The sequence below is a fragment of the Achromobacter xylosoxidans genome, assembly GCF_002192695.1.
Lineage (GTDB): Bacteria > Pseudomonadota > Gammaproteobacteria > Burkholderiales > Burkholderiaceae_B > Achromobacter > Achromobacter xylosoxidans_C.
This window is the reverse complement of the sequence record NZ_MTLG01000001.1, coordinates 57,672-113,676: the sequence shown is the minus strand read 5'-3', so window position 1 is coordinate 113,676 and position 56,005 is coordinate 57,672. Positions and strand designations below refer to the sequence as shown.

General features: G+C 65.2%; 54 protein-coding genes and 1 tRNA gene (1 of these 55 running past the window's edge). 24 read left to right on the top strand and 31 right to left on the bottom strand.

What is annotated here, in order from left to right; translation table 11 throughout:
- Nucleotides 1–295: 295 nt before the first annotated feature.
- The 5 genes from BRO63_RS00520 to BRO63_RS00500 form a co-directional block, all read right to left on the bottom strand.
- Complete coding sequence (locus BRO63_RS00520) at nt 296–634, bottom strand: H-NS histone family protein (protein WP_088138033.1); 339 nt, start codon at nt 632–634, stop codon at nt 296–298.
- Between the two features lie 54 nt (nt 635–688).
- Complete coding sequence (locus tag BRO63_RS00515; protein ID WP_088138032.1) at nt 689–985, bottom strand: hypothetical protein; 297 nt, start codon at nt 983–985, stop codon at nt 689–691.
- A 98-nt stretch (nt 986–1,083) separates the two neighbouring features.
- Nucleotides 1,084–2,313 (bottom strand): DUF7673 family protein, encoded by a 1,230-nt coding sequence (locus BRO63_RS00510; RefSeq protein WP_088138031.1) that lies wholly within the window; start codon nt 2,311–2,313, stop codon nt 1,084–1,086.
- Nucleotides 2,310–3,059, bottom strand: a complete 750-nt coding sequence (locus BRO63_RS00505) for a ParA family protein (protein WP_088138030.1) — start codon at nt 3,057–3,059, stop codon at nt 2,310–2,312. The genes BRO63_RS00510 and BRO63_RS00505 overlap by 4 nt, the downstream gene beginning before the upstream one ends.
- A gap of 51 nt (nt 3,060–3,110) precedes the next feature.
- Entirely contained in the window at nt 3,111–3,404 is a 294-nt protein-coding gene (locus BRO63_RS00500; protein ID WP_088138029.1) for a hypothetical protein, read from the bottom strand.
- Between the two features lie 82 nt (nt 3,405–3,486).
- Here BRO63_RS00500 and BRO63_RS00495 point away from each other — a divergent pair, with 82 nt between their 5' ends.
- From BRO63_RS00495 to BRO63_RS00485, 4 genes are all read left to right on the top strand, one after another.
- On the top strand, nt 3,487–3,885 hold the full coding sequence (locus BRO63_RS00495) for a hypothetical protein (protein ID WP_088138028.1): 399 nt from the start codon (nt 3,487–3,489) through the stop codon (nt 3,883–3,885).
- 381 nt (nt 3,886–4,266) lie between these two features.
- Nucleotides 4,267–4,401, top strand: coding sequence for a hypothetical protein (locus BRO63_RS34380; RefSeq protein ID WP_256943213.1), 135 nt, complete (start codon nt 4,267–4,269; stop codon nt 4,399–4,401).
- 577 nt (nt 4,402–4,978) lie between these two features.
- The gene (locus BRO63_RS00490; RefSeq protein ID WP_088138027.1) at nt 4,979–6,241 is read left to right on the top strand and encodes a DUF1173 family protein; all 1,263 of its coding nucleotides are present in this window, start codon (nt 4,979–4,981) and stop codon (nt 6,239–6,241) included.
- A gap of 225 nt (nt 6,242–6,466) precedes the next feature.
- Nucleotides 6,467–7,636 carry a site-specific integrase gene (locus BRO63_RS00485; RefSeq protein ID WP_088138026.1) on the top strand — a complete coding sequence of 390 codons (1,170 nt, stop codon included), beginning with the start codon at nt 6,467–6,469 and terminating at the stop codon, nt 7,634–7,636.
- A gap of 80 nt (nt 7,637–7,716) precedes the next feature.
- On the opposite strand, the gene BRO63_RS00480 is transcribed toward BRO63_RS00485, so the two are convergent.
- Nucleotides 7,717–7,791, bottom strand: a tRNA-Arg gene (locus BRO63_RS00480).
- 232 nt (nt 7,792–8,023) lie between these two features.
- Here BRO63_RS00480 and BRO63_RS00475 point away from each other — a divergent pair.
- Nucleotides 8,024–8,929 carry a c-type cytochrome gene (locus BRO63_RS00475; protein WP_088138025.1) on the top strand — a complete coding sequence of 302 codons (906 nt, stop codon included), beginning with the start codon at nt 8,024–8,026 and terminating at the stop codon, nt 8,927–8,929.
- Between the two features lie 75 nt (nt 8,930–9,004).
- Here BRO63_RS00475 and BRO63_RS00470 read toward each other — a convergent pair whose 3' ends face one another.
- Genes BRO63_RS00470 through BRO63_RS00455 form a run of 4 tightly spaced genes read right to left on the bottom strand, consistent with a single transcriptional unit; the run spans nt 9,005 to nt 12,184 of the window.
- Entirely contained in the window at nt 9,005–9,970 is a 966-nt protein-coding gene (locus tag BRO63_RS00470; RefSeq protein ID WP_088138024.1) for a Bug family tripartite tricarboxylate transporter substrate binding protein, read from the bottom strand.
- A gap of 44 nt (nt 9,971–10,014) precedes the next feature.
- Complete coding sequence (locus BRO63_RS00465) at nt 10,015–10,527, bottom strand: carboxymuconolactone decarboxylase family protein (RefSeq protein ID WP_088138023.1); 513 nt, start codon at nt 10,525–10,527, stop codon at nt 10,015–10,017.
- 23 nt (nt 10,528–10,550) lie between these two features.
- On the bottom strand, nt 10,551–11,372 hold the full coding sequence (locus BRO63_RS00460) for an SDR family NAD(P)-dependent oxidoreductase (RefSeq protein WP_088138022.1): 822 nt from the start codon (nt 11,370–11,372) through the stop codon (nt 10,551–10,553).
- Nucleotides 11,373–11,389: 17 nt separating this feature from the next.
- On the bottom strand, nt 11,390–12,184 hold the full coding sequence (locus BRO63_RS00455) for an SDR family NAD(P)-dependent oxidoreductase (RefSeq protein ID WP_088138021.1): 795 nt from the start codon (nt 12,182–12,184) through the stop codon (nt 11,390–11,392).
- 92 nt (nt 12,185–12,276) lie between these two features.
- Here BRO63_RS00455 and BRO63_RS00450 point away from each other — a divergent pair, with 92 nt between their 5' ends.
- A complete protein-coding gene (locus tag BRO63_RS00450) occupies nt 12,277–13,182 on the top strand; it encodes a LysR family transcriptional regulator (RefSeq protein WP_088138020.1) in 906 nt (301 codons plus the stop codon).
- An 18-nt stretch (nt 13,183–13,200) separates the two neighbouring features.
- Here the strand turns inward: BRO63_RS00450 and BRO63_RS00445 are convergent, their stop codons facing one another.
- Nucleotides 13,201–13,974: an IclR family transcriptional regulator gene (locus BRO63_RS00445; RefSeq protein ID WP_088138019.1), complete on the bottom strand. Its 774-nt coding sequence runs from the start codon at nt 13,972–13,974 to the stop codon at nt 13,201–13,203.
- Between the two features lie 213 nt (nt 13,975–14,187).
- Here BRO63_RS00445 and BRO63_RS00440 point away from each other — a divergent pair, with 213 nt between their 5' ends.
- From BRO63_RS00440 to BRO63_RS00430, 3 genes are read left to right on the top strand one after another with little or no spacing between them, the layout of a single operon-like run.
- Nucleotides 14,188–15,246, top strand: a complete 1,059-nt coding sequence (locus BRO63_RS00440) for a CobW family GTP-binding protein (RefSeq protein WP_088138018.1) — start codon at nt 14,188–14,190, stop codon at nt 15,244–15,246.
- Nucleotides 15,227–16,660, top strand: a complete 1,434-nt coding sequence (locus BRO63_RS00435; protein WP_306425661.1) for a dihydroorotase — start codon at nt 15,227–15,229, stop codon at nt 16,658–16,660. The genes BRO63_RS00440 and BRO63_RS00435 overlap by 20 nt, the downstream gene beginning before the upstream one ends.
- A gap of 42 nt (nt 16,661–16,702) precedes the next feature.
- Nucleotides 16,703–17,668 carry a Bug family tripartite tricarboxylate transporter substrate binding protein gene (locus BRO63_RS00430; RefSeq protein ID WP_088138016.1) on the top strand — a complete coding sequence of 322 codons (966 nt, stop codon included), beginning with the start codon at nt 16,703–16,705 and terminating at the stop codon, nt 17,666–17,668.
- 96 nt (nt 17,669–17,764) lie between these two features.
- Here the strand turns inward: BRO63_RS00430 and BRO63_RS00425 are convergent, their stop codons facing one another.
- The 4 genes from BRO63_RS00425 to BRO63_RS00410 form a co-directional block, all read right to left on the bottom strand.
- Nucleotides 17,765–19,291 carry a 3-hydroxyacyl-CoA dehydrogenase gene (locus BRO63_RS00425; protein ID WP_088138015.1) on the bottom strand — a complete coding sequence of 509 codons (1,527 nt, stop codon included), beginning with the start codon at nt 19,289–19,291 and terminating at the stop codon, nt 17,765–17,767.
- A 34-nt stretch (nt 19,292–19,325) separates the two neighbouring features.
- Nucleotides 19,326–20,555, bottom strand: coding sequence for a CaiB/BaiF CoA transferase family protein (locus tag BRO63_RS00420; protein WP_088138014.1), 1,230 nt, complete (start codon nt 20,553–20,555; stop codon nt 19,326–19,328).
- 182 nt (nt 20,556–20,737) lie between these two features.
- Nucleotides 20,738–21,886 carry an acyl-CoA dehydrogenase family protein gene (locus BRO63_RS00415; protein ID WP_088138013.1) on the bottom strand — a complete coding sequence of 383 codons (1,149 nt, stop codon included), beginning with the start codon at nt 21,884–21,886 and terminating at the stop codon, nt 20,738–20,740.
- Between the two features lie 47 nt (nt 21,887–21,933).
- Nucleotides 21,934–22,557, bottom strand: coding sequence for a TetR/AcrR family transcriptional regulator (locus tag BRO63_RS00410; protein WP_088138012.1), 624 nt, complete (start codon nt 22,555–22,557; stop codon nt 21,934–21,936).
- A 180-nt stretch (nt 22,558–22,737) separates the two neighbouring features.
- On the opposite strand from BRO63_RS00410, the gene BRO63_RS00405 reads away from it, so the two are divergent.
- Nucleotides 22,738–23,709: an NAD(P)H-dependent flavin oxidoreductase gene (locus BRO63_RS00405; RefSeq protein WP_088138043.1), complete on the top strand. Its 972-nt coding sequence runs from the start codon at nt 22,738–22,740 to the stop codon at nt 23,707–23,709.
- Nucleotides 23,706–24,446, top strand: coding sequence for an enoyl-CoA hydratase-related protein (locus BRO63_RS00400; RefSeq protein ID WP_088138011.1), 741 nt, complete (start codon nt 23,706–23,708; stop codon nt 24,444–24,446). The genes BRO63_RS00405 and BRO63_RS00400 overlap by 4 nt, the downstream gene beginning before the upstream one ends.
- A 46-nt stretch (nt 24,447–24,492) precedes the next feature.
- Here the strand turns inward: BRO63_RS00400 and BRO63_RS00395 are convergent, their stop codons facing one another.
- Nucleotides 24,493–25,326 carry an enoyl-CoA hydratase/isomerase family protein gene (locus tag BRO63_RS00395; RefSeq protein ID WP_013391155.1) on the bottom strand — a complete coding sequence of 278 codons (834 nt, stop codon included), beginning with the start codon at nt 25,324–25,326 and terminating at the stop codon, nt 24,493–24,495.
- A 108-nt stretch (nt 25,327–25,434) separates the two neighbouring features.
- Here BRO63_RS00395 and BRO63_RS00390 point away from each other — a divergent pair, with 108 nt between their 5' ends.
- From BRO63_RS00390 to BRO63_RS00380, 3 genes are all read left to right on the top strand, one after another.
- Nucleotides 25,435–26,295 carry an NAD(P)H-hydrate dehydratase gene (locus BRO63_RS00390; protein WP_088138010.1) on the top strand — a complete coding sequence of 287 codons (861 nt, stop codon included), beginning with the start codon at nt 25,435–25,437 and terminating at the stop codon, nt 26,293–26,295.
- Nucleotides 26,296–26,415: 120 nt separating this feature from the next.
- Nucleotides 26,416–26,649 carry a hypothetical protein gene (locus BRO63_RS00385; protein ID WP_088138009.1) on the top strand — a complete coding sequence of 78 codons (234 nt, stop codon included), beginning with the start codon at nt 26,416–26,418 and terminating at the stop codon, nt 26,647–26,649.
- Between the two features lie 386 nt (nt 26,650–27,035).
- Nucleotides 27,036–28,649, top strand: a complete 1,614-nt coding sequence (locus BRO63_RS00380; protein WP_088138008.1) for an ABC transporter substrate-binding protein — start codon at nt 27,036–27,038, stop codon at nt 28,647–28,649.
- Nucleotides 28,650–28,758: 109 nt separating this feature from the next.
- Here the strand turns inward: BRO63_RS00380 and BRO63_RS00375 are convergent, their stop codons facing one another.
- Nucleotides 28,759–29,673, bottom strand: a complete 915-nt coding sequence (locus tag BRO63_RS00375; RefSeq protein WP_088138007.1) for a LysR family transcriptional regulator — start codon at nt 29,671–29,673, stop codon at nt 28,759–28,761.
- Between the two features lie 283 nt (nt 29,674–29,956).
- Here BRO63_RS00375 and BRO63_RS00370 point away from each other — a divergent pair, with 283 nt between their 5' ends.
- From BRO63_RS00370 to dapD, 10 genes are all read left to right on the top strand, one after another.
- A complete protein-coding gene (locus BRO63_RS00370) occupies nt 29,957–30,928 on the top strand; it encodes a succinylglutamate desuccinylase/aspartoacylase domain-containing protein (protein WP_088138006.1) in 972 nt (323 codons plus the stop codon).
- A 61-nt stretch (nt 30,929–30,989) separates the two neighbouring features.
- A complete protein-coding gene (locus BRO63_RS00365) occupies nt 30,990–32,621 on the top strand; it encodes an ABC transporter substrate-binding protein (RefSeq protein ID WP_088138005.1) in 1,632 nt (543 codons plus the stop codon).
- A gap of 48 nt (nt 32,622–32,669) precedes the next feature.
- Nucleotides 32,670–33,647: an ABC transporter permease gene (locus tag BRO63_RS00360; protein ID WP_088138004.1), complete on the top strand. Its 978-nt coding sequence runs from the start codon at nt 32,670–32,672 to the stop codon at nt 33,645–33,647.
- A gap of 6 nt (nt 33,648–33,653) precedes the next feature.
- Nucleotides 33,654–34,574, top strand: a complete 921-nt coding sequence (locus BRO63_RS00355) for an ABC transporter permease (protein ID WP_088138003.1) — start codon at nt 33,654–33,656, stop codon at nt 34,572–34,574.
- The gene (locus BRO63_RS00350) at nt 34,571–35,554 is read left to right on the top strand and encodes an ABC transporter ATP-binding protein (protein WP_088138002.1); all 984 of its coding nucleotides are present in this window, start codon (nt 34,571–34,573) and stop codon (nt 35,552–35,554) included. Before BRO63_RS00355 ends, BRO63_RS00350 begins: the two co-directional genes overlap by 4 nt.
- The gene (locus BRO63_RS00345) at nt 35,551–36,561 is read left to right on the top strand and encodes an ABC transporter ATP-binding protein (protein WP_088138001.1); all 1,011 of its coding nucleotides are present in this window, start codon (nt 35,551–35,553) and stop codon (nt 36,559–36,561) included. The genes BRO63_RS00350 and BRO63_RS00345 overlap by 4 nt, the downstream gene beginning before the upstream one ends.
- Nucleotides 36,561–37,466, top strand: a complete 906-nt coding sequence (locus BRO63_RS00340; RefSeq protein WP_088138000.1) for a prolyl oligopeptidase family serine peptidase — start codon at nt 36,561–36,563, stop codon at nt 37,464–37,466. Before BRO63_RS00345 ends, BRO63_RS00340 begins: the two co-directional genes overlap by 1 nt.
- A gap of 39 nt (nt 37,467–37,505) precedes the next feature.
- Nucleotides 37,506–38,636: a M20 family metallopeptidase gene (locus BRO63_RS00335; protein ID WP_088138042.1), complete on the top strand. Its 1,131-nt coding sequence runs from the start codon at nt 37,506–37,508 to the stop codon at nt 38,634–38,636.
- A 7-nt stretch (nt 38,637–38,643) separates the two neighbouring features.
- Nucleotides 38,644–39,642: an autotransporter outer membrane beta-barrel domain-containing protein gene (locus BRO63_RS00330; RefSeq protein WP_256943212.1), complete on the top strand. Its 999-nt coding sequence runs from the start codon at nt 38,644–38,646 to the stop codon at nt 39,640–39,642.
- Nucleotides 39,643–39,701: 59 nt separating this feature from the next.
- Nucleotides 39,702–40,685, top strand: coding sequence for a 2,3,4,5-tetrahydropyridine-2,6-dicarboxylate N-succinyltransferase (dapD, locus tag BRO63_RS00325; protein ID WP_088137999.1), 984 nt, complete (start codon nt 39,702–39,704; stop codon nt 40,683–40,685).
- 25 nt (nt 40,686–40,710) lie between these two features.
- Here dapD and BRO63_RS00320 read toward each other — a convergent pair whose 3' ends face one another.
- From BRO63_RS00320 to atpB, 14 genes are all read right to left on the bottom strand, one after another.
- Nucleotides 40,711–41,331, bottom strand: a complete 621-nt coding sequence (locus tag BRO63_RS00320; protein WP_088137998.1) for a hypothetical protein — start codon at nt 41,329–41,331, stop codon at nt 40,711–40,713.
- A 136-nt stretch (nt 41,332–41,467) separates the two neighbouring features.
- Nucleotides 41,468–42,322, bottom strand: coding sequence for a class II glutamine amidotransferase (locus BRO63_RS00315; RefSeq protein ID WP_088137997.1), 855 nt, complete (start codon nt 42,320–42,322; stop codon nt 41,468–41,470).
- 106 nt (nt 42,323–42,428) lie between these two features.
- The gene (locus BRO63_RS00310; RefSeq protein ID WP_088137996.1) at nt 42,429–44,492 is read right to left on the bottom strand and encodes a UvrD-helicase domain-containing protein; all 2,064 of its coding nucleotides are present in this window, start codon (nt 44,490–44,492) and stop codon (nt 42,429–42,431) included.
- A 208-nt stretch (nt 44,493–44,700) separates the two neighbouring features.
- Entirely contained in the window at nt 44,701–46,788 is a 2,088-nt protein-coding gene (locus BRO63_RS00305) for a primosomal protein N' (RefSeq protein ID WP_088137995.1), read from the bottom strand.
- Nucleotides 46,789–47,092: 304 nt separating this feature from the next.
- Nucleotides 47,093–48,166, bottom strand: a complete 1,074-nt coding sequence (hemE, locus tag BRO63_RS00300; RefSeq protein WP_054455182.1) for a uroporphyrinogen decarboxylase — start codon at nt 48,164–48,166, stop codon at nt 47,093–47,095.
- 177 nt (nt 48,167–48,343) lie between these two features.
- Nucleotides 48,344–49,207 carry a helix-turn-helix domain-containing protein gene (locus tag BRO63_RS00295; RefSeq protein ID WP_256943211.1) on the bottom strand — a complete coding sequence of 288 codons (864 nt, stop codon included), beginning with the start codon at nt 49,205–49,207 and terminating at the stop codon, nt 48,344–48,346.
- 203 nt (nt 49,208–49,410) lie between these two features.
- Nucleotides 49,411–49,836: a F0F1 ATP synthase subunit epsilon gene (locus BRO63_RS00290; protein WP_013391134.1), complete on the bottom strand. Its 426-nt coding sequence runs from the start codon at nt 49,834–49,836 to the stop codon at nt 49,411–49,413.
- 9 nt (nt 49,837–49,845) lie between these two features.
- The gene (gene atpD / locus BRO63_RS00285; RefSeq protein WP_088137993.1) at nt 49,846–51,246 is read right to left on the bottom strand and encodes a F0F1 ATP synthase subunit beta; all 1,401 of its coding nucleotides are present in this window, start codon (nt 51,244–51,246) and stop codon (nt 49,846–49,848) included.
- A gap of 43 nt (nt 51,247–51,289) precedes the next feature.
- A complete protein-coding gene (atpG, locus tag BRO63_RS00280; protein ID WP_088137992.1) occupies nt 51,290–52,195 on the bottom strand; it encodes a F0F1 ATP synthase subunit gamma in 906 nt (301 codons plus the stop codon).
- Between the two features lie 98 nt (nt 52,196–52,293).
- On the bottom strand, nt 52,294–53,835 hold the full coding sequence (gene atpA, locus BRO63_RS00275; RefSeq protein WP_054455187.1) for a F0F1 ATP synthase subunit alpha: 1,542 nt from the start codon (nt 53,833–53,835) through the stop codon (nt 52,294–52,296).
- 28 nt (nt 53,836–53,863) lie between these two features.
- The gene (locus BRO63_RS00270; RefSeq protein WP_088137991.1) at nt 53,864–54,403 is read right to left on the bottom strand and encodes a F0F1 ATP synthase subunit delta; all 540 of its coding nucleotides are present in this window, start codon (nt 54,401–54,403) and stop codon (nt 53,864–53,866) included.
- Nucleotides 54,404–54,415: 12 nt separating this feature from the next.
- Complete coding sequence (locus BRO63_RS00265; protein ID WP_013391129.1) at nt 54,416–54,886, bottom strand: F0F1 ATP synthase subunit B; 471 nt, start codon at nt 54,884–54,886, stop codon at nt 54,416–54,418.
- A gap of 144 nt (nt 54,887–55,030) precedes the next feature.
- Nucleotides 55,031–55,273, bottom strand: a complete 243-nt coding sequence (atpE, locus tag BRO63_RS00260) for a F0F1 ATP synthase subunit C (RefSeq protein WP_003815363.1) — start codon at nt 55,271–55,273, stop codon at nt 55,031–55,033.
- Nucleotides 55,274–55,391: 118 nt separating this feature from the next.
- Nucleotides 55,392–56,005: the 3' portion of a F0F1 ATP synthase subunit A gene (atpB, locus tag BRO63_RS00255; protein WP_013391128.1), read on the bottom strand. It continues 268 nt past the right edge of the window; only the last 614 of its 882 coding nucleotides appear in the window; the start codon falls outside the window, past its right edge; the stop codon is at nt 55,392–55,394.

The window sequence follows — 56,005 nt, the reverse complement described above, 5'->3', positions numbered from 1 at the left end:
CTTACGCCGCGCGCATTGCGCGAAATCAGGATACATCGCCATGAGCATGAATCGTCTATTACTCCCTACGGCGATTTGGGATCGTCGGATCCGAAATGGGCAGAGGGCTAGCCGGCGGTTTTGACGACTGCCGTCGGCCCAGTGCGGGAAATTCTGCTAATCATCCTGGACGATACTGATCAGCAGCATCCATGTAACGACCAAGACATTCAGCCCGTCAATCATGATGAAGCCAATAGGACGATGAGATTTAGGCATTTACGTCGCAGCTTCATTTCCTCCCTGTGAGCCCTTGTTAGATTCGGTATTCAGCGCGATCGGCGCCAGCACTTTCTGCGGCCACAAGCCAGCGCGGCGCCCTTCCCCGTCCGGTCCAAGTTTCTCCTGTTGTCGGGTGGCGATACTTGGGTTGGACCGGGCCGCGGGGTTTGCGTTGGGAGGGCTTTATGGGAGTCTTCTTCTTTCGCTGCTCGCCAGCGAATGCCGGCAGAATGTCCTGTGGAGACAGTCCGTAATCACGCATCGTCTGGACAATGTGCTTGATCTCGTCCGCGCGCATGCGCAGTGTCAGCTGGCGATGCTGCTCTTCCAGTTTCTTGATCTGTGCGTTGATTTTCGCGATCGCCTTGGTCATCAGTGCTTCCTTCGATGTTTTGTAGGGTGATTCTTGAAGTGTGCCGAACCAGGATCAGCATTCCCGCCGTAGTCCAACTCGCTGGGTCCACGCCGATTCGGCTCTCGGACCAATCGTGACGGAGATGCGGCTGTTGGCCTGCTTCATGAGCTCGTCTGCCTCCGCTTCCGTGCGGGCCGCGGCGACCTCGACTGTATCGGCCTCATTAATGATTCCTATGACGACGTCGAACTTCCGCCCTTGCCGTCGATAGAAGTCCATGACAAGGGCTTCTTGTGCCGTCAGCGTGGCGAAGATCCGTCCGTCCAAAGCTTGCAATTCGGACAACGTGGGGATTGATTGGTCCTGCATTTCGCAATCCTTAGTAGAGCGTTATTTATGCTGCTTCGCGGGCTAAAGGCGGCAATAGTGTTTAGCGGCTAAACAGTTGTCCAGATGCAGTTTCGTAATCAGTTGGCTATTAGTGCTGGGCGCCACAAGGTCACTAGCGCCTTGAATTGGTCGTGTACCTGGGTGCCGAAGGTGTCCGGATATGCTCGCGAGCGACGGATCAGTCCGATGACAGTGACCATATCGTCGGCGATCTCGGCGTCGACGCTCCAGAGGTCGCTTAAGTCAAAGCCTCCGCAACTGGTGGCATTCCACCAGGAGAGCAGGAAGTCAGCCACCCGCTTGCTCTGCTGTGTATCGCGGCGCGCGATTTCTATCAGGCGCTGGAGGGCTTGCATCCCCGACATCTTTAACGCAGGGTTTGAGCGATCACGAGTGTCTTGATCTCGTCGCGCCCGCATGCGGTCGAACTCCTCGTGCACATGGGCAGGCACCTCGTCCGCCGAGGGCGATCCGCCGGGGTTGTCGCCAGACGCGACCTGCGTTGAGCCTTCCGCGGAGATTGCGCCTTCCGCCGGCTGCTCATCCTCTTTAGCGTTGCGTGCTTTGGTTGGCGACCTCACCTTCTCCTTGCCCTCTGCGGTTTGCCGTAGTGCCTTTACGCTTGCGCGAGTGGGCTTCTGCACCGTCGAGCTGAGCAGCTCTTCTACTGCGCCTGGATTCTCACGGTGGGCAACTACCAGTTCTTTAGCCAACGTCACGTCTGTGACCTGTCCATTCGCCACCGCCTCGGCGACCGGCTCAGGCAAATCGAGCATTGCCACGTGCATGCTCACCCAGGCTTTGGATTTGCCCAGTTTGCGTGCGATATCGGCCTGCGTCATACCTTCAGCGAGTTTGCCTCCGATGAAGTCCGCTGCTTCGCGGCCACTGAGCCCTTCGCGCTGGAGGTTTTCGATCATTTGATCGAAGTCATCGAAATCGGGATCTTCAAATCCAGGGATCTGGCTAAGCCCCGCCTCTATCGATCCCAGGTAGCGGCGATGACCGTGATTGATCATGAAATCGCCAATGATGGAGGGGTGCGGGCGCAACGAGATGGGCAGCATCACCCCCCTTTTGCCCTGGCTTTGCCTGTCCCGAATGGTCGCGGCCATCTCCCCGATACTTTCCGCGCTGAGCCCATTGTTATAAGCACGACGACGATTGTCCGGGTCGGGATGAATCCGAGCGATGTCGTACATCTGGTAGCCGACGATCTGCTGCGGGCCGTCCAGCATCGACGCGAGGTCGCCCAATCCTGCCAGATCGAGACCGCCACCCAATTGCGTGTCGTTTGGCCCGTTCATTGCGCTACTCCCATGCGTTGCAGGACATGGTCGCCAAGAGCACGCATCTCGGCAGCAGCAGCCCGTGCCGTGGTCTTTTTGCTTTTCCACACAGGCTCGCCGGCGGCGAGAGCGTCTGCCACGCTGGTGCGCAGTCCCACGACCACTGGTGCCAAGAGCTTTCCGTGAGCTTCTTGTACTTCGGCCAGGTGCTTGACCTGGCGCGGATTCCGCCTGTCAACGCGATTGGGCACGATTCCCAAGAACTGCAGCTTGGGATTGTGTTGCTTGGCGCCGATGATCACACGCATCATGTCCTTGATGCCCTCGATGCTGTAGTCCTCCATCTCCACCGGACTGATCACCGCGTCCGCGCAACGCAGGGCCGCTATGGTCGCAATGCCAATGCTTGCGGGCGTGTCGACCACGCACAAGTCGAAGCCCTGCTTCTCGAACTCGGCAAGATTTACCCGGAAATTTGTGACCGCACGGTCAATAGACATGTAGATTACGTTGGCCAGCAGTCGATCCGCATGCAAGAGGGAGAGCGGCCCCCTGGCTTCCGGTATGACGGGAACGTCGTCTTGAAACAGGACACTCGCCGGCAATTCCAGCCTATGCCCGCGCATGGTTTTTGAGAGGTTGCCGGTGTCCAGGTCGGCAACCAAGGTTTTCAGGCCCTCTTCACCGGCATGGAATCCGATGTGTGCGGAGTCAGCTGTCTTGCCGACGCCGCCCTTGCCGTTGGCGATCACAATAGTCTGCATATGAGCTCTACCTCGTAAATGAGATATGACGTGCGTTTAGCGGCTAAACCACTAGATGTCGGCACAGTCGGAGTGGGGATTTGGCGAAAGCGGCTCGGGCTTGGGCAAATCGGGCCAGGCGAGCCAGTAATCCGAGGGGCGCAGCAATTGCCTAGAGATGCCGGTTATGCGCTCAATGGCCGCGCCCTTCCTTGGCCCGACGAGCTTGTATCCGTATGCGATCTGACGGAGGTATTCCCAGCTCGTTTGCTGTGCAGCACACTGGGCTCTGGCTTGATCCAGAGGCGTCTTCTTGAGCCATTTGATCAGTGGCTCGATGCGGGGGAATCGTTTGGCGGCGTTCATATGTACTAAATAGTACATTTATTTGGTACAGATGTCTTGTACTTTTTGGTAAAGCGGGTGTACCTAATGCAGAATCCGCGCCATGGACGCCGCTGCGCAGGAAATGCAGGTCCGCCGGGACCAGTTACGTGCGTGGATTTCCACGCACTACCCGAGCACGCGCGCGTTCTGCCTGGCCCATGGCCTTAATGAGAGTGAAATCTCCCAGTTGTTGCGCACGAAGAGCTTTGGCTCCCGACGTGCGCGCAATCTTGAAGAACAGACGGGAATGCCCTTGCGGTACTTGGAGGGCATCGTAGGCACCGCCGCCACAACGGAGGCCGGCCGCCCCGCTCCTTCAAAGGCAGCGACCACTCCTTGGCCGTTTCGCCACTCTTCCTACGACGAATTCATGCTGCTCAGCCCCGAAAAACGGGCCGAACTGGACATCCGCGTGTCTGAGTTCATCGCTGGTGCTATGCAGAAAAAAAGATCGGCATAGATCCCACGCACGAACTGCGAACTGCAGCGTCAAACTGGCGAGTTCAGCCACCACCCGCACCGCACTACGACTGGTCTGGTCCGCACCGGATCGCGGACGAGCCGACTGACGCCGGCTGAAAATCTATCGTCTATGTGACGCATTGTATCTTGTATTGCTATTTGTCTCTGGAGAAGTGCATTTTGAATTATGCACCAAAAGGTATTGACGAAATATGTACTAAATAGTACAGTCAAATCTACACGCTCTTTAACAATGCGCAACAGTAGTACCGTCCCGCGTTCGCTGTGAAGCGACGCCAAGGGGAGTTGGCCGCAAGGAATTAAAGGCCCCGGGGACAAAAACAAGCGGCAAGAATCTAGGAGGGTCGAGAAGAGGCCCGTGAAGTCCGACCAGGTGCACGACACCGGGTTGAAAAAATCTGTCCAGGCGCCGAGCCTGGAAGACCACCTAGATCTCGAACGAATCGAGGGTGAGGTTCGAAGAACCCCCTGCTTCATCTGGCGGATCCTGTGAGGGAGTCTCTTCTTCTGAGGCCGTCAGCGAGCGCCCCAGCGTTATCAGCATGCCTCCCGTGGCGAGTAACGGGCTAGGCGAAAACCAGGCAGGGTCTCAACTTGCTTGCGCCGTGCAAGTCGGCAGGAAGCCGCCAACGTCGTGGTATTTCGGCGGCGGCATCCGAATCGGCGTTCACGCCTATCAAGCGCGTGCGTGTTTAGCAGCTAAACGCTGATGCACGAGCGCTCCGATTCGGATGATCTCACCACGCTCAATGGCGTCCTGAACGCACAGGTTGAGCGCTTGCAGTACACACTGCCTCGGCATCAATCCAGGCGCCTATGTCGCCGCCGTCATAAGCGCAACAGGCCAAGGGCCTCTCCGGCAACCTCTTTTTGCCGTGCACAGCGCGGCTGCTCGCATTCAAAAGCAAAAGGAAACGCATGAATCCGCTTCTTATCATGTTGGCGTGTCTCGTGGCAGGAGCAGTCCTTGCCGCCATTGCGCTTGGGCTGGGGTTGGACGAGTGCCGCGCCAACCTGCCTTTCATCAGTTCAACGCTGTGCGACATCGCTTCGAAACGAGGCTGGCTCTGATGGACAAAATCCTCTATCCGGTCGAAATCATCCTGAGCGACAAGGCTCAGCTCTACTCCCCTGAATTTCAGACCAAGGAACAGTACTCCGATGCTTGGAAGCGCGTCCTGCTGCTTTCCCACGGAAAGGCTGATGTTCGCTGTTGCTGTCTCGGTCCGGGCCATAAGCGCCTGTCGATACACAGCCGCACGAACTCCGACCGCTTTCACCTGGCACGGTTTCCGGAGACAGGGCCGGATCATAGCGAGGACTGTACCTACTATGGCGTCGATCCGGGGATGTCAGGGCTTGGCGGATATCGACGCGGCGTGGTGCAAGAGCTGGATGATGGCAATACCAAGATCAAGCTCAAGGTTGGTCTTCAGCAACGCTCGACAGCCGCCCCTGAAGAGGAGAAGGCCGCTGCCGGTGCTGACAAGAAGGTGGCGACGGCTCGCGGCCGATCTGGCCAGGCCAGCATGACATTGCTCGGCCTGCTCCACTACCTGTGGACGGAGGCCGGCTTCAATGCCTGGGCGCCATCCATGAATGGCAAACGCAGCGTCGGCATCGTGCATTACCACCTATTGCGTGTTGCCTCGTCCACTTTTGCTGGTCGCGTTCGCTTGTCCAGCAATCTGGTGATTGCTGCGACGGCGGCTGATGGGCAGCAGGCCGGCCTGAACAAGGCGAAATCCACAGAAGCGATGAACCGCCGCCGCCGCCTGGTCGCCGTTGCGCCCTTGGCACAGTACCAGCCTGGCATGGAAGCGGCCGGACGTCTGCCGATCATGGGCTTTCATGGCATCCCACACCTCACGCTTTCGGCAGAGGACTGGGAGGTCTTGCAGCGCCGCTTCATGGCCGAAGTAAATGGATGGATGTCGGGTGACATGGTCATTGCCATCGCGCAGACAGACGTTCCCACCCCCGCCGCAGGTTCGATGAAGGCGCGGGTTGTAGATCTCGCCCTCATGACCGTGACCCCTCAATGGATCCCCGTCGATTCGGGCTATGAGGCCGCGGTGGTGGCAGCCCTGGTCGCCGCCGAGCGTCGCTTCGAAAAGCCGCTCCGATTCGATGCCGGGACCGAGCAAGTCTTTCCCGACTTCTGGTTGCGCGATCGCAGTGAGATCTTGCCAATGGAGGTTTGGGGCCTGACGGATCCAGACTATGCGGCACGCAAGGAGCAGAAGATCGCTCACTACGACGAAAAGTACGGTCCCGGCAAATGGTGGCAGTGGGACGCCGCCGCCGGAGCTCCAATTCCGCCTTTTCCCTGAACGGACTTCCAGCCAACGTCAGTCCACTCAACTCTATGAGGCAATACGAATGCCATTACGCTATCGACCCGTCGCGTGGGTCGTCGTGGAGAAGGCTTCCGAATGTACAGGTAGATCTGTCCATTCGTTCCGGCATCTGATCCGAGACGGCTACCTGATCGAGGGCAAACACTGGAAATGGTCCGACGACAACCGCCAACACATCAATCTTGAAGCGTACGACGAATGGGTATCAGAGAGCACCTCGAAGGGATCGAAGCGAGGACGACGTCGATCCGAATCGACTTCCGCTGGAACAATCAGCGCTACCGTGAACGTGTAAACCTGAGCCCTACCGCCGCCAACATGCGGGCGGCAGCGCGCATGAGAAACGAGATCCTACAAGCAATTGACCTGGGCGTGTTCACGTGGGACGACTTTGCGCGTCACTTCCCTGACTCCCCGAGCATCCCGGCCAAAGAAGTGTCCGCTCGAGGAGCCACCTTCAACGAGATGGCCGACATGTGGCTGAAGCTCAACAGTCACAAAGCTGCAACGACCCTGAGCGAGTACGAGAACCTGCTGAACTCCCGCTGGCGCCCGTTGTATGGGCATCGCCCGATTGCGGAGATCACCTTCGAAGAACTGGCCATGGATGTAGCCGCATTTCCACGCGTGGCGGCGAAGACGTTCAACAACATGATGACACCGGCTCGTCAAGTTTGGGCGTTGGCCCTCAAGATGCGGAAAGTGACGGAGAACATCACGCTGGAGATTGAAAGCCGCAAGGGCCAAGAACCTGAACCGGATCCTCTGCTCATGTCGGAAGTGCTTCAAGTCGTCCAGCACGTCGAAGAACACTTTGGTGCGGCCTGGCGGAATTACTTCGAAGTAGCGTTCTTCACCGGTGTCAGACCGTCAGAACTAATCGCCCTGCTATGGACGAGCGTAGATCTTTCAAGAGAACAAATCCGTATCGACCGTGCGCTCGTGCGGCGCCACCACAAGGCGACTAAGACATACAAGTCACGGGACGTGGATCTGCAGCAACCGGCGCTCGAAGCACTCAAACGCCAAAGGCAACTGACGTTTCGCCCCGGGGGGCATGTGTTCCTGAATCCTCAAACTGGGGAGCCATTCGTGGATACGGCAGATCCGGTTCGAAAGGTGTGGCGTCCGACCCTATCCGCCTTGGGCATCCGTGATCGGGATGCGCGCCAGACTCGGCATACATATGCCACGCTTGGTCTACACGCTGGAATGAACCCTGGCTATCTCTCACGCCAGATGGGTCATAAGAATGCGCAGATGTTCTTCCGCGTCTATTCCAAGTGGATTGATGGGGAATCCAACCAACGGGAAAAGGCGAAGATGGCGGCCCTATATGCCGAGCATTTGCCTGCCCGGGAGCCGTAATTGGAAGTCCAAAGAACTCGCGTTAATTCGCATGATTTGGCCCCAAAATGGACCCAAAAAAACGTAAGCCCTTGATTTGATGGCGCGCCCGACAGGAATCGAACCTGTATCAAGAGCTTCGGAAACTCTCATTCTATCCATTGAACTACGGGCGCAGCGCAAGGAGGCGGTATTGTACCCAGTTTTCGCGGAACTGCATGAACGGGATCAAATCTTCCGTCAAACTCAGCGAAAACCCCGTCGGTTGCATTGGACTCGTGTCTATGACACCGTTATATAATCCAGCGTTTGCTTGCAAGGCGGGCTCTTCATGCCGCCGACTTGTGCAGTACTGATTTTCTGTTGCCGCCGCCAGGCGCCCCCGGTACCCGTTAGCAGGATTTGGTCATGAGCAACGAGCAGGAACACATAGAAGAGCACTCCTCCCCCATCAAGACCCCGAAGCAACTGATCGTCACGATCGTCCTGTCTTTCGTGATCCCGATCGCCATCATCATCCTATTGGTGAACATGGTGGTCTCGGGCAACAAGACAGGAGCGGGTTCGGACACGCTGTCCCAAGAAGCCGTCGCCAAGCGCATTGCCCCGGTCGCGGGCTTCCAGCTGGTCGATGCGAATGCCCCCAAGGTCTTCAAGACCGGCGAACAGGTCTTCGCCGCCGTCTGTACGGCCTGTCATACCGCCGGCGTGGCTGGCGCACCCAAGGTGGGCGATAACGCCGCCTGGGCGCCCTTCATCACCGCGGGCTACGACGCCATGATGAACGTGGCCCTGCACGGCAAGGGCGGCATGCCCGCCAAGGGCGGCAACCCCACGCTGTCCGACTACGAAGTCGCGCGCGCCGTGGTGTACATGGCCAACAAGTCGGGCGCTTCCCTGCCCGAGCCCGCCGCTCCGGCCGCGGAAGGCGACAAGAAGGAAGCGGCTGCCGCGCCCGCCGCTGCTGCACCCGCCGCTGCTGCCCCGGTTGTTGCCGCTGCTCCAGCCGCCGCCGCACCGGCGCCTGCCCCGGCAGCGCCCGCCGCCGCGCCGCAAGCCGCGGCAGCGGTCAATCCGGCCGGCGAAAAGCTGTACAAGAGCGTCTGCTTTGCCTGCCATGCCACCGGCGTGGCCAACGCTCCCAAGTTCGGCGACAAGGCCGCCTGGGATCCTTTCATCAAGACCGGCATGGACGCCATGGTGAAGGTCGCCATGCAGGGCAAGCCGCCGATGCCGCCGAAGGGCGGCGCGGCCAACGCCTCGGAAGACGATATCCGCGCAGCGGTGCAGTACATGGTGGATGCGGCGAAGTAAGACTCGCCTCCCATGATGAAAAAAGCCCCTTGAGCAAATCAAGGGGCTTTTTCTTTGCGCGCGCTGGCGCGCCGATTATTCGCGGATCAGGCCGATCGCCTTGGAAAACAATGCTCGCTGCTCCTGCAGATAGGCGCCATACTCCTGCGGGCTCAGCACGCTGATTTCCGCGCCTATGCCGCCCAGGGTCTTGTTCACCTCATCACCCTGCTCCGCCACGACCTTGCGGGCGGCCTGGTACAAGGCGTCGACCACCTGGGGCGGCGTGCCCTTGGGCGCCATCAGCCCGTAGATGGTGGGGCTGCCGACGTCGTAGCCCAGTTCGCGCAGGGTCGGCACGTCCGGATAGGCCGCCAGCCGCTTGCTGCTGAAGACGGCCAGCGGCCGCAAGCCGCCGGACTGGATATGCGCCTGCGCCGGCCCCACCGCGGACACGGCGATATCCGTGTGGCCGCCCAGCAAGGCGGTGACCGCCGGCGTGCTGCCCTGGAAGGGAATATGGCGCAATTTGACCTTGGCCTCCGAGGCGAACGTTTCGCCCAGCAGATGGCTGATGCCCATGGCGCCCGAGGTGCCATAGGAGATGGCATCGGGACGCGCGTTGGCGTCGGCCACCACGTCGGCCAGGGTCTTGTACCTGGACTTCCCGGGCGCGACGATCATCATGCCGCCCAGGGATATCGCGGCAACCGGAGCAAAGGACTCCGTCGTGTACTTGATTTCCTTGTTGGCCAGCGGGACCACGACCAGCGCCCCCGGCGAACTGCCCACGATGGTGTAGCCGTCGGGCGCCGCCGAGGCCGTATATGCCGCGCCTATGCCTCCTCCCGCGCCGGGCTTGTAGTTCATCACGATGGGCTGGCCCAGGTATTGCCCCATCTTCTCGGTGATGGGCCGCAGCATCTGGTCGGTATCGCCGGGCGCGAACGGAATGATCAGTTGCACCGGTTTTGCCGGATAGCCGGCATGGGCCGGCGCGCTCAGGGCCAGGCCCAGCGCAAGGGATGCGAACGCGCCACCAAATCGTTTGAAGCTATGCATGCATGTCTCCTGTTTTTTTATTTACCGGCTGTGCAAGAAGCCGTTCATTCGTGGTCGATCTGTATCGCCTCCAGAAAGCGCGACACCATGTTGTACGCGGCCACCGTGGCCGTGATCTCGACGATCGCGCGGGCATCGAAAGCCTCGCGGACGGCTGCGAACGTGGCGTCCCGGACCCGGATGTCGCGCGTCATCTCATCGCAATACGCCATGGCCGCGCGTTCGCCCGAGTCCAGCGATGCGAAATTGCCGGTCTTCAAGCCCTGCACCTGGTCTTCGTTGCAGCCCGCCTTCAAGGCGATCGGCAGATGCTGCTCGAATTCGTAATCGGCCTGGTTCAGCACCGCGACGCGCAGGATGAGCATCTCCCGCAGTTTGGGTGCAAGCCCGCTGTGCTGGCGTATCGCCGTGAGATAGGCCAGCCAGCCTTGCGCCACCGGGGGGCTGTTGAGCAGCATCCGATAAAGATTCGGCAGGCTGGACCGCTCCCGTTCGATGCGTTCGACCAGCGGCCGGATCTCCGGCCTGGCGATATCCGCATATTCAATTCGCGCCATCGTGATTCTCCTCAGCTTGGTTTTCAGTCGCAGCGGGCGCTCATGCCCCCGTCCACGATCAGTTCGGTTCCGGTGATGAAACGCGCCTCGTCCGAGGCCAGAAAGAGCACGGCATTGGCCGTGTCCCGGCCATCGCCGGAAAGCGGCAACGGAATGCGGCGGCGCCGTCGCTCCAGCAGGGCGTCGATGTCGCCCGCGCTCTGCTGGCCGGCGAGGAAGGCATCGACCAGCGGCGTATGGAGCTGGCCCGGCAAGACCGTATTGATGCGCACCCCCTTGCTGGCGTATTCCACGGCGGCCACTCGGCCGAACTGCATCACGCCCGCCTTGGCTGCCGCATAGCCGACCTGCGGCGCGCCGGTCCAGCGTATGGCCGAGGTCGAGGACACGTTGACCACGGCGCCCGCGCCCTGCGCCTGCATGATGGGCAGGACATGTTGGCAGGTCGTGAACACCGAGGTCAGGTTCAGGTCGAGCTGCCTGCGCCAATCCGCTTGGGTAAGCGCCGCCGGACCGCCGGGGATGGGACCTCCCACGTTGTTGACCAGAATGTCGATCCGTCCGTGACGCCGCGCCACCGCTTGGACCAGCGCTGCGACCTGCGCCACGTCGCCCACGTCGCAGATCTGGGTTTCGATGCGGGACTGGTAGCGTCCCGCCAACTCCAGGGTCTCGGGCAGGGACTCCGGCCGTATGTCCACCGCGACCACCACGGCCCCCTCCTGGGCGAAGCGCACGGCGATCGCTCGTCCGTTGCCCCAGCCCGGTCCGACGCACCCAGCGCCGAAGATCAGGGCCACCTTGCCCGCCAGGCGCCCGGCGCCCGCTTGCTCATGCACGTTCATCGCGACTGTCCCCCGGCTCAACGCGTTGCCATGGTGATGCCGCCGTCCACCACGATCTGCTGCCCCGTGATGTAGCGGCTCTCATCGCTGGCCAGGAAAGCCACGGCATGGGCCACGTCCCAGGCGTCGCCCATGCGGCCCGCCGGCACTTGGGCATGGCGGTGCGCCACGAAACCCTCGTAATCGCCCTTGGCGTATTTCTGCGCCAGGCGCTCCACCAGGGGCGTGAACATCAGTCCCGGCACCACCGAATTCAGCCGCACGCCGTCTTGCGCATAGATGACCGCGGTGGTGGCCGTCATCTGCATCAGGGCGGCCTTGGCGGCGGCGTAGCCGACCTGGGGTTTGCCCGCATAACGCAGCCCGGCGATGGATGAAATGTTGATAATCGATCCTCCACCGGCGCTCTTCATGAGGGGGATGACGTGCTTGCAGCACAAGAAGGCGGAGGTCAGGTTCACCTGGATCTGATCGTGCCAAAGATCCTCCGGCATGGAGACCGGATCGCCCGGTTCCGAGCGGCCCACGTTGTTGACCAGCACGTCGATGCGGCCGTATGTATCCATGCAGGCCCGCACCAGCTCCGCCACTTGCTCGCCGTCCGTGACGTCGCACTGCCGGACCGTGATCCTGCCGCCCTCGGCGGCCACGGCCTGCGCGGACTGGCGCGCCGCGTCGATGTTCAGGTCGCACCCGAAAACCGCAGCGCCCTGCCTGGCAAGCACCGCCGCGGCGGCCTTGCCATTGCCCCACCCCTCGCCCAGCGTGCCGCAACCGGTCACCAGGGCTACCTTGCCATCAAGACGAAACATCCCAGCTCCAGAGAAAGATCGTGAAGCAAAGGCTAAGGCAGCCAGGCCCTCCAGTTAAGTTCCGATTTGAACGGCATTGATAGACAAAAAGAATGAATCTGACGACGAGACAACTGCGCATCTTCGTGCTGCTGGCCGAAACACTGAGTTTTCAGAAAACGGCCGAGATGCTGCACGTCACTCAGCCCACGCTGAGCAAACTGCTGAAGGAAACGGAAGAGACGCTGGGCGTCAAACTCTTCGAGCGCACCACCCGCATGGTGCGCCTGTCGCGCGAAGGCCAGGACATCCTGGAGATCGCGCGCAAGATCACTGCACTGCATGAGAAAGGCATGCTGGAACTGGACCAGCGGCTGCGCGACCGCAACAGCCGCGTCGCCGTCGCGGCCTTGCCCACGCTTGCAGCGTCGCTCATTCCGCTATTGATCCAGAGCCTCGCGCGCAAGCGCCCTCGGATCCGCGTGGAGGTCTACGATCCCATCGCCAACGAAGCCTTGCAATTGCTGCGCGAGCGGCGGGTGGACATCGCCGTGACCACGATGAACGAGGAAGGCGCTTCCGACCTGGTCTATCAGGAGTTGTTTACCGAACCCTTCGTGCTGTTCCACAGCGCCCAGATCAAACCGGACGTCACGCGTTGGATGCCCACGGAACTGGCCCGGCTGCCGTTGATCAGCATGCCTCCTGGCACCAGCGTGCGCGTGCTGACCGAACGCGCCTTCCAGGCCGCGTCCCAGCCCTTCAATCCGCTCTATTCCCTGCGGGACCTGAACACCATCGCGCGCTTCGTGCAGCACAACTGCGGTATTGCGCTGTTGCCGGAGTCGTCGCTGGACAACGCGACGCAGCGCGGCGTGCGCAAGACCCGCCTGCGGCAGGCGCTCTCGCGCTCGGTCGGCATGTATGTCCGGCGGGAGAGCGAGCCCTCGGAGTTGCTGCGCCACACGCTGGATGAATTGCGCCGCCTGGGCCGGGACCGCCAGTTGCGATCCGATTGAGCGGCCTGGGGCCTGTGTTCAGGCGCGCGCCACCCAGGCGCCTTCCACCTCGGCCAACTCGCTGCTGATCTGGCCGGCAGCCTCGATGACGGCCGCGCGGAAAGGCTCGAGACGGCAATGCTCGGTGCGCACGATCAGGCTCAATCCGGCCACCACGCGCTGCTCCAGGAAAATGGGCGCCGCGATGCCTATGGTCCCCGGCGTGATCTCGGAATCGCTGACGGCGACGCCCGCCTCGCGGATGGCATCGAGTTCCAGGCACAGGTCCTTCAGGCTCTTCCAGTGCGAAATGGCGCGCACTTCCTCTTCATGGGCCAGGTACATGCGTTCCAGGGCGCGGCGGCTCTGGTGCGCCAGGATGACTTTGGAGGTCGCGCCGCGAAACATCGGCATGGTGGCGCCGCGTTCATAGCGGCCGACGCGCGCGGCCGGATCACCGATTTCCTGGTGGATGCACATGACCTTGTCCTGGTAGCTGCGCGTGAGCACCGATGCCGACGAGGGCGTGGTCGCCTCCACCAGCCGCCGCATCAGCGGCTCCGCCACCTTGAGCAAGGGGTCGCCATGGCGCATCAGCAGGTCGAAATGGGCAAACGTGGGCCCCAGCACATAGCGCGCGCCCATGACCGGGGTCAGGAAATCGGCGCGCACCAGCTCCTGCACGTCGCGGTAGGCCGAGCTGACAGAGACATCCATTTCGACGGCGATCTCCTCGACCGACCATGCGGCGCTCCTGTCATAGAGCTGCAGGATGTGCAGTATCCGGTTGCGCGTCCTGATTTCACCCGCCACGTCGATCTCTCCCTGTCGCTACGCCCATGCGGCGCGTGATTTCGCATCCATTGCGAAATTTCATTGCTCCGCGATTCTAGCAGCGTCGCCCTACCCCGCTGGACCGAGGCGCGCCGCGCGAAACGAGGGGGGTCTTGCCAAAGCGCGAACTCGATGCAAAAATCCATTTAGTCGCAATGGTTGCGAATTTAATGTTTTTTGCAAAGGTGAATCATGGCAAACGGCGAAACTTCAGAAACGCGCATTCCGGTCACTTTGCTGACGGGCTTTCTGGGCAGCGGCAAGACCACTCTGTTGAATCACTGGCTGCGCGACCCGGCGCTGGCCGATGCGGCGGTCATCGTCAACGAGTTTGGGGAGATCGGCATCGATCACGCGCTGATCGCCAGCAGCAACGACAACACCATCGAACTGAGCACAGGATGCCTGTGCTGCACCGTGCAAGGCGATCTGGTCGAGACGCTGCGCGACCTGCGCGCCAAGCGCAGCGCCGGCCAGATCCCGGCCTTCGACCGCGTCCTGATCGAGACCACCGGCATGGCCGACGTGGTGCCGGTCATCCAGGCCTTGATGACGTTTCCGGTGGCGCGTTCGTTTCGCCTGAACCGCGTGCTGACCGTGGTGGACGCCGTCAACGGGCCGGCCACCCTGGCCGCGCACCCGGAGGCCGTCAAGCAAGTGGCTGTCGCCGATGCCTTGATCGTCACCAAGACCGACCTGCCCGGCGCGGACGTGGCGGCGCTGGTGGACACGCTGGCGCGCGCCAACCCCGGCGCCACGCGTGTGGTCTGCAACCCTGCGGCCCGGCCGGATGCCACCGTGCTGGAAGGGCCTGACGTCTATGACGTGGACGTGCGCCCGGAGCAAGCCCGGCTATGGCTCAACGCCGCGCCCTACGCGGACGGGCACGAGCATCACCATGCACACACGCATGCCCACGACCATGCGCGCATCGACAGCTTCTGCCTGGACTTCGCCGACCCCTTGCACTGGCCGCAGGTCAGCGCCTGGCTGGATGCGCTGGTCATGGCGCACCCGGACGAACTGCTGCGCGTGAAGGGCATCCTGCACATCGCCGGCCACGAACGCCCCATCGTGCTGCAAGCGGTGCAGCGCCTGTTCCATCCGCCAGCCGAGTTGCCGCACTGGCCCGACACGGACCGGCAATCCCGCATGGTTTTCATCACCAAGGGCCTGAGCAAGGACTACGTCATGCAGGTCTGGGACACCGTGCGCCAGCGCGCCCTCCCGCCTGCCGCCCGCGCGGCCTGATCGTTTTGCCATTCCCCAACACAAGGAAAACAGCATGGACACTTTGATCAAAAACGGCCTGGTGGTCACTCCCCAGGGACAGGTGCACGCCTCCATCGGCATCCGCGACGGCAAGATCGCCGGCTTGTACGAGGCCGGCAGCGAGCCCGACGCGCGCAACGTCATCGATGCCAGCGGCCTGGCAGTATTGCCAGGCGCCATCGACATGCACTCGCACCACCGCCAGGGCTCGCAGAAGGGATTCGAGTACAAGGACACCATCCTCACCGCCACGCAGCAATGCGCGGCCGGCGGCGTCACCACCAGCGTGGGCATGCCCAACGTCAATCCGCCGCCCAACTCGCTGGACCTGCTGGAGAAGCAGTTCGCCATCTACCGCAGCGATGCCGTGGTCGACTGGAACTTCAACCCGGCGCCGACGATAGAGTCGGAAATGGAAGCCATGACCGCCACGGGCATTGCGGCGTTCAAGATCTTCATGGTGGTGGACACGGGTCGAGACTACCCGCACATGCCTGGCATCGGCGTGCATGACCACGGCAAGCTGCTGCGCATCATGCAGCGCTGCGCCGAACTGGACGTGCCCTTGATGGTGCATCCCCACGACCAGGCCCTGATGGACGTGATCGAACAGACCTACTGGGACCGGGGCGAGCGCGACGCCCTCGCCTATGCACGCGCCTACGCCGCCCATGATGGCGTGATCTGGGAAACCGCCATCGCCACCCTGCTGCGGCTGCAGAAGGCGGCCGGCTGCCATCTGCACATCCTGCACACCCAGACCGCTGGCAGCGTGCAGCTCATCCGCGAGGCCAAGGCGGCGGGCCAGAAGGTCACCTGCGAGATCAATCCCTGGGCCCTGTTCCTGGGTTGCGAATGGTCGGCCATCCAGCGCCTGGGCTCGTATGCGCTGTCGTACTGGGTGCCCGAGAAGAACGTGCCCGGCTTGTGGGAAGGCCTCAACGACGGAACGATCGACATCATCGCCACCGACCATGCGCCGCACACGCGTGAAGAAAAGGAAGTGGGCTGGACCGATGGCTGGAAGGCCCATACCGGCACACCGTCGACGCAGTTCTACCTGAGCATGTTCCTGACGGCGGCCCAGGAAGGCAAGATCAGCCTGGAGCGCGTGGCCGAGGCATGTTCCGCCAAGCCCGCCGAGTTGTTCCGGCTGCGCGACAAGGGCGAAATCCGCGCGGGCCTGGACGCCGACCTGGTGCTGGTCGATCTGGAGACCGAATACGAAGTGCGCGACGAGGACGTGCTCAGCCTGGTGGGCTGGAGTCCCTACGCCGGCCGCCGCCTCAAGGGCAAGCCGGTGCACACGCTGGTCCGCGGCGCCACGGTGTATGCGGACGGTAAAGTGGTCGGCGCCAAGGGCGGCGGCCGGATGGCGGCCGCGGTCCGCTGAAGCCCGCGCCGCGCACCAACTACGACACAAGGGGAAAACATCATGAATCGTCGTCAGTTCTCGCGGCTGCTGGCCTCTGCGCCATTGCTGCTGCCCGCGTTGGTCCGCGCCCAGGAAGGGGCCGCCATCACGTTGATCGTGCCTTACCCGCCCGGCGGCAACACCGACTATGTGGCGCGCATTACCTCCGATTCGTTGCGCCGCACCTTGGGCTCGTCGGTCGTCGTGAAGAACCAAGCCGGTGCTGGCGGCACCATCGCCACCGATGCGTTGATACGCTCGCGCAACGACGGCAACACGCTGATGGTGGGTTCGATCGGCCAGGTTTCGCTGGTGCGGTTCCTGTTCAATGTGCGTTACGACCCGTTGAACGATCTGGTGCCGGTCGCCAACATCGCCAGCAATCCGCTGGTGCTCACGGTGCCGTCCAGTTCGCGTTTCCAGAGTCTGGCGCAGCTGATCGAGTATGGCCGAGCCAAACCGGGCGCGCTGACCGTCGCGCACGGCGGCGAGGGGTCGATGTCGCATATGTCGGTGCTGGTGTTTCTCAAGCGCGCCGGCATCGAGGCGACGCTGATCGGCTATCGCGGCGGCGCGCCCGCCCTGCTCGACACCATGGGCGGCACGACCGATCTTTACTCGGCCAATATCTCCGAAATCCTGCCGTACAAGGACAGCGGCCGCATTCGCTTCCTGGGAGTTTCCAGCCGCCAGCCCGTGCCTCAGCTGCCCGGCGTGCCGGCCATCGCCGACACCATCGCCGGACACGAGATCGAAACCTGGAACGGCCTGTTCGCGCCGCCCGGCACGCCCGCCGAGGTCGTGGACAGGCTGGCCGACGCCGTGCAGGTCATGTTGCGCGACCCGGACGTGTTGAGCAAATTCGACGCGTCCGGCAGCCAGCCGCGGGCAGGCGAAGTGAAGGAGAAGTTCGCCCGGCGCATCCGCGACGACATCGCACTGTGGACGCCGCTGGTGTCGCTGATCGGCGTCAAGCCGGCGAACTGAGACGGCCCGCCCCGCAAAAAAGGCCCGCAAGACACGAAGTCTTGCAGGCCTTTTTTTGCATGCCAGGGCGGCGCCTGCCATGCGCATCCCGTCACATCACTGTTCGCCAGCCGCCTTGGTCAGCGACATGCCCAGCTGCACGCGGCGCTGCAGCCACAGGCTGGGGCGATAGCGCGGATCGCCGGTCACGCGCTGCATGCTTTTCAGGATTTCCAGGATGCGGTCGGCGCCGAGCTTGTCGCCCAGGGCCAGCGGACCCACCGGATAGCCCAGGCCCAGCGTCACCGCCAGGTCGATGTCCTTGGGCGTGGCGATCTGCTGCTGCGCGATGTCGCTGGCGATGTTGACGATGGTGGCGACGATGCGCTGGGCGATGAAGCCGGGCGAATCCTCGATCACCGTGACGGGCACGCCGTCGGCGGCCAGCAGCGCGTGCGCGGCGTCGCGCCACTTGGCTTCGGTGGCGGGCGACACCATGATGGTGCGGCGCTTGGCGCTGTCGAAGGCGTAGAGCGTGTCCAGGCCGACCGTGCGGGCCGCGTTCAGGCCTTGCGCGGAAACGGTGGTGGAGACGTCTTCGCCGTAGGGCGTGACCAGGATGAGCGCGTCGGCGTCAGGCGTGGAGCCGGTCACCAGCGTGGCGCCCAGCTTTTCCACCAGCGCGGCGGCGCGGGCATAGCCTTCGGCGTGCTTGGGGCTGACCCAGACCTTCAGGTTCTCGGGCAGCGCGGGCACGGGCGGCTCGGCCGGCACCTGCTTCTGGCCGTCGGCGTAGACGTAGAAGCCTTCGCCGGCCTTGCGGCCGATCAGGCCGCCGGCCAGGCGCACGGTGGTGATGGGCGAGGGACGGAAGCGCGGCTCGTCGAAGAACTGGCGGTAGATGGATTCCATGACGGGGTGGGACACGTCCAGCGCCGTCAGGTCCAGCAGTTCGAAGGGGCCCATGCGGAAACCGGCCTGCTCGCGCATCACGGCGTCGACCTGGGCGAAGGTCGCCACGGCTTCCTGCGCCACGCGCAGGCCTTCGGTATTCATGCCGCGGCCAGCGTGGTTGACGATGAAGCCCGGCATGTCCTTGGCGCGCACGGGCGTGTGGCCCATGCGGCGCGCCAGCTCGGCCAGCGCGTCGCCGACTTCGGGCGCGCTGCGCAGGCCGTCGATGACTTCGACCACCTTCATCAGGGCGACCGGGTTGAAGAAGTGGTAGCCGGCCACGCGCTGCGGCCGCTTGCAGGCGGCGGCGATGGCGGTGATCGACAGCGACGAGGTGTTCGACGCCAGGATGCAGTCTTCGGCCACCACGCCTTCCAGCGCGGCGAACAGGTCGCGCTTGACGTCCAGGCGCTCGACGATGGCTTCCACCACCAGCTGGCAGTTCGACATGTCGGTCAGCGCGGTGGCGGATTCCACGCGCTCCAGCGCCGCCTGTGCGTCGGCGGCGCTCAGCTTGCCTTTCTGGGCCAGCTTGTCCCAGGTCTGGCGCAGCGACTCGCGCGCCGCCGCAACAGCGTCCGCGCTGGTGTCGTACAGGCGCACGCGCAGCCCGGCTTGCGCCGCGATCTGCGCGATGCCGCGCCCCATGGCCCCGGCGCCGACGACGCCGATGGTTTGAATCTCCTTCATCAACACTCTCCTGCTTTCTTTTATTGAATGGGGTTCAGGGCCGGCTTTGCGCCAGCGCCAGGATTTCTTCGGCCGACAGGCCCAGCTTCTCGGACAGCACCTGCTCGGTGTGCTCGCCCAGCATGGGCGGCGGACGGCGGTACTCGACCGGGCTGTCGGAAAACTTCAACGGGCTGGAGGCGATGGGCACCGTGCCCGCGGTCGGATGCGGCATTTCACGCTTCATGCCGCGCGCCAGGACCTGCGGGTCTTCGTAAACCTGGTCCAGCGTGTTGATGGGGCCGGCGGGAACGCCCACGCCTTCCAGCGCCGCCAGCCAATGGTCGCGCGCGCCGGTGGCCATGCGTTCGGCCAGGAGCGGCACCAGCTCGGCGCGGTTCTTCACGCGCTGCGGATTGGTGGCAAAGCGCGGGTCGGCCGACAGTTCGGGCAGGCCGATCGCGCCGCAGTAGTTGCGGAACTGGCTGTCGTTGCCGACCGCCACGATCAGGTGGCCGTCGCTGGCCGCGAAGACCTGGTAGGGCACCAGGTTCTGGTGCGCGTTGCCGGCGCGCTTGGGCGCCACGCCCGAGGTCATGTAGTTGAGGTTCTGGTTGGCCAGCATGCTGACCTGGCAGTCCAGCAGCGCCATGTCGATGTGCTGGCCCAGGCCGCTGCGCGAGCGCTCATGCAGCGCGGCCAGGATGCCGACCGTGGAGTACATGCCGGTCATCAGGTCGGTCACGGCCACGCCCGCCTTCTGCGGACCGCCGCCGGGCAGGTCGTCGCGTTCGCCGGTGATGCTCATCAGGCCGCCCATGCCCTGGATCATGAAGTCATAGCCGGGACGGCTGGCGTAGGGGCCGGTCTGGCCGAAGCCGGTGATGGAGCAGTAGATCAGGCGCGGATTGAGTTCCTTCAGGCTTTCGTAGTCCAGGCCGTACTTGGAGAGGCCGCCCACCTTGAAGTTTTCCACCAGGATGTCGCTTTGCAGCGCCAGTTCGCGCACCAGCTCGGCGCCGCGCGGCGAAGCGATATCCAGCGCCACCGACAGCTTGTTGCGGTTGGCGGACAGGTAATAGGCCGCTTCCGTGGTGTCGTTGCCCGCCTCGTCCTTCAGGTACGGAGGCCCCCAGGCCCGGGTGTCGTCGCCCGCGCCGGGGCGTTCGATCTTGATGACCTCGGCGCCGAGGTCGGCAAGGTTCTGGGTGCACCAGGGACCCGCCAGGACGCGGGTGAGGTCCAGCACGCGTATGCCGGTAAGGGGAGCGGGACGTTGCGACATTAGTCTTTTCGCTAGAAGAGAAATGAAAACGTCTGGCTTGCGGCTGCGCGCAAGCCAGACTGGAATTCCGTCATGCCGGCGGCGCGCGGCCGCTGGCGCGTCATATTCCGGCGCGGCCAGAGGCCGTGCGCCGGATCACCGTCAGTCATGCAGGATATTAGCCTCTTGCGCCGGGTCCGCGCTCAGGAATGCGCCTTGATGGTTTCGCGGGCGATCACCAGCTGCTGGATCTGCGAGGTGCCCTCGAAGATGCGGAACAGGCGCACATCGCGGTAGAAGCGTTCGACCGCGTACTCGGACATATAGCCGGCGCCGCCGTGGATCTGCACCGCGCGGTCGGCCACGCGGCCCACCATTTCGGTGGCGTACAGCTTGCTGCAGGCGGCCTGCATGGTGGTGTTTTCGCCGCGGTCGCGCATGCGGGCGGCGTCCAGCACCATGCATCGCGCGGCGTAGAGTTCGGCCTGGCTGTCGGCGATCATGGCCTGGATCAGCTGGAATTCGGCAATGGGCTGGCCGAATTGCTTACGCTCAATGGCGTACTTCACGGCGTCGCTCAGCAGGCGGTCGGCGATGCCCACGCACAACGCCGAGATGTGCAGGCGGCCCTTGTCCAGCACCCGCATCGAGGTGCGGAAACCGTTGCCTTCTTCTCCGCCCAGCAGCGCGCTGGCCGGGACGCGGCAGTTGTCGAACACCACGTCGCTGGTCAGGGCGCCGGCCTGGCCCATCTTTTTGTCGGGTTTGCCGATGGTCAGGCCCGGCGTGCCGGCTTCGACCAGGAAGCACGAAATGGAATTGGCGCGGCGTTCCGGCGCGGTGCGCGCCATGACCGAGAACAGGCCGGCGATGGGCGCGTTGGTGATGTAGCGCTTGGTGCCGTTGAGCACGTAGCTGTCGCCGTCGCGCACCGCGGACAGGCGCAGCGCCATCGCGTCGGAACCGGCGTCGGGTTCGGTCAGCGCGAACGAACCTATCAGTTCGCCGCTGGCCAGCTTGGGCAGGTAGCGGGCGCGCTGCTCGTCGGTGCCGGCCAGCACGATGGCCTGCGAGCCGATGCCGATATTGGTGCCGGCCAGCGAGCGGAACGCGGGCGAGGTCTGCCCCAGCTCGAACACCACGCGCACTTCCTCTTCCATGGTCAGGCCCAGGCCGCCATGGTCGGGCGAGATGGACAGGCCGAACAGGCCCAGCTCGCGCATCTCGTTGACGATATCCGGCGGCACCTGGCCGCTTTCGGCCAGTTCGTCTTCGGCGGGGATCAGGCGTTCGTGCACGAAGCGGCGCACGGCGTCCAGCAGCAGGTTCAGGGTTTCGGTGTCGAGGGCCATGATGGAAGTCTCAAGAAAATGCGGGGCAAGCCGGGGACAGCCGCGCCTCAGGCGCGCATGCCTCCGACCAGTAGATCGAAATAGCCGGCGGCGATGGCTTCGGCGCTGTCGCCCTGGCCGGGCTTGTACCAGCGCACCATCCAATTCAGCATGGACAGCACGGCGCGGCCCGCCGCGGCCACGTCCAGCGCGCGGAACTCGCCGGCGGCGACGCCTTGCGCGATCAGCTCGCGCAGGCGCTTCTCGTAGCCGTCGCGCAGCCGGGCGGCGTCTTCGCGTTCGGTCAGGGCCATGCCGGAATAGCCGATCAGCATGGTGACGAATTCGGCGTGGTGCTGTTCGAAGTAGCGCGCATGGCCGACCATGAAGGCGCGCAGCCGGGCGGTAGCGCCCTCGGCCCGCGCCACGTCCTGGGCCACGGCCTGGGTCAGGCCGCTCAGCACGACCAGGATGATGGCGTCGTAGATGTCCTGCTTGGTGGTGTAGTAGTGGTAGATGGCCGCCTTGGACACGCCCAGCGCGGCGGCCAGGTCGGACACCGAGCTGCCGTCATAGCCGCTGCGGGCGAAAAGCTTGGCGGCTTCTTCCAGGATGCGTTCGCGGGGGGCCGCCACGGTGGGCGGACGGCCGGCGCGGGCGCGCTTCTGGGCGGGAGGGGCGGAGGTCGCCATGGCTGCCTTTGCAAGGGCTGCGCCGCTGCTGCTGGAGGGACTCGCGTACCTCCATTGACAGCGCTTCGGCGCATGCCGTTTAATAAGGATTAATTAATTACCGGACGGTCGGTAGATAATTATAGGCACACCCGACTACGATGCTCAAGCCCTCTTGTGACCTTTTTCCGCGACGACGCCATGCCCCACTCTCTCGTGACTGATTTGTACGGCCAGATGTCCCTGCCGGTCATCTGCGCCCCGATGTTCATCGTGTCCAACCCCAAGCTGGTGGTGGCGCAGTGCACCAGCGGCATCGTGGGTTCGTTCCCCGCTCTGAACGCGCGTCCGCAGAGCCTGCTGACCGACTGGCTGGACGAAGTCCAGGCCGGCCTGGCCTCGCACCGCGAGGCCAACCCTGGCGCGACCGTGGCGCCGTTCGCAGTCAACCAGATCATCCACCAGTCCAACGACCGGTTGGAGCAGGACCTGGCCGTATGCGCCAGCCACCGCGTGCCGCTCATCATCACCAGCCTGCGCGCCCCCGGCGACCTGGTCAAAGGCGTGCATGACTGGGGCGGCAAGGTGTTCCATGACGTGACCACGATCCGCCACGCCGAAAAGGCGCTGGAAGCCGGCGTGGACGGGTTGATCCTGGTGTGCGCCGGGGCCGGCGGCCACGCGGGCACGCTCAGCCCCTTTGCGCTGGTGTCCGAAGTGCGCCGCTTCTATGACGGCCCGCTGATCCTGTCGGGCGCGATCACCTCGGGCGCGCACATCCTGGCCGCCCAGGCCATGGGCGCGGACTTCGCCTACATGGGCACGCGCTTCATCGCCAGCGAGGAAGCCAACGCCAGCGAAGGCTACAAATCCGCCATCGTCGACGCCAGCGCCTCGGACATCCTGTACACGCCGTTCTTCACCGGCATCCCCGGCAACTACCTGAAGGCCAGCATCGCCGCCGCCGGGCTGGACCCGGCCAACCTGCCGCAGCCCGATAGCGGCGCGTCGAATTTCGGTTCCAGCCGGGTCAAGCCCTGGAAGGACATCTGGGGCGCGGGCCAGGGCGTGGGCGGCATCGCCAGCGTGCAGCCGACGCGCCGGATCGTGGACACGTTGCGTAGCGAGTATGCGGACGCGCGGGCCCGACTGGCCGGCGACTTCGGCGCATGAGCGCCGGACTGCAAGTCAGCCGCGACGGCGCGGTGCTGACGCTGACCATCAACCGGCCGGACCGCCGCAACGCGCTGGATACCGCGACCTATGCGGCGCTGACCGAACAGATCGCGCTGGCCTCGGCCGACACGGCGGTGGCGGCGGTGATCCTGACCGGCGCGGGCGAGCATTTCACGGCGGGCAACGATTTGCGCGACTTCCAGGCGGAACGCGGCGCGGGCGACAGCGCCGGCCTGACTTTCCTGCGCACGTTGGCGACGGCCGAAGTACCTGTGATCGCCGCAGTCGAAGGCTATGCCGTCGGCATAGGCGTGACCCTGCTGCAGCATTGCGATTTTGTTTACACCGGCGAAGGCGCCACCTTCCGCATCCCATTCGTGGCGCTGGGCTTGTGCCCGGAGGGCGCCTCGAGCCTGCTGATGCCGCGGCTGGTTGGCGCCCGCCGCGCCGCCGAATGGCTGCTGCAGGGCAAACCGTTCACGGCGCAAGAGGCCTGCGACGCCGGGCTGGGCACGTCGGTCACGCCCAAGGGCCAGGCGCTGGCGGCGGCGCAAGCCACCGCCGCCGATCTGGTGCGCCAGCCGCCCGCCGCGCTGCGCCTGACCAAGGCCATGTTGCGCCGTCCGGACCGCCAGGCGATCCAGGACACGCTGGACTACGAAGCCCAGCAGTTCCGCCTGCGCCTGCAATCCGAGGAAGCGCAGGCGGCGTTCGCGAAGTTCTTCAAGAAGTAGGCAGGCCGGATTGCGCGCCCTGCCCTGGCGCGCGCAATCCCTCGCCTCAGAACGGCGAATCCGGACGGAAGTTAGGCGCGCGGCGTTCGCGCAGGGACTGGATCCCTTCGCGCACGTCCGGGCCGCCGAAACCCATGAATTCCAGCGCCAGCGACGTATCGAAGCTGGGCCCGGCCATGCGCAGCCAGTTGTTCAGCGAGTACTTGGTCCAGCGGATGGCGGTCTGGGAACCCGCGGCCAGCTTGTTGGCGACTTCGAAGGCGCGGCCGATGAGTTCGGCCTCGTCCACGCACAGCGACACCAGGCCGATGCGTTCGGCTTCCTCGCCGGTCACGGTTTCGCACAGCATCAGGTAGTACTTGGCGCGCGCCATGCCGCAAAGCAGCGGCCAGACGATGGCGGCGTGATCGCCGGCCGTCACGCCCAGGCGGGTGTGGCCGTCGATGATGCGCGCATCGCGCGCCGCGATGGAGATGTCGGCCAGCAGGCCCGCCACCAGGCCCGCACCCACGGCCGCGCCGTGCATGGCGGACACGATGGGCTTGTTGCAGTTGATGATGTTGTAGACCAGGTCGCGCGCTTCGCGCCAGACGCGGGTGCGCACGTCGAAATCATCGGCCATCTGCTGCACCAGGTCCAGGTCGCCCCCGCCCGAAAAGCCCTTGCCCTCGCCGCGGATCACCACCACCCGGGTGTCCGGGTCGGTGTCGATATCGCGCCAGATGTCGGCCAGTTCGCGGTGCATGCGATCGTCGGCCGTGGACAGCTTGCCCGGCTTGCCGCCCTTGGCGCCCATGATCACCTCCAGCACCCCGCCGGGGTGCCGGCGCAGCTTCAGGGACTCATAGGCGGAATAGTGTTCCAGCGTGATATCGCTCATATTCGTCTCCATCTTGTCTGTTGGCCCAACCGGATGCCGGCTGGTTTGGGCGCACTATAGTAGATACGCGCCCTCGCGCCACGCCGATTTCCCCAGGAGCCTCAGCCCATGAACACACCCGCCCCGACTGACGGCGGCGCGATCGACCGCGCCGCCCTGCCCGCCCTGTTCGCGCGGCGCGGCCCGGACAGCCACAAGGGCAGTTTCGGCACGGTGGGCGTAGTGGGCGGCGGCCCCGGGATGACGGGCGCGGCCCTGCTTGCCGCACGGGCGGCCCTGAAGATTGGCGCCGGCAAGGTGCTGGTCGGTTTTGCCCAAGAGGCCGCGCCCCTGGCCTGCGATCCGCTGCAACCCGAATTGATGCTGCGCGACGCCCGCTCCCTGCTGGAGGAGGACTGGGGCGTCACCGCCTGGGTGGCCGGCTGCGGCATAGGCACGGGCGCGCTGGCGGCCAATACGCTATCCGAACTGTTCGTGCTGCGGCGCGAAGCGCCGCTGGTGCTGGACGCGGATGGCCTGAACCTGCTGGCCGGCGGCGACATCCAGCCCAATTGGGGTGCGGGCCCCGTGGTGCTGACCCCGCACCCGGCCGAAGCCGGGCGCCTGCTGGGCATCGCCACGGCCGAGGTGCAGGCCGACCGCCCGGGCGCCGCCTGGCAACTGGCGCAGCGCTACCGGGCCTGGGTGGTGCTGAAGGGCGCGGGCACCGTGGTCTGCGCCCCCGACGGCGCACTGCGCGTCAATACCAGCGGCAATCCCGGACTGGCGACGGCCGGAACCGGGGACGTATTGGCAGGCATGCTGGGCTCGCTGATCGCCCAGAAGCTGCCGTTGGACCAGGCCGTGGCCGGGGCCGTCTGGCTGCACGGCGCAGCAGCGGACGCGCTGGTCGCCCAGGGTGTCGGCCCCATCGGACTGACCGCCGGAGAGCTGGCGGATGCCGCCCGCGCCCTGCGAAATGCCGGCTAAGTCCCTGGGGAATAAACATTTTTACAACATATAGGGGTTTACCCTAAAAATAGCATTGCATCGACTCTAGGGTTATCCCTATAATGGTTTACACCAAGACGAAACGGACTGGAGCAAACCATGAGCGAACTGACCCTGAACCACACTGCCCGCCTGACCGACGCGCTGGAGCGCGATCTGCTCCGCGGCGCCCTCGAGAACCAACCGAATTCCCATCCGCTGACCAACCTGAAGAAGGCTGGTCAAGCCGTAGCAGCAGCTGTTGCCGCCGTGTTTTCCTTCATCGACGAAGTGAACGATTCGATGAACAAGGCCCGCGCCGCCAGCTCGCGCTTCTCCGGCTCGCAGTGGTAAGCCCTGCCGCGCCGGCCTGAGTCGCGATCGATCTCCCGCGATTCAGCCTGGCGCGACCCCGCCGCAACGCCCGCCGGTTTCCCGGCGCCCCTTGCGGCGGTTCTTCGGCGCCCCGTCCCTCACCCGGGCGCCATCGCGCCGCGCAGGCCTCCAGACGAGGCAGCGCGGCGCCCTCATTTCCCCTCCCTCTCCGCGTTTTCCCTAGCGCCGCGCTTGCCATTGCGCATTGACAGTGCGCGAAGCCCCTACCGATAATCGGCCCCTTGCCGTCGCGCCCGGCGCCAAAACCCCCTGAGCCCCTTCCAGGCGACGCTGCCCTTGCGGCTGGCGCAGGCCGGTTTACACGCAGGCGCGATCCGGTTCGTTTCCCATCCGGAGTTGTCACCATGAAGTTGCGCACCACCCTGGCCCTTGCGGCCGCCGCCATTCCCCTGGCCGCCGCCCAAGCCCAGACGCTGAAGATTGGCCTGTCGGCCGAACCCACCTCGGCGGACCCCCACTATCACAAGATGACGCAGAACGACGCGTTCTCCGCGCACGTCTACAGTTCCCTGGTGGGCCGCAGCGCCGACATGAAGCTGGTGCCCGCCCTGGCCACCTCGTGGAAGACGCTGGACGACCAGACCTGGGAATTCAAGCTGCGCGACGACGTCAAGTTCTCCAACGGCAAGCCGTTCACGTCCGAAGACGTGCTGTTCACCATCTGCCGCACGCTGAACAACGAAACCAACGTGTCGCAGTCCTACATGGACATGACCAAGCGCATCACCGACGTGCAGACGCCGGACGCGCACACCGTCATCATCAAGACCGGCGAACCGTTCCCGCTGATGCCCGCCGAACTGGCGCGCTCGCTGCCCATCGTCTGGAACGGCATCGTCGAACACGGCAAGCTCACGTTCGACCCCAAGAAGGGTTGCGGCGTGACCGGCGCCTGGCCCACCGTGGCCGACTTCAACAACGGCAAGGATGCCATCGGCACCGGCCCGTACACCCTGAAGTCCTACGTCAAGGGCACCGGCATCGAGCTGGTCCGCAATGAAAACTACTGGGGTCCCAAGCCGTACTGGAAGGAAGTGAAGTTCGTGCCGGTGCCGTCGGCCGGCCCGCGCCTGACCGGCCTGCTGTCCGGCGACTTCGACATGATCGAAAACCCCGCCGCGCGCGACCTGCCGCGCCTGAAGGACAACCCCAAGTTCGGTTTCGTCGCCACCCCGTCGACCCGCCTGGTGTTCTTCCAGCCGGACGTGGGCCGCAACCCCAGCCCCTTCGTCAAGAGCGCCGACGGCAAGAACCCGCTGCAGGACCTGCGCGTGCGCAAGGCTATCTCCATGGCCATCGACCGCAAGACCATCACCGCCCGCATCATGGACGGCATGGCCACGCCCGCCTTCCAGTACATGCCGGACGGCATGTTCGGCGCGCTGCCCCAGGCGCCGGAAATCAAGTTCGACCCGGAAGGCGCCAAGAAGCTGCTGGCCGAAGCCGGCTACCCGAACGGCTTTGAACTGACGCTGTCGTCCACCAACGACCGCTACGTCAACGACGGCCAGGTGGCGCAAGCCGTGGCCCAGTACCTGGCCCGCGTCGGCATCAAGACCAATGTGGACGCCATGACGGCCTCCATCTACTTCCCCAAGCGCGCCAAGCGCGAGTTCAGCTTCTCGATGGGCGGCTGGCCGGCGGAAACGGGTGAAGCCTCGGCGCTGTTCCAACTGTGGGTGGCTTCCCTGGATTCCCCCAACAGCCTGGGCACCAGCAACTACGGCGGCTTCAGCAACGCCGACTTCGACAAGGTCTACAAGCAGGCCATCGTGACCGTCGACGCGCCCAAGCGCGAAAAGCTGCTGCAGGAATCCACCCAGATCGCGCTGGACAACGTGCCGCTGATCCCGCTGCACTTCGAAAGCAGCATCTGGGCCTTCCGCAAGGGCATCACCTACGAAGGCCGCCGCGACCAGTACACGCTGGCCACCTCGGTCACGCCTGAAACGAAGTAATCAGGTCCGCCTGAACGAAAAACGGCTGCCTCAGGGCAGCCGTTTTTTTTGCCGCCGGGCGCACGCCCTTGGTGGCTGCGGCATGGAGGCTTACTTCACCCTTGCCGGGCTATGCGGCCGCCCTGCCTTGCAGCGCATCGTCCAGTTCCCGCGCCAGCAGTTCGACGAACGCTTCGGCCGCCGGCGGCAGCACCCGGCCCGGCATGACCTGGATCTGCAAGGTGCGCGATTGCAGCTCGGCATTGGAAATCGGCACGGCGATCAGCTCGTCGCGCCGCAGGCTCCAGGCCACCGAGATGTAGCCGCTGAGCATGATGGCGTCCGACCCGAAGACGAAGCCGTGCAGCGGCGAGGAATCGTTGCAAGTCAGCGCCGGCTCCAGCTGCACCGACTCCAGCGCGCAGCCCATCTCGAACAGCTGGCGCGTGGTGGTGCCCGGCCCGGTCAGCGCCAGCGGGTACTGGCTGAGATCCTGCAGGCTGACACTGGCCCGGCCCGCCAGCGGATGGTCGGCCGCCATTACCGCATGCACCGGCGCGCGCCGCGAATAGCGCGGGCTGACTCCGCCGATGCGTTCGGCGATGAAGACCATGCCTAGTTCCACGCTGCCTTCAGCCACCCGGCGGCTGACTTCGGCCGGCGAACCCACATGCAGATCAAAGCGGATGTTGGGCCAATCGCGGCGAAAGCGCGCCATCACCGAGGGCAGGAAAATCCGCGCCACGCCCTCGACGGACGCCACCCGGATCTCGTTGCGCGCCGTGCCCTTGATGGCGGCGATCTCCTGCAGCACGGAGTCGGCTTCCAGCATGGTGCGGCGGGCATGCGTCAGCAGCAGTTGCCCGGCCTCGCTCAGCACCATGCCGCGCGCTGCGCGCTCGAACAGGGGCGCGCCCGCTTCTTCCTCCAGCTTGGCGATCTGCCGGCTGATGGCCGACACCGCCACATGCAGGCGCTCGGACGCGCCGCTCAGGCTGCCCGCCTGGGCAACCTCCAGAAAGTACTTCAAGGCGATGCCGTGCATCGTCAGCCCCTCGCGGTTCTCAAGCAATGGGAATGGGGAACAAGCTTTGCCTTTTCTGCAAAGCTCGAGATAAATATTCTAATTGTAGAGAAAGCAGCCAAGCTCCTAGAATTCGCCCAATACTCGAAGGCGGCGCGCGTCTGACGCGCCCTCTATATAAGGGAAAACCCGTGCCAGCAGCCTATTTCAGCGCCCGCCGCGCCACGGCGCGCGCTCATCTCCGCATCTAACCGCTCCCCCAGCGCCATCGCCTATACAATCCCGTCGCTTCATCGGAGTTCCCATGCCCACGTCCGCCCCCGCGTCCACCCCGCGCCCGTTTCTACTTGCCTGTCCGAACTTGTCGGCGGAGCGAGTGGGCAACACGGATACCCCGGGGGTCTGGCATTTCGATTCGGGCGTGCCGGGCAAGCGCGTCATGCTGAGCGCGCTGATCCACGGCAATGAACTTTGCGGCGCCTGGGCGCTGAAGGACGCGTTGACGGCGGGCCTGCGGCCGCGCCGGGGGTCGCTGACGCTGGCCTTCTGCAATCTGGCCGCGTTCGACCGCTTCGATCCCGCCAACTACGCGCCCGCGCGCTTCGTCGACGAAGACATGAACCGCGTCTGGAGCGACGACAAGCTGAGCGTGCCCACCAGCCAGGAACGCCGCCGCGCGGCCGAGATCCGGCCTTGGGTGGAGCAGGCCGACTGGCTGCTGGACTTCCATTCGATGAGCAATTCCGACGTGCCGCTGCAGCTGACCGGCATGGAACAGCGCAATATCGACCTGGCGCTGGCCCTGGGCAATCCCGCCACCATCATCGCCGACGCCGGCCACGCCGCGGGCGTGCGCATGCGCGACTACGGCCGCTTCGGCGAAGCCGGCGACAACGGCACCCGTTCCCTACTGATCGAATGTGGCTTTCACGGTGCGCCCGAGGCGCGCGGCGTCGCCATCGACCAGATGGCGCGCTTCCTGGTGGCAGCGGGCACGGTGGACAGCAACGACCTGCCCGAAGCCTGGTTCGTGCCCGCAGCGCCTGCGCAGCGCGCGCTGCGCGTGACGCATGCGGTCGCCGCCAAGAGCGCCGATTTCCGCTTCGACCAACCCTGGAAGGGCCTGGAAACGCTGGCCCGCGCCGGCACCCTGATCGGCTGGTCCGAGGGCGAGCCCGTCGTCACGCCTTATGACGATTGCGTGCTGATCATGCCGTCCACCGCCAATCTGCGGCCCGGCGTGACCGTGGTCCGGCTGGCGCAGCCCATCGCCTGAAGATCCGCGGCAGTCCGCCGCCTTGCAATATAAAAAACCAATACAACAAAGGGACAAATCCATGTCTGCCCAGACGCTCTACCGCAGCATGCTCACAGCCTTCGCCATGGCCGCCTGTACCTCCACGGCCATCGCGCAGGATGCCGCCGGCGTCCTGCGGATCGGCCTGTCGTCCGAGCCGACGTCGATGGATCCGCACTACCACCAGGCCACGCCGAACGATGCGATGACCTCGCACATGTTCGAGACGCTGGTTGGCCAGGACGCCAAGATGAACCTGATCCCGCGCCTGGCCACGGCCTGGAAGCCGGTGGACGACACGACCTGGGAATTCACGCTGCGCGAGGGCGTCAAGTTTTCCAACGGCCAGCCCTTCACGCCGCAGGACGTGCTGTTCACCTTCTGCCGCGTGGTCAACAACGAGCAGTCCATCAGCAGCTCGTACCCCGCCATCGTCCAGAAATTCGCCGACGTGCAGGTGCGCGACGGCAACACCCTGGTGATCAAGACGCGCCAGCCCTATCCGCTGCTGCCCAACGACCTGACCCGCATGGGCATGCTGTGGAATGGCATCGCCGAGCATGGCACGATCACTTTCGACCTGAAGAACAAGTGCGGCGTCACCGGCGCCTGGCCCACCGTGGCCGACTTCAACACCGGCCGCTCCGTGATCGGTACCGGCGCCTACACCCTGAAGAGCTACGTCAAGGGTACCGCCATCGAGCTGACGCGCAACGACGCCTACTGGGGCGAGAAGCCGGCATGGAAGGACGTGAAGCTGGTGCCGGTGCCGGCTGCCGGCCCGCGCCTGACCGGCCTCTTGGCGGGCGACTTCGACCTGATCGAAAACCCCGCCGCGCGCGACGTGAAGCGCATTTCGGAAACGCCGGGCTTCGGCCACGTCATCACGCCGTCGGTGCGCGTGGTGTACTTCCAGCCCGACGTGGCGCGCAGCCCCAGCCCCGGCGTCAAGGCCGCGGACGGCAAGAACCCGCTGCAGGACGCGCGCGTGCGCCGCGCCATGTCGCTGGCCATCGACCGCAAGACCATCGCCGCGCGCATCATGGACGGCGCCGCCACGCCGGCCAACCAGTTCCTGCCCGACGGCATGTTCGGCACCCTGCCCAATCCGCCCGAACTCAAGTACGACCCGGCCGCCGCCAAGAAGCTGCTGGCCGAGGCCGGCTATCCGGACGGCTTCGAGCTGGTGGTCTCGTCCACCAACGACCGCTACATCAACGACGCGCAGATCTCGCAGGCGGTGGCGCAATACCTGTCGCGCGTGGGCATCAAGACCACGGTCGACACCATGACGCGCTCGGTCTACTTCCCCAAGCGCGCCAAGCGCGAGTTCAGCTTCGCCATGGGCGGCTGGTCCTCGGAAACCGGCGAGGCCTCGTCCTTCCTGCAATACTGGGTCAGCGCGTTCGACAAGGAACACGGCCTGGGCACCAGCAACTACGGCGGCTATGACAACCCCGAGTTCGACCGCGTGTTCAAGCGCGCGCTGGTCACCGTGGACCCGGCCGCGCGCGAAAAGCTGCTGCAGGAATCGCTGACGCTGGCGCTGGCCGACCTGCCCAGCATTCCCCTGCATTTCGAAAGCAGCATCTGGGCGTTCCGCAAGGGACTGACCTATGAAGGCCGCGCCGACCAGTACACCCTGGCCATGTCGGCCAAGCCCGCCAAGTAAGCAATACGCGGCGTCCGCAACCCCTGAGCCCACCAAGGAAATCATCTCGTGGCCTTGTTCATCCTACGCAGACTGATACAGAGTCTGTTCGTGCTGCTGGCCGTTTCGGTCGTGGTCTTCTTCGCGGTCTATGCCGTGGGCGATCCGATCGAACTGCTGGTCAGCCCCGAAGCCAGCCAGGCCGCGCGCGAGGCGATGATCGCCCGCCTGGGCCTGGACCTGCCGGTATGGCAGCAATACACAGGATTCCTGTGGCGCGCGCTGCACGGCGACCTGGGCACCTCCTTCGTGCACGGCATCCCCGCCATCGAACTGATCGTGCAGCGCATCCCCGCCACGTTCGAGCTGGTGGTCGTGGCCATCATGCTGACCTGTGTGTTCGGCATTCCGTTGGGACTGATCGCGGGCCTGTACCGCGACCAGCCCCTGGGCCGCGGCATCATGGCCACCTCGGTGCTGGGCTTCTCCCTGCCGAACTTCTGGCAGGGCATGATGCTGATCCTGCTGTTCGCGGTGTGGCTGGGCTGGCTGCCGGCCACCGGCCGCGGCGACACGGTCACCGTGCTGGGCGTGCGCCTGTCCATCCTGACGGCCGACGGCTGGTCGCACCTGATCATGCCGGCCATCAACCTGGCGCTGGCCAACATCGCCCTGGTGCTGCGCCTGACAGCATCGGGCGTGGTCGAGGCGCGCAGCCAGGACTACGTGAAGTTCGCGCGCGCCAAGGGCGTGAAGCCCGGCCGCATCGTGCGCCGCCACATCCTGCGCAACATCCTGATCCCCGTGGTCACCGTGATCGGCATGGAATTCGGCACGCTCATCGCCTACTCCACCATCACCGAAACCGTGTTCGCCTGGCCGGGCATGGGCAAACTGCTGATCGACAGCGTCTACCAGCTGGACCGCCCCGTGGTGGTGGCCTACGTGATGCTGGTCACCCTGATCTTCGTGATCATCAACCTGGTTGTGGACATCCTGTACGCCACGCTCGACCCGCGCGTGCAGCTCGTGACTCCCGCTCAATAATCCGCCATGGCTCAAACTCCCAATCCCGGCCGCACCCGCACCGTCCAGCCCCTGGCTGAGACGCCCCAGCGCGCCTCCATCCTGAAGAAACTGCACGCGCGCCCCACGGTGCGCGGCTCCGTCATCGCGCTGACCATCCTGATCGTGCTGGTGGTCTTCGCGCCCTACTTCGCGCCGCAGAACCCTTACGACCTGGCCAACCTCTCGCTGATGGACGGCCGCCTGGCGCCGCGCCAGGCGCTGATGGACGGCAGCATCGCCTGGCTCGGCACCGACGACCAGGGCCGCGACATGCTCAGCGCCATCCTGTATGGCCTGCGCATCAGCCTGATGGTGGGCCTGTCCGCCGTGGTGCTGGCCACCGCCGTGGGCGGCGCCATCGGCCTGGTGGCCGCCTATGTCGGCGGCGTGGTCGATACCGTGCTCATGCGCATCGTCGACTTCATCCTGGGCTTTCCGACCATCCTGGTGGCGCTGGTGCTGCTGGTGGTGCTGGGGCGCGGGGTCGACAAGGTGATCCTGGCTTTGGTACTGGTGCAGTGGGGCCACTACGCGCGCATCATGCGCAGCCGCGCCCTGCAGGAACGCCGCAAGGAATACGTGGAAGCCGCCGCCAACCTGGGCTACCCGGCCTGGCGCATCATGCTGTTCCACCTGCTGCCCAACTGCCTGGGCCCCGTCATGGTGTTCGCCACCATCCAGATCGCGACCGCGATCGCCCTGGAAGCCACGCTGTCGTTCCTGGGCGTGGGCGTGCCCATCACCGAACCCTCGCTGGGCCTGCTGATTTCCAACGGCTTCCAGTACCTGCTGTCGGGCGACTACTGGATCAGCCTGTTCCCGGGCATCGCCCTGCTGCTGCTGATCCTCTCCATTAATATCGTGGGCGACCGCCTGCGCGAAAGCCTGGATCCCCGTCGAGCATGAGCGAAATCCTTCTAGACGTGCGCGGCCTGCGCACCGCATTCCATACCGAAGCCGGCGCCTGGCTGGCGGTCGACGGCGTCGACCTGACCGTGCGCCGCGGCGAGATCGTCGGCCTGGTCGGCGAATCGGGTTCCGGCAAATCCGTCACCGGCTTTTCGCTTCTGGGCCTGATCGACCCGCCCGGGGAAGTGGTGGACGGCGAAGTGAAGTTCAAGGGCACGGACCTGCGCAAACTGAGCGAAGAACAGATGCGCCAGTTGCGCGGCAACCGCATCGCCATGATCTTCCAGGATCCCCTGATGACGCTCAATCCGGTGCTGCGCATCGGCGAGCAGATGATGGAAGCCATCCTCACCCACGAAGACGTGCCGCGCGCCGAAGCCGAGGAACGCTGCCGCGAGGCGCTGGCCATGGTCGGCATTCCTTCGCCGGAAAAGCGCCTGAAGAGCTATCCGCACGAATTCTCGGGCGGCATGCGCCAGCGCGTGGCGATCGCGATCGCCATGCTGAACAAGCCCGACCTGATCATCTGCGACGAGCCGACCACGGCGCTGGACGTCACCATCCAGGGCCAGATCCTCTACCGCATGCAGGAGATCTGCCGCGAGCACAACACGGCGCTGATCTGGATCACCCACGACCTGGGCGTGGTGGCCGAACTGGCCGACCGGGTGGCCGTGATGTACGCCGGCCGCATCGTCGAAAGCGGCCCGGTCGAACAGGTGCTGGACGCGCCGCGCCACCCCTATACCAAGGGCCTGCTGGATTCGATGCCCGGCGCCACCCAGCCCGGCGCGCGCCTGCATCAAATCAACGGCATGGCGCCCAGCCTGGCCGGCCGCCCGTCGGGCTGTCCGTTCCGTCCGCGCTGTACCAGCGCGGTCACGCGCTGCACCGAACAAGCCCCCTCCGTCACCACCGAAGGCCCGCGCAGCTATCGCTGCTACGTGCCGATTACCCGCGAGGCCCAGTCGGTATGAGTACCGCCGATACCCCCGTCATCGAGCTCAAGAACGTCCACAAGCGCTTCGAGCAACGGCCCGACCTGGCCCAGCGCATCCTGGCCCTGACGGGCCGCCCCATCGACCGGCGCACCGTGTACGCGGTCAATGGCGTGGACCTGTCCATCAAGCGCGGCGAAGTCGTGGGCCTGGTCGGCGAGTCCGGCTGCGGCAAGTCCACGCTGGGCCGCGTGGTCGCCGGCCTGCACGGCCAGAGCGAAGGCGAACTGCTGTACCAGGGCCAGGAAGCGCGCCGCCTGCGCGGCGCCGACAAGCTGGCCTACACCCTGGGCGTGCAGATGATCTTCCAGGATCCGCAGGCCTCGCTGAATCCTCGTCAGCGCCTGCGCCAGATCCTGGGCGAATCGCTCAAGGTCCACAAGCTGGCGCCCGCCGCCCAGATTCCCGCGCGCATCGACCAGGCGCTGAAGGAAGTCGGCCTGGACCCCGAATACCGCGACCGCTACCCGCACCAGATCTCGGGCGGCCAGCGCCAGCGCATCGGCATCGCCCGCGCACTGATGGTGGCGCCGAAGTTCCTGGTCTGCGACGAGCCCGTGGCCGCGCTGGACGTGTCGATCCAGGCGCAGGTGATCAATCTGTTCATGGACCTGCGCGAACAGCACGGCTTCACTTACCTGTTCATCAGCCACGACCTGGGCGTGGTCAAGCACATCTCGGACCGCGTGGCGATCATGTACCTGGGCAAGATCGTGGAAATCTCCACGTCGGCCGAGATCTTCGCGCGCGCCAATCACCCCTACACTCAGGCATTGATGGCCGAGGTGCCGGACGTGGGCCGCCGCGGCCGCAAGTTCACGCCGATCAAGGGCGAGATCCCGTCGCCGCTGAATCCGCCGCCGGGCTGTACCTTCAATCCCCGCTGCCCCCACGCCATGCCGCGCTGCCGCGAGCAGGCGCCGGTCCTGAAAGAAATCTCGGCAGGCCATTGGTCGGCCTGCCACCTGAATGAGGCGCACGCCTGATGAAACCCTCCGAGATGTCCAACGTCGACCGCATCGTCTCCGAACTGGGCCATGCCGGCCGCAACGCCATCCTGTACGTGGACGAGGACCGCAATTCCGACCGTCCCTTCAAGCTCCAGACCTACCGGCCCTACGGCCACACGCCCGACTGCCCAGTGGTCATCGTGCAGCACGGCGTGCTGCGCAACGGCGATGAATACCGCGACTTCTGGGTCGACGCCGCCGACAAGCACAAGCTCCTGATCGTGGCGCTGACCTTCTCCAACGAGATCTGGCCCGGCGTGGAAAGCTACAACAACGGCCGCGTGTTCTCGGCCGGCGGCAATCCGCGCCACGTCGACGGCTGGACCTACGCGCTGGTGGGCAACGTCATCAAGGACCTGATCGCAGCGGAAATCACCGACGGCCAGAACGTCTACCTGTTCGGCCATTCCGCCGGCGGCCAGTTCGTGCACCGCCTGATGAGCAGCCAGTCGCATGCGCCGTTCAAGGCCGTGGCCGCGGGCAACCCGGGCTGGTACACGCTGCCGACCTTCGACCATCCCTTCCCCGAAGGCATGGACGGCGTCGGCCTGACTGAAGACCACCTGGTCAAGCTGCTGGCCTACCCGATGACCATCCTGGCGGGCGACCAGGACATCGCCACCGACGATCCCAACCTGCCGTCCGAGCCCGCCGCCATGCGCCAGGGCCCGCACCGCTTTGCGCGCGCCCAGAACTACTTCGAGTTCGGCCGCAAGGAAGCCGAGCGCCGCGGCGTGCCGTTCGGCTGGACGCTGCAGGTCGTGCCCGGCATCGGCCACGACGGCCGCGCCATGTCCGCCGTGTGCGCCAGCCTCTGGTTCGACGGCAAGATGCCCGATGACGCCGAACTGGCTCGCCTGGCCGGCCAGCAGGTCGCCTGACCGCTCCCATTTTCTTCGTTGCAGATATCCGATACCGTCATGTCCAACACCCAGAGCACTGAACAGATCGTCGCCGGCATCAAGAGCTGGCTGCAATGCGAATCGCCCTCGAACTTCCCCGAAGGCATCGCCGCCATGGCGCGCATCATCGCCGACTACGCCGCGGCCGCCGGCCTGGCAGTGGAACTGTCGTCGCTGGGCCCGACCACGGGCCCGCTGCTGTACGCGACCAACCGCGCCCCCGGCGACGCGCGCCCCGGCATCCTGATCCTGGCGCACATGGACACAGTGCATCCGGTGGGCACGCTGCTGGAGAACCCGGTGCGCATCGAAGGCGACCGCCTCTATGGCCCGGGCGGCTACGACATGAAGGCCGGCATCTACCTGGCGCTGACGGCCCTGTCCGGCCTGGCGCGCCCCGGCGCCACCCAGCTGCCGGTGGACTTCCTGGTGGTGCCCGACGAAGAAACCGGCAGCCACGCCTCGCGCGCACACATCGAACGCTTTGCCGCCAACGCCAAGTACGCGCTGGTCTGCGAGCCGGCCCGCCCCAACGGCGGCAAGTGCGTCACGGCGCGCAAGGGCACCGGCATGCTGAACCTGAACGTCAAGGGCCGCCCGGCGCACGCCGGCATGCAGCACGAGAAAGGCCGCAGCGCCATCCGCGAAATGGCGCACCAGGTGCTGGCGCTGGAAGCCATGACCGACTACGAGCGCGGCATCACCGTCAGCGTCGGCACCATCGCCGGCGGCACCGTGACCAACACCGTGCCGGCGCTGTGCCGCTGCGTGGTCGACTTCCGCGTGCCCGACATGGGCGCCGCCGAAGACGTGCTGCGCCGCATGCGCGAGCTGTGCGCCGTGGGTCCGGACGTGGAACTGGACATCGACGTGGAACTGAACCGCCCGCCCATGGTGAAGACCGAAGCCGCCGCCGATCTGCTGGCGCTGGTGCAGGGCTATGCCGAACGCGCCGGCTTCCTGCTGGAAGACGCGCCCATGACGGGCGGCGGCAGCGACGCCAACTTCACCTCCGCCATGGGCATCCCGACGCTGGACGGCCTGGGCGCCGACGGCGACGGCGCGCACACCTTGAACGAGTACATCCTGGTTTCGACGCTGGAACAGCGCATGAAATTCTGGGAACTGCTGCTGAAAGAACTGGCGTAAGCAGCCCTTGCCACCGCCGATAGCCGTCCGCCGGCAGCTGCTGGCGCGGGCGTTCGCCGCGCACGCCGTGTTCGCGGCGGGCGCGGTCCATGCGCACGCCGGGCCAGCCGAGCCGGCCCGCGACCTGCTTGCCGACCGGCCGACCAGCCCCGCGCCGGCCCGGCCGGGCTGGCTCGTCGCCGTCGACAATTGGCAGACGCTGGAAGGCGGCGCCAACACGGCCCGCATCAAGCAACGCACCACCGGCGTGTATGGCGGCGGCGAATTCGAGGCCGGCGCCGGCTGGCGGCTGGGCGGCGCGCTGGGCGCCACCCGCAGCCGCGTGCGCATCGACGCGGCCGATGCGCGGCTGGACGTCTACAGCTATACCGCCGGCGCCTATGGCAAGAAGTCGTTCCACGCCGGCCCCGGCAAGCTGAACCTGCTGGCCGCCGCCTCCTACACCTGGCACGACATCGACACCCGCCGGCATTTCGAGATGCCCGGCATTGCCCGGCAAACCTTGACCGCCGACTTCAGCGCCTACACCGCCCAGGCCTTCTCGGAACTGAGTTACGAGCTGGCGCTGTCGGAAAGCGCCACCCTTGAACCGTTCGCGGGCATGGCTGTGCGCAACGTGCGCACCCGCAGCTTCAGCGAATCGGGCGGCTCGACCGCCCTCTCCGCCGACGCGGGACGCATCCGTCAGACCACCACCACGCTGGGCCTGCGCGGCCAGACCGGCTTCGCGCTCGGACCCACGTTCGGCAAGCTGCACGCGACGCTGGGTTGGCGCCGCGCCTTCGGCGACGTGCAACCGGAAACGACCCTGGTGCTGGATGGCGGCAGCGTGCTGACCGTGGCCGGCGCACCCATCGCCCGGTCCGCCGCGCTGGCGGGCCTGGGCCTGGAAGTCGCCGTGTCGCGCTCGGCCGTCATCGGCCTGGCCTACGGCGGGCAGTATGGCGGCGGCAACCGCGAGCACACCGGCTCGCTGAGCCTGCGCTGGGCTTTCGGTAGCCTCTGAAAACCACGGCCCTTTCGCCTTAGAATTACGCACTCAGACTGCGCACTTCCTCTTTCATCATGGCCGATTCCCCCAAGCCCCTCAGCGCCATCGCCTATGGCGTCGCCACGCTGGCCGCCGACGGCGCCATCCTGGACACCTGGTATCCGCGACCCTCGCTGGCCGACAATTCTCCGGCCACCGGCACCCGCCACCTGTCGCCCGAGGAAGCCCGCGCCGCGCTGGGCGAACACGTGCCCACCGCCCTGATCCGCGATACCCGCCGCAAGGTGGACATCGTCGCCGTGCGCACCGCGATCTCGTCGCTGGACGAACCGCCGGTCGACGCGCACGACGCCTATCTGCGCCTGCACCTGCTCAGCCACCGGCTGATCCGTCCGCACGACGCCAACCTCGACGGCCTGTTCAACGTGCTGGCCAACGTCGCCTGGACCTCGGCGGGGCCTTGCGCGGTGGATCAGGTGGACGCCCTGCGCTGGCACCTGCGCGCCTCCGGCCAGATCCTGGAAATCCGCGGCGTGGACAAGATTCCCCGCATGACCGACTACGTGATGCCCGGCGGCGTGCGCATCGCCGACACGGCGCGCGTGCGGCTGGGCGCGCATCTGTCGCCCGGCACCACGGTGCTGCATGAAGGCTTCTGCAATTTCAACGCCGGCACGCTGGGCGCATCCATGGTCGAAGGCCGCATCAGCGCCGGCGTCATCGTCGACGACGGCAGCGACATCGGCGGCGGCGCGTCCATCATGGGCACCATGTCCGGCGGCGGCAAGCAGGTAGTGTCCATCGGCAAGCGCTGCCTGCTGGGCGCCAACTCAGGCATCGGCATCTCGCTGGGCGACGATTGCGTGGTGGAGGCCGGCTGCTACATCACCGCAGGCACGCGCGTGCTGACGCCGGAAGGCGCGGTGGTAAAGGCCACCTCGCTGGCGGGCCAGCAGGGCCTGCTGTTCCGCCGCAATTCGCAGACCGGCGCCGTGGAGTGCCTGGTGCGCACCGCTGCCTGGGGCACGCTGAATCCGGCCCTGCATACGGGACACTGACCCCGCGGCGCGGGCACTAGCGTGCTCAGGCGTATTCCGCCGTCCGTCCCAACTGGTCGTAGACCAGGTTCACGAACAGGTCCGAGCTGAGGACGCGCATGGCCGGGCACGCAAACACGGTCTTGCCGTCTTCGTCCTGCAGGCTGATCGTTTCGGTCCATTGGTTCAGGTCGATGCGCTTGAGCGATTCGTACGCCCAGGTGGCGCCGCCGATGTGCAGGCATTCGGCCGACAGGGCCAATTCCTGCGTTTCCAGGTCCGGGAAATCACCGCTGCGGATGTAGCGGAACGCGACTCGCGCGCCGTCCGCGATTCTCTGTTCCAGTACCGGCAGACGCTGCGCAACGTAGCGCGAACGGAACGCGTCCATCAACTTGTTGAATTCGCCAACCTCGGCAGGCACCAAGGTCCAGCCGTGCGCCGCATCGGTGCGGTAGGCAAAATGATTGATCAGGCCAGCGGCCGCGTCCGGCCCGGAGGCGATCAGGCAAAGGTCCTGGATGTCCGCAAAGGCGGTGTAGGTGCGCGCGTCGCCTTGTCGGCTGACAACGCCATACTCGTGCAACTCAAAGCAATCCGGGGTGCTCCCCGTGTGGTTAAACACCGCCAGCGCGTCAGAGGCTTGCGGGGTTTTGCTATCGGTCATGCAACTTCCTTATTGGAATTAGGGTGCTTTCGCGGCCCAGGACGTCGCAAAGTCATGCGATCCGTATTCTCCCTTATATGGGAGATACGTGCTTGATGACCCTTATTTCCCGCACTTCCGGCCAGGCGGGACGGACTCAGGCCCCTGGCGGCACCGGCGCGAACGGATAGTGCGCCACCGTGCCGCCGCCCGCGATGATGGCAGTGGCTTCGGGCACTTCCTCCCAGGCGCCGGGCATTTCGGTCAAGGGTTCCGACAGCAGCAGAAAGGCGTCATCGTCCAGCGCCGCGATCTGCGGATTGTCGGGATACAGCTGGCGCAGATGGCGCACGCAGGTGTTGTGGAACAGCGTGCGCGAATCGGCTTCGCTGGAATAGCGCACGGCGATCAGGCGCTGGCCGTCCAGCGCGCAGACCGTCATGTTGATGGGCTGCGCCACGCCATGCCGCCTGCCCGTCTCTTCCACCGCGCCCACCATGCGGGCCAGCGCCGCCAGCGGGTCTTCCTCCAGGCCGAAGCTCAAGGCCAGCAGGAACATCACCTCGGAATCCGTCGACCCTTCCAGCGAACCGAAATACGCCGGCGCGATCATCAGCATCAGGTCGCGCCTGAGCAGCGGATAGTCGCGGATGACGCCGTTGTGCACGAACAGCCATTGCCCGTGGCGGAACGGATGGCAGTTGGTTTCCTGCGCGGGCGTGTCGGTGGCGGCGCGGATGTGCGCCACGAACAGCGGCGCATGGATGGCGCGCGCAGCTTCCCGCAGATTGCGGTCGTTCCAGGCCGGATGCACGCTGCGATAGCGGAATGGCGGCTCCAGCGGCTGGCCTGCGTGCTGGCGGCCGTACCAGCCCAGGCCAAAGCCATCGCCATTGGTGGTGGTGGCGCCCAGCCGCGAATGCAGGCTCTGGTCGATCAGGGAGTGCTTGGCCTTGAACAGCACGCTCTCCATCTGTATGGGACTACCGGTATAAGCCAGCCAGCGACACATGGCGCGCTCCTTCGATCAGCGGGGTTGCCGCGCCCCGGAACCACGGGGCAGGCGCAGTCCAGTGTAGGAGCAGCCCGCGGCTTTCCACAAGCCGCCAATCCTGCCCCTATTTCTTCAGCAGCGCCTTCAGCATGGCCATGCGCTCCTTGGGATTCATCGCGGCGGTGGCTTCGTCTTCCTGCACGCGCACGTCGCCCAGGCCCATTTCCTCGATGAAGCGCGAAGGCTCGCGCACCAGGTCCTCGCGCGCCCGGCGGCGGCGCTTGCACCAGCTCAGGTTCAGGCTGCGCTGCGCGCGCGTGATGCCCACATACATCAGCCGGCGCTCTTCCTGGATGCGTGAAGCCAGGTTTTCGGCCGCGCGCGCCGGATCGCCAACTTCGTCGTCCTTGCCCAGGTGCGGCAGCAAGCCTTCCTCCACGCCCGCGAGATACACGTGCGGATACTCCAGGCCCTTGGACGCGTGCAGGGTGGACATCTTCACCGCGTCGGGCTCTTCTTCCTCGCCACGCTCCAGCATGGTGACCAGCGCCACGTGCTGCACCAGGTCGAAGAGCGTCATGTTGTCCTCTTCGGCCTTGCGCTTGAGCCAGCCGGTCAGTTCCAGCACGTTCTGCCAGCGCGTCTGCGCGGGCCGTTCCTCGAACAATTCGTACAGATGGCGCTCGTACTGGATGGCCTCCAGCAGATCGTCCAGCAGCACGCCGGCGGGTTCGGCCGGCGCGGCGTCCTTGCCCGAGGCCGCGCCGCGCCCCGCGCGCCACTGCATGCGGCGGATGAACTCGGTGAAGGTGCGCAGCGGCTCCAGCTGGCGCGGCGCCAACTGGCTTTCCAGGCCGGTCTCGGCCACGGCCGCCAGCAGGGACAGTTCACGGCTGGCGGCGTACTGGCCCAGCGTCTGCAAGGTGGCCTGGCCGATGCCGCGCTTGGGCGTGGTGGCCGCGCGGATGAAGGCCGGGTCGTCTTCGTCGTTGGCCAGGATGCGCAGATAGGCCAGCACGTCGCGCACTTCGGTCTTGTCGAAAAAGCTCTGGCCGCCCGATATCGTGTACGGAATCTTCAGGTTGCGCAGCGCCTGCTCCAGGATGCGCGACTGATGGTTGCTGCGGTACAGGATGGCGAAATCCTTCCACTGCGCCTGGCGCTCGAAGCGCGAAGCCGACACCTTCATGGCGATGGATTCCGCCTCCTGTTCCTCGCCGTCCATGGCCGACACCAGGATGGGCTCGCCCACGCCCAGGTCGGACCACAGCTTCTTGTCGAACAGCTTGGGGTTCTTTTCGATCACCTGGTTCGCGGCCGCCAGGATGCGCTGCACCGACCGGTAGTTCTGCTCCAGCTTGATGAGCTTAATGTTGGGATAGTCGGTGGTCAGCTTGGCCAGGTTCTCGATGGTCGCGCCGCGCCAGGCGTAGATCGCCTGGTCGTCGTCGCCCACCGCCGTGAACATGGCGCGCGAGCCCGTCAGCAGCTGCACCAGGCGGTACTGGCACACGTTGGTGTCCTGGTACTCGTCCACCAGCAGATAGCGCACGCGGTTCTGCCAGCGGGTGCGCACCTCTTCATTGTTGGCCAGCAGCAGCGCCGGGATGCGGATCAGGTCGTCGAAGTCCACCGCCTGGTAGGCGGCCAGCGTGGCGGCGTAGCTGCGATAGACGTTGGCCGCTTCCACGTCGGCCGGCGTGATGGCTTCGCGCGCGGCGTCGTCCGGCTCCATCAAGCCGTTCTTCCACAGCGAGATGATGCCCTGCACGTGGCGCAGTCGGGCCTTGTCGGTGGTGTTCAGCAGTTCCTGGATGATGGCCATGGCGTCGTCGGCGTCCAGGATCGAAAACGTCGGCTTCAGGCCCGCGTTGCGCGCTTCCTCGCGCAGCATCTTCACGCCCAGCGAATGGAAGGTGCTGATGATCAGGCCCTTGGACAGCTTGCGGTCCACCAGGGTTTTGACGCGCTCGTCCATCTCGCGCGCGGCCTTGTTGGTGAAGGTCAGCGCCACCACGTTGCGGCCCATATAGCCGCACTCGCGCAGCAGATAGGCGATCTTCTGCGTGATCACGCGCGTCTTGCCGCTGCCGGCGCCGGCCAGCACCAGACAGGGGCCGTCCAGGTACAGCACCGCTTCACGTTGAGCGGGGTTCATGCCTTGGGCTATAGGTTCGCTGGCGGACATTTGAGTCAGGTGATCATGCATCGCGGCGGCCGCAATGAGGCTACGGCCGGCAAGCACGGGGCTTGCGGCCGCCCGTCAGCGGGCCGGTAACACGCGAGAAAAAGGGGACGGGCGCAGCCGCCGCAGCGGGCCTGCCGCGCCGGCGCGATAGAGGAGAAAGATCATAGAACAATCAGATCGACGGCGCATCGGCCCCTGCCGCAATCGATCAGATTTCCAGCGGATCGACTTCCAATTGCCAGCGCACGCGGGCCTCGTTGGCCAGGTATGGCAGGTGGTGCGACCAGGACGCCAGGAAGGCCTGCAGAGCCGGCCGGCTGCTGCTTTCCGCCAGCAGTTGCGCGCGCTCGATATTGGCCACGCGCACCACGCGCAGCGGCACCGGGTCGTACAGCATGATGGCGTCCAGGCCCGGGAAATCGGCAGCCCATTCCCCCTCGGGCAAGGTCCGCGCCCGCTCCAGGAACTCCTGCGCCACTTTCAGTTCGCGCGCCTCGGCGGTCAGCAGGGCCTGGTAGACGAAAGGCGGCAGGCCGGTGCTTTCGCGTTCGTGCAGGGCGTGGCGGGCAAAGCCCGCGTAATCGTGCCGCAGCAGCGCCTGGTAGACCGGCTGCTCGGGGTAGCCGGTCTGTATCAGCACTTCGCCATTGCCCTGGTGGCGGCCGGCCCGGCCCGCCACCTGCATCAGCTGCGCGAACAGGCGTTCCGGCGCGCGGAAGTCGTGCGCGAACAGCATCGAATCCGCATTCAGCACGCCCACCAGTCCCAGCCGCGCGAAATCGTGGCCCTTGGCCACCATCTGCGTGCCCACCAGGATGTCCACTTCGCCCGCGTGCACCGACGCGAACAGCGCCTCGGCGCTGCCTTTCTTGCGCGTGCTGTCGGCGTCGATGCGCAGGATGCGCGCCTCGGGAAACAGTTCCGCCAGATGTTCTTCGACGCGCTGCGTGCCGCGCCCCATGGGCGCCAGGTCCTGGTCGCCGCATTCAGGGCAGGCGCGCGGCACCGGGGCCTGATAGCCGCAGTGATGGCATTGCAGGCGATGGCCGCGGCCATCGGTGCGGTGCAGTACGGTGAACGCGGTGCAGCGCGGGCAATTGCTGACCCAGGCGCAGGACTGGCAATGCAGCACCGGCGAATAGCCGCGCCGGTTCAGGAAGATGAGCGACTGCTCCTTGCGCTCCAGACGCTGCGCGATGGCGTCCAGAAGCTGCGGCGACATGCCCTGCTTCATCTGCAGGCGGCGCGTGTCGATCAGGCGCATGGACGGCAGGCTGCTGGCGCGCGCGCGGCCCGGCAGGGTCAGCCGCAGGTAGCGGCCGCGCTCGGCATGCTGCCAGGTTTCCAGCGAGGGCGTGGCCGAGCCCAGCACCACCGGGATGCCCAGGTCATGGGCGCGCCACACCGCCAGGTCGCGCGCCGAATAGCGCAGGCCGTCCTGCTGCTTGTAGGAGGCGTCGTGCTCCTCGTCCACCACGATCAGGCCCAGTTGGCTCAAGGGTGCGAACACCGACATGCGCGTGCCCAGCAGCATGCGAGCCTCGCCGCGCTGGGCGCGGGCCCAAGCCTGCAGGCGTTCGCCATCGGACAAGCCGCTATGCATGACCGCCAGGCCGTCTGGTCCGACCAGCGCCTCCAGGCGCGCGCGCAACGCGCCCTCCAACTGCGGCGTCAGATTGATTTCAGGCACCATCAGCAGCACCTGGCGTCCGGCGGCCAGCACCTTTTCAGCCGCGCGCAGGTAGACCTCGGTCTTGCCGCTGCCCGTCACGCCATGCAGCAACACGGGCTTGAACCCGTTCAGCGCGCCTATGGTGTCCACCGCCTCGCGTTGGGCGTCGTTGAGTTCCGGCGGCTGGTCGGCCTGGGCCGGCGTACGCGCAACCTTGCGCTTGCGCCCGTCCAGCCGCGCCACCGGTCCGCCGGCCGAGCGCTTGCCCTGGTAAGCCGTGGGCTTGCGCAGCGGCGGCGGCAGCGTGGGCAGCATCACCTCGCCCAGCGGCCGTTGATAGTAGTCGGCGGCAAAGCGGGCCAGGCGCAGCCAGTCCTCGTCGAAGGGCGGCAAATCGTCCAGCACCTCTTCGATCGGCCGGATCTGCTTGGGATCGAAGGACGGCTCGGCCGGGTTATCCACCACCACCCCGATCAGCTTGCGGCGGCCGAACGGCACGATGACCCGCAGGCCCACCGTCACCGGCGCCTCGCTGCGGTAATCGAACGGGCCGGGCAAGGGCACGTCCAGCGCCACCCGCACCCAGCAGACCGCGGGGGTCGTATTCGGCTGCGCTTCAGACATGGGGGCTAGGACGGAGCATGTAGAAGGATGATCCCGGATGATGTCGGCGTGCTCGCTTTTCCGCCTGTGGATAACTTTGGGGAAAAGGCTGGAGCAACATCGAAAATTGGAATTTGACAAGATTGCGCAAACTTACGAAATCTTGTTGAAAACTCTAATTTCATTATTAATAACAATAACTTATTAGAGCTTCCGAGATTGTAAACTAGCATCTAAAGGGTTTTCCCCGAGAGCAATCTTGCTGTGCACAAGTGTCCCCGGGAGCCCTCCTGCTTCGGCCCTGCGGACCGAAGCGTCCACTCACTTACCCCCGCAGCGAACGGCTGTGCTGGTGGACTTCATCCACCAATTCGGCTACGGCTTCTGGCGGAGTAAAGCGGGAAATACCGTGCCCCAGGTTGAACACGTGGCCGCCCTTGCCCACCGGTCCGAAGGCATCCAGCACGCGGCGCGCCTCGGCACGGATGGCGGGTCCGCCGCCGAACAAGGCCATGGGATCCAGGTTGCCCTGGAACGCGACCGAGTCGCCGGTGCGGCGCCGCGCGGCCGCCAGGTCCACCGTCCAATCCAGGCCCACGGCATCGGCGCCGCAAGCGGCGATCTGTTCCAGCCACTGGCCGCCGCCCTTGGTGAAAACGATGGCCGGCACGCGGCGGCCTTCGTGCTCGCGGGTCAGGCCGGCCACGACCTTGCGGGTATATGCCAGCGAGAACTGCTGGAACAGACCGTCGGCCAGCACGCCGCCCCAGCTGTCGAACAGCATCACGGCCTGCGCACCCGCGGCGATCTGCGCGTTCAGGTACTGCAGCGTGGCTTCGGCATTGATTTCCAGAATGCGGTGCAGCAGGTCGGGCCGCGCGTACAGCATGGTCTTGATCAGCCGGTAATCATCGCTGCCCTGGCCTTCCACCATGTAGCAGGCGATGGTCCAGGGGCTGCCGGCAAAGCCGATCAGCGGCACCTTGCCGTCCAGATCGCGCCGGATCGTGCGCACGGCGTCGAACACATAGCGCAGCTTGTCCATGTCCGGCACTTCCAGGCGCGCCACGTCTTCCTCGGTGCGCACCGGGCGGGCGAAACGGGGGCCCTCGCCTTCGGCGAAGTCCAGGCCCAGGCCCATGGCGTGCGGCACGGTCAGGATGTCCGAGAACAAGATGGCCGCGTCCAGGTCGAAACGCTCCAGCGGCTGCAACGTGACTTCCGAGGCGTAGTCCGGGTTCTGAGCGAGGCCCATGAAGGAACCCGCGCGGGCCCGCGTCTGGCGGTACTCGGGCAGGTAGCGGCCGGCCTGGCGCATCAGCCAGATCGGGGTGTAGGGCACGGGCTCGCGCAACAGCGAGCGCAAGAACACATCGTTCTTCAGTACGGAAGCAGACACGACTATCCTCGATGATCGGAAGCCGTGATTTTACTTCCCCTGGCTGACAAGTCGCGGGCCGGCCCCAGCGCCGGACTTGCCCGCGCGCAAGCGCGACGCTTTCGGCACGGGACGGCGCTGCGGCGCCCGGATGGCGGGCCTGCGCGCGCCTGCATGCCGTCGCGCCGCGCCGACGTCTCAGGCCCCCCGCTCCTGCGCGGCCTGCCTGTACGGCGCCGCCTCGATGCCGTGCTTGCGCATCAGCGCCCAGAACGCCCGCCGGTGCTTGCAGCAGGCCCGCGCAGCCTGCGCCACATTGCCGCCGTGGCGCGACAGCGCATGCCTGATGTAGTCGCGCTCGAAACCATCCACCACCCGCGCCTTCGCGATGCGGAAGGATTCGTGCGCGGGCCGGGGATGCGCTTGGCGCATGCCCGACAGGGTCTGCTCGACGAGATCGCGCGACACCCTGGAGCGCAGAAGCGCAGGCCTGGATGCCGCGTCCGCGCCAGCCTGGGAACGCGATTCGCGATAGTCCGTCGTGGGCTCGCGGATCTCCGCGCGCGCCGTGCCGCGCCCCTGCGTGGCGCCGGCCATGCGGCCGAGCCGCACCCGCATGCTCTCCTGGCAGGGGGGCTGGGTCATGAAATCCGACGCGCCCAGGTTCAGCAGGTCTTCGATCGCGGGCGCCTTCATGTCCGAGATCAGCAGCAGCACAGGCGTGGTCAGGACGGCGCCCGCCTGCTGCAGGGCCATGCGCGTCCAGGCCAGCGATGACGGCGCCACCGGCAGGATGCAGCAGTCGTAGCGCCTGAGCGCCACCGCCAGCCTTGCCAGCGCCTGCACGTCCGCTTCCGGGACCTGCGCCTGCGTGTGGGCGTCGGTCTGCGCGGCGACGGCATCCGGGGCCGCAACGCCGGCGGCAGCAAAGCGCACCGGACTCAGTGACACCAGGTGCAACCGCACGCGCATCTGCCTGGCCGGGTGCTGCGCGACCAGGTCGCGCATCGCCCCGTCGTGGCCGGGCGCCACCAGAACCCCGCAATCCAGGATCTCTCGCACGCTTTCCCTCTACGCTTGATTAGGAAAGCTGAAGGCTACTGTTGCAATCGCCGGGCAGCTATTCGTAGTGATCGCATTGCGGCTCGCACAAGGGGAGGCGGGGCGGCCTTTTCCGCGGGGCGGCCATATCCGTGCATGAAAAAAGCGGCCCTGAGGCCGCCTTTTTCGATTCCGGGGCGAACCCCGGGGCACAGCTTCGCCGCTTAGTGCGAACGGCCGCCTTGGCGCAGCTTGCGCGCCGCGATGGCTTGCGCAGCCAGCATGGCGAGTTCCGCTTCGACCACGGCGATGTCCGCCTTGTCCTTGGCATTGGCCAGGGCCTGTTCGGCCTTCTGGCGCGCTTCCAGGGCGCGGGCTTCGTCCAGGTCGGCGGCACGGATAGCCGTGTCGGCCAGAACCGTCACGCTGCCCGGCTGCACTTCCAGAATGCCCCCGGCGACGAAGATGTTTTCCTCGCCTTGGTCGGCACGAACGATCTTGACCGTCCCGGGGCGTATGCGCGAAATCAGCGGGGTGTGGCCGGGCAGAATGCCCAGTTCACCCGCTTCGCCAGGCAGTACCACGAACTTCGCCTCACCGGAGAAGATCGCTTCCTCTGCGCTGACGACATCCACATGCAGGGTAGCCATATCGGTTCCTTATTGCAGTTTCTTGGCCTTCTCGAAGGCCTCGTCGATCGAGCCGACCATGTAGAAGGCCTGTTCCGGCAGCGCATCGCACTCGCCGTTCACGATCATCTTGAAACCACGGATGGTTTCGGCCAGCGGAACGTACTTGCCGGGCGAACCGGTGAACACTTCTGCAACGTGGAACGGCTGCGACAGGAAACGCTGGATCTTACGCGCGCGGGCCACGGCCTGCTTGTCTTCCGGCGACAGTTCGTCCATGCCCAGAATCGCGATGATGTCGCGCAGTTCCTTGTAGCGCTGCAGCGTTTGCTGCACGCCACGGGCCACGGCGTAGTGCTCTTCGCCCACGACTTGCGGGTCGAGCTGGCGGCTGGACGAATCCAGCGGGTCCACGGCCGGATAGATACCCAGGGCGGCGATGTCACGCGACAGCACGACGGTCGAGTCCAAGTGCTGGAAGGTCGTGGCAGGCGACGGGTCGGTCAAGTCGTCCGCAGGGACGTACACGGCCTGGATCGAGGTGATCGAGCCAGTCTTGGTCGACGTGATGCGCTCTTGCAGCTTGCCCATTTCTTCGGCCAGCGTGGGCTGGTAGCCCACTGCCGACGGCATACGGCCCAGCAGTGCGGACACTTCCGTACCGGCCAGGGTGTAGCGGTAGATGTTGTCCACGAAGAACAGGATGTCGCGGCCTTCGTCGCGGAACTTCTCGGCCATGGTCAGGCCGGTCAGCGCCACGCGCAGACGGTTGCCCGGGGGTTCGTTCATCTGACCGAACACCATCGCAACCTTGTCCAGAACGTTCGACTCTTCCATTTCGTGGTAGAAGTCGTTGCCTTCGCGGGTACGCTCACCCACGCCGGCGAACACCGACAAGCCGCTGTGCTGCTTGGCGATGTTGTTGATCAGTTCCATCATGTTGACGGTCTTGCCCACGCCGGCGCCGCCGAACAGGCCGACCTTGCCGCCCTTGGCGAACGGGCACACCAGGTCAATAACCTTGATGCCGGTTTCCAGCAGTTCCACCGACGGCGACAGTTCGTCGAAACGGGGAGCCGGCTGGTGAATGCCACGCTTTTCTTCGTGCTGGATCGGGCCGGCTTCGTCGATGGGACGACCGAGCACGTCCATGATGCGGCCCAGCGTGCCGGTGCCGACGGGCACCGAGATCGGGGCGCCCGTGCCGGTGACCTTCATGCCGCGGCGCAGGCCGTCGCTGGAGCCCAGCGCAATGGTACGCACCACGCCGTCGCCCAGCTGTTGCTGCACTTCCAGCGTCAGACCCTTTTCGGCGAACGAGGAACCCTCGTCGGCCAGGGTAAGCGCTTCATAGATCTTGGGCATTTGATCGCGGGGGAACTGAATATCCACCACGGCGCCGATGCACTGAACGATGGTTCCGTTGCTCATGTCGATTCCTTGCTTGATAGCTTTTGACGGGATGCTGCCTGCCTTAAACGGCGGCAGCGCCCCCTACGATTTCCGAAATTTCTTTGGTGATCGCGGCCTGACGGGTCTTGTTGTAGACCAGTTGCAGATCGCCGATGACCTTCTTGGCGTTGTCCGACGCCGCCTTCATGGCGACCATCCGGGCCGACTGCTCCGAAGCCATGTTCTCGGCCACGGCTTGGTACAGCAGGCCTTCAACGTAACGCTGCAGCAGGTCGTCGATCACGCTACGGGCGTCGGGTTCGTAGATGTAATCCCAGCTGTAGTCCGACTTCACTTCCGAGGTCTTGGCCAGGTTCTCGGCACCCATCTGGTACGGATCATCCAAACCGCTGGCCAGAGGCAGCAGACGCAGGAACAGCGGCTCCTGCTTCATCGTGTTGACGAAGCGGGTCGAAGCCACGTACAGCGCGTCGATGCGGCCTTCCAGGTAGGCGTCCAGCTGCACCTTGATCGCGCCCAGCAGGCGGTCGAGTTGCGGCTTGTCGCCCAGTTGCACTTCCTGGGAAACCAGTTTGGCGCCGATGCGCGTCAGCACGCCCACGCCCTTGTTGCCGAAAGCGGTCGCTTGCACGGCGATGCCGTTCTTCTCGAACTCTTTCAGCTTGCCCAACGTCACGCGGGTGATGTTGGTGTTCAAGCCGCCGCACAAACCCTTGTCGGTCGTCACCATGACCACGCCGACCGCCTTGATTTCGCGTTCGACCAGGTACGGGTGGCTGTACTCGGGGTTGGCCTGCATCAGGTGCGCAGCAATCTCGCGCACCTTGGTGGCGTACGGACGGCCAGCACGCATCCGTTCCTGCGCCTTGCGCATTTTGGATGCGGCGACCATTTCCATCGCCTTGGTGATCTTGCGCGTGTTTTGCACGCTCTTGATCTTGGTTCGGATTTCCTTAATTCCGGGCATTGCGCTTTCCTGTGAAGACTGGCCGATGGGTTCCGCTCGCGCCTCAACCATCCGGGAAGGATGGGTGAGGCGTCGCGGACGCCTAACCCATCACTTTCTTAAAAAGCACCGTGCTTCTTGAATTCCTGGATGGCGGCGGCCAATTCGGCTTCGTCATCCTTGGACAGTTCCTTGGTGTCTTCGATGCGCTGGATCAGGGCCGCATGCTTGGCCTTCAGTTGATCCTTCAGCGACTTCTCGAACGACAGCACTTGGGCCACGTCCACTTCATCCAGGTAGCCGTTGTTGACCGTGTACAGCGTGACGGCCAGTTCCCACACTTGCAGCGGCTGGTATTGCGGCTGCTTGAGCAGTTCCACCACGCGCTTGCCGCGTTCCAGCTGGCGACGGGTCGCGTCGTCCAGGTCGGAAGCGAACTGCGCGAAGGCGGCCAGTTCACGGTACTGCGCCAAGTCGGTACGGATACCGCCGGACAGCTTCTTGACGACCTTGGTCTGAGCAGCGCCACCCACACGCGACACCGAGATACCGGCGTTGATTGCGGGACGGACACCGGCGTTGAACAGGTCGGTTTCCAGGAAGATCTGGCCGTCGGTGATCGAGATCACGTTGGTCGGAACGAAGGCCGACACGTCGCCTGCCTGGGTTTCGATGATCGGCAGCGCGGTCAGCGAGCCGGTCTTGCCCTTGACGGCGCCGTTGGTGAACTTCTCGACGTACTCTTCGTTCACGCGGGCAGCGCGTTCCAGCAGGCGCGAGTGCAGGTAGAACACGTCGCCCGGGTAGGCTTCGCGGCCCGGCGGACGGCGCAGCAGCAGCGACACTTGGCGATAGGCCCAGGCTTGCTTGGTCAGGTCGTCATAGACGATCAGGGCGTCTTCGCCGCGATCGCGGAAGTATTCGCCCATCGTGCAGCCGGCGTAGGCGGCCAGGTACTGCATGGCGGCCGAGTCGGAGGCCGAAGCGGCCACGACGATGGTGTATTCCATCGCGCCGTGCTCTTCCAGCTTGCGGACCACGTTGTTGATCGTGGAAGCCTTCTGGCCGATGGCGACGTACACGCAGGTGACGCCCTTGCCCTTCTGGCTGATGATGGTGTCGACAGCGACGGCGGTCTTGCCGGTCTGGCGGTCGCCAATGATCAGTTCGCGCTGGCCGCGGCCGATCGGCACCATCGAGTCGATAGCCTTGATGCCGGTTTGCAGCGGCTGCGACACCGAGCGGCGGGCGATAACGCCAGGCGCCACTTTTTCGATGATGTCGGTGGCCTTGGCGTTGACCGGGCCCTTGCCGTCGATCGGCTCGCCCAGCGTGTTGACCACGCGGCCTTTCAGTTCGGGACCGACCGGAACTTCCAGAATGCGGCCGGTCGTCTTGACCTGGTCGCCTTCGGAAACGCCGGTGTAGTCGCCGAGAATAACGGCGCCGACGGAATCACGCTCGAGGTTGAGCGCCAGACCGAAAACGTTGTTGGGGAATTCGAGCATTTCGCCCTGCATCACGTCGGACAAGCCGTGGATGCGGGTAATACCGTCGGTCACGGACACGACGGTGCCCTGAGTACGGACATCAGCCGAAGCGCCCAGGCCCTCGATGCGGCTCTTGAGCAGTTCGCTGATCTCGGAGGGATTGAGTTGCATATTGACTCCTGGAATCCTGTTAGTTGCCTTAAGCGGCGAGCTGATCGCGCATGCGGGCCAATTGGGCTTGTACGGAAGTATCGAGCACCTGGTCACCGACGGCCACGCGCACGCCGCCGATCAGCGACGGATCAACGGTGACGCTGGGCTTGAGCTTGAGGCCAAATTTTTGTTCGAGCGCGGTGACCAGCTCTTTGACCTGGGCATCGCTCAGCTCGAACGCGCTGGTGATTTCCGCCTGCGCCGTGCCGTCGTGACGATTCCGCAGCACCGCGAATTGCGCGGCGATGTCGGGCAGCAGCAGCAGCCGGTCGTTTTCGACCAGCAGCTCGATGAAATTGCGGGCGGCTTGAGGCAGTTCGGCCTTTACCAGGCCGGAGAACAGCTCGACGCGCTGCTTGTCGCCCAGACGCGGGTCGGCCATGGCCTCGCGCACGTCGGGGTTGGAGGCGACCTGAGCCAGTTCGCTGACCAGGTCGGACCAGGCCGGCAAGCCGGCCTTGTCGTCGCGCGCCGCGCTGAAGAGCGCTTCAGCGTAGGGCCGGGCAACAGTGGAAAGTTCAGCCATGGCGGTCCCGGATTAAAGCTGCGCGCGGAGCTGGTTGAGCAGCTCGGCGTGTGCGCGGGCGTCAACCTCGCGCTTGAGGATCTGTTCAGCACCCTTGACGGCCAGCGCAGCGACGTCGTCGCGCAGCAGGTCGCGGGCGCGCTGGACTTCCTGCGCGGCATCCTGGGCAGCCTGCGCCACGATGCGGGCGCGTTCGGCTTCCGCTTCACGGCGGGCCTGCTCGATCAGGGAGGCGGCTTGCTTCTCGGCCTCGATGATGCGGGCGTGGTTTTCGGACTTGGCAGAAGCCTCGATCAGACTGACGCGCGCCTGGGCTTGAGCCAAATCGGCTTTGCCCTTCTCGGCGGCGGCCAGGCCGTCGGCGATTTTCTGGCGGCGCTCGTCCATCGCCTTCGTCAGGGGAGGCCACACGAATTTCATCGTGAACCAGCCAAGAACGAAGAACACGAGCATCTGGAAAATGATCGTCGCGTTCAGATTCACGGTCGTTCCTTTAACACCTTGCGGCTCCGACCGCACCCGGAAAGGGGCGTCACGGAGCACTCGATACTTTGCTAGGCGGCGACGGAGCTTGCACCCTCATCGCCGCCAGCGTCATGACCCGCCTTTTCGCCGGCGGGCGGTGCCTTATCCGACGAACGGATTGGCGAAGGCGAACAGCATGGCAATACCCACGCCGATCAGGAATGCCGCGTCGATCAGGCCAGCCAGCAGGAACATCTTCGTTTGCAGAGCGTTCATCAGTTCAGGCTGACGAGCCGAGGCTTCCAGATACTTGCCGCCCATCAGTGCGATGCCGATGCAAGCGCCGATAGCGCCCAGACCGATGATAAGACCGCATGCGAGGGCAACGAAAGCGACGTTGGTCATGACAACTCCTTGGTTAGAAATCTGAAGTCAAAAATTGAAAAATAAGGGGTACTGCTCAATGCAAGATAATCTTGCTATCCCGAGCTGGCCGGGTGGCCAGCTCGGGAAATTCGGGGGATCAGTGGCCTTCGTGAGCCTGGCCGAGGTACACCAGCGTCAGCATCATGAAGATGAAGGCCTGCAGCAGAACGATCAGGATGTGGAAGATCGCCCAGATGGAGCCGGCCAGGATGTGACCGATGCCCAAGCCGATGCTGGCGCCGTTGAAGCCGGTCCAGGCGCCGCCCAGCAGGGCGATCAGCATGAAAATCAGTTCGCCGGCGAACATGTTGCCGAACAACCGCATGCCCAGCGACACGGACTTGGCGGCATATTCGATCAGGTTCAGCAGCAGGTTGAACGGGGCCAGCACGATGGCGCCGATGCCGTGCGCGTGGAACGGCGCGGTGAACAGTTCCTTGACGAAGCCGCCCGGGTGCTTGATCTTGATGCCGTAGTAGAACATCAGCAGCAGCACGCCCAGCGACATGCCCATCGGCACGTTCAGGTCGGCGGTCGGCAGAATGCGGTGGTAGTAGAGCGGGTCGCCGTGCTCAGCACCCAGGCCGGTCAGGCGCCAGATGGAAGGCAGCAGGTCCACGGGCAGCAGGTCCAGCGCGTTCATCAGGATGATCCAGAGGAACACGGTGAGCGCCAGCGGGGCGATGAAAAGACGGCTCTTGGCGTTGTGGA

What these genes read in the sequence shown, in the direction of transcription:
- BRO63_RS00520 (WP_088138033.1), bottom strand. Translation starts at nt 634, where the DNA reads ATGACCAAGGCGATCGCGAAAATCAACGCACAGATCAAGAAACTGGAA.
- BRO63_RS00515 (WP_088138032.1), bottom strand. Translation starts at nt 985, where the DNA reads ATGCAGGACCAATCAATCCCCACGTTGTCCGAATTGCAAGCTTTGGAC.
- BRO63_RS00510 (WP_088138031.1), bottom strand. Translation starts at nt 2,313, where the DNA reads ATGAACGGGCCAAACGACACGCAATTGGGTGGCGGTCTCGATCTGGCA.
- BRO63_RS00505 (WP_088138030.1), bottom strand. Translation starts at nt 3,059, where the DNA reads ATGCAGACTATTGTGATCGCCAACGGCAAGGGCGGCGTCGGCAAGACA.
- BRO63_RS00500 (WP_088138029.1), bottom strand. Translation starts at nt 3,404, where the DNA reads ATGAACGCCGCCAAACGATTCCCCCGCATCGAGCCACTGATCAAATGG.
- BRO63_RS00495 (WP_088138028.1), top strand. Translation starts at nt 3,487, where the DNA reads ATGGACGCCGCTGCGCAGGAAATGCAGGTCCGCCGGGACCAGTTACGT.
- BRO63_RS00490 (WP_088138027.1), top strand. Translation starts at nt 4,979, where the DNA reads ATGGACAAAATCCTCTATCCGGTCGAAATCATCCTGAGCGACAAGGCT.
- BRO63_RS00485 (WP_088138026.1), top strand. Translation starts at nt 6,467, where the DNA reads ATGGGTATCAGAGAGCACCTCGAAGGGATCGAAGCGAGGACGACGTCG.
- BRO63_RS00475 (WP_088138025.1), top strand. Translation starts at nt 8,024, where the DNA reads ATGAGCAACGAGCAGGAACACATAGAAGAGCACTCCTCCCCCATCAAG.
- BRO63_RS00470 (WP_088138024.1), bottom strand. Translation starts at nt 9,970, where the DNA reads ATGCATAGCTTCAAACGATTTGGTGGCGCGTTCGCATCCCTTGCGCTG.
- BRO63_RS00465 (WP_088138023.1), bottom strand. Translation starts at nt 10,527, where the DNA reads ATGGCGCGAATTGAATATGCGGATATCGCCAGGCCGGAGATCCGGCCG.
- BRO63_RS00460 (WP_088138022.1), bottom strand. Translation starts at nt 11,372, where the DNA reads ATGAACGTGCATGAGCAAGCGGGCGCCGGGCGCCTGGCGGGCAAGGTG.
- BRO63_RS00455 (WP_088138021.1), bottom strand. Translation starts at nt 12,184, where the DNA reads ATGTTTCGTCTTGATGGCAAGGTAGCCCTGGTGACCGGTTGCGGCACG.
- BRO63_RS00450 (WP_088138020.1), top strand. Translation starts at nt 12,277, where the DNA reads ATGAATCTGACGACGAGACAACTGCGCATCTTCGTGCTGCTGGCCGAA.
- BRO63_RS00440 (WP_088138018.1), top strand. Translation starts at nt 14,188, where the DNA reads ATGGCAAACGGCGAAACTTCAGAAACGCGCATTCCGGTCACTTTGCTG.
- BRO63_RS00430 (WP_088138016.1), top strand. Translation starts at nt 16,703, where the DNA reads ATGAATCGTCGTCAGTTCTCGCGGCTGCTGGCCTCTGCGCCATTGCTG.
- BRO63_RS00425 (WP_088138015.1), bottom strand. Translation starts at nt 19,291, where the DNA reads ATGAAGGAGATTCAAACCATCGGCGTCGTCGGCGCCGGGGCCATGGGG.
- BRO63_RS00420 (WP_088138014.1), bottom strand. Translation starts at nt 20,555, where the DNA reads ATGTCGCAACGTCCCGCTCCCCTTACCGGCATACGCGTGCTGGACCTC.
- BRO63_RS00415 (WP_088138013.1), bottom strand. Translation starts at nt 21,886, where the DNA reads ATGGCCCTCGACACCGAAACCCTGAACCTGCTGCTGGACGCCGTGCGC.
- BRO63_RS00410 (WP_088138012.1), bottom strand. Translation starts at nt 22,557, where the DNA reads ATGGCGACCTCCGCCCCTCCCGCCCAGAAGCGCGCCCGCGCCGGCCGT.
- BRO63_RS00405 (WP_088138043.1), top strand. Translation starts at nt 22,738, where the DNA reads ATGCCCCACTCTCTCGTGACTGATTTGTACGGCCAGATGTCCCTGCCG.
- BRO63_RS00400 (WP_088138011.1), top strand. Translation starts at nt 23,706, where the DNA reads ATGAGCGCCGGACTGCAAGTCAGCCGCGACGGCGCGGTGCTGACGCTG.
- BRO63_RS00395 (WP_013391155.1), bottom strand. Translation starts at nt 25,326, where the DNA reads ATGAGCGATATCACGCTGGAACACTATTCCGCCTATGAGTCCCTGAAG.
- BRO63_RS00390 (WP_088138010.1), top strand. Translation starts at nt 25,435, where the DNA reads ATGAACACACCCGCCCCGACTGACGGCGGCGCGATCGACCGCGCCGCC.
- BRO63_RS00385 (WP_088138009.1), top strand. Translation starts at nt 26,416, where the DNA reads ATGAGCGAACTGACCCTGAACCACACTGCCCGCCTGACCGACGCGCTG.
- BRO63_RS00380 (WP_088138008.1), top strand. Translation starts at nt 27,036, where the DNA reads ATGAAGTTGCGCACCACCCTGGCCCTTGCGGCCGCCGCCATTCCCCTG.
- BRO63_RS00375 (WP_088138007.1), bottom strand. Translation starts at nt 29,673, where the DNA reads ATGCACGGCATCGCCTTGAAGTACTTTCTGGAGGTTGCCCAGGCGGGC.
- BRO63_RS00370 (WP_088138006.1), top strand. Translation starts at nt 29,957, where the DNA reads ATGCCCACGTCCGCCCCCGCGTCCACCCCGCGCCCGTTTCTACTTGCC.
- BRO63_RS00365 (WP_088138005.1), top strand. Translation starts at nt 30,990, where the DNA reads ATGTCTGCCCAGACGCTCTACCGCAGCATGCTCACAGCCTTCGCCATG.
- BRO63_RS00355 (WP_088138003.1), top strand. Translation starts at nt 33,654, where the DNA reads ATGGCTCAAACTCCCAATCCCGGCCGCACCCGCACCGTCCAGCCCCTG.
- BRO63_RS00350 (WP_088138002.1), top strand. Translation starts at nt 34,571, where the DNA reads ATGAGCGAAATCCTTCTAGACGTGCGCGGCCTGCGCACCGCATTCCAT.
- BRO63_RS00345 (WP_088138001.1), top strand. Translation starts at nt 35,551, where the DNA reads ATGAGTACCGCCGATACCCCCGTCATCGAGCTCAAGAACGTCCACAAG.
- BRO63_RS00340 (WP_088138000.1), top strand. Translation starts at nt 36,561, where the DNA reads ATGAAACCCTCCGAGATGTCCAACGTCGACCGCATCGTCTCCGAACTG.
- BRO63_RS00335 (WP_088138042.1), top strand. Translation starts at nt 37,506, where the DNA reads ATGTCCAACACCCAGAGCACTGAACAGATCGTCGCCGGCATCAAGAGC.
- dapD (WP_088137999.1), top strand. Translation starts at nt 39,702, where the DNA reads ATGGCCGATTCCCCCAAGCCCCTCAGCGCCATCGCCTATGGCGTCGCC.
- BRO63_RS00320 (WP_088137998.1), bottom strand. Translation starts at nt 41,331, where the DNA reads ATGACCGATAGCAAAACCCCGCAAGCCTCTGACGCGCTGGCGGTGTTT.
- BRO63_RS00315 (WP_088137997.1), bottom strand. Translation starts at nt 42,322, where the DNA reads ATGTGTCGCTGGCTGGCTTATACCGGTAGTCCCATACAGATGGAGAGC.
- BRO63_RS00310 (WP_088137996.1), bottom strand. Translation starts at nt 44,492, where the DNA reads ATGTCCGCCAGCGAACCTATAGCCCAAGGCATGAACCCCGCTCAACGT.
- BRO63_RS00305 (WP_088137995.1), bottom strand. Translation starts at nt 46,788, where the DNA reads ATGTCTGAAGCGCAGCCGAATACGACCCCCGCGGTCTGCTGGGTGCGG.
- BRO63_RS00290 (WP_013391134.1), bottom strand. Translation starts at nt 49,836, where the DNA reads ATGGCTACCCTGCATGTGGATGTCGTCAGCGCAGAGGAAGCGATCTTC.
- atpD (WP_088137993.1), bottom strand. Translation starts at nt 51,246, where the DNA reads ATGAGCAACGGAACCATCGTTCAGTGCATCGGCGCCGTGGTGGATATT.
- atpG (WP_088137992.1), bottom strand. Translation starts at nt 52,195, where the DNA reads ATGCCCGGAATTAAGGAAATCCGAACCAAGATCAAGAGCGTGCAAAAC.
- atpA (WP_054455187.1), bottom strand. Translation starts at nt 53,835, where the DNA reads ATGCAACTCAATCCCTCCGAGATCAGCGAACTGCTCAAGAGCCGCATC.
- BRO63_RS00270 (WP_088137991.1), bottom strand. Translation starts at nt 54,403, where the DNA reads ATGGCTGAACTTTCCACTGTTGCCCGGCCCTACGCTGAAGCGCTCTTC.
- atpE (WP_003815363.1), bottom strand. Translation starts at nt 55,273, where the DNA reads ATGACCAACGTCGCTTTCGTTGCCCTCGCATGCGGTCTTATCATCGGT.